At 60.4% G+C, this 48,810-nt stretch carries 30 protein-coding genes; 17 read left to right on the top strand and 13 right to left on the bottom strand.

The window, feature by feature from the left end:
- Positions 1 to 1,227 (bottom strand): transcriptional initiation protein Tat (locus HMPREF2605_RS03005; protein WP_070846869.1); only part of this gene is annotated, 1,227 nt, incomplete at its 3' end.
- A gap of 363 nt (positions 1,228 to 1,590) precedes the next feature.
- On the opposite strand from HMPREF2605_RS03005, the gene HMPREF2605_RS03010 reads away from it, so the two are divergent.
- The gene (locus HMPREF2605_RS03010; RefSeq protein WP_239663303.1) at positions 1,591 to 2,052 is read left to right on the top strand and encodes a hypothetical protein; all 462 of its coding nucleotides are present in this window, start codon (positions 1,591 to 1,593) and stop codon (positions 2,050 to 2,052) included.
- 57 nt (positions 2,053 to 2,109) lie between these two features.
- On the opposite strand, the gene HMPREF2605_RS03015 is transcribed toward HMPREF2605_RS03010, so the two are convergent.
- From HMPREF2605_RS03015 to HMPREF2605_RS03035, 5 genes are all read right to left on the bottom strand, one after another.
- Positions 2,110 to 2,949: an S-layer homology domain-containing protein gene (locus HMPREF2605_RS03015; RefSeq protein WP_246828155.1), complete on the bottom strand. Its 840-nt coding sequence runs from the start codon at positions 2,947 to 2,949 to the stop codon at positions 2,110 to 2,112.
- A 206-nt stretch (positions 2,950 to 3,155) separates the two neighbouring features.
- On the bottom strand, positions 3,156 to 4,421 hold the full coding sequence (locus HMPREF2605_RS03020) for a DNA-methyltransferase (RefSeq protein ID WP_070846870.1): 1,266 nt from the start codon (positions 4,419 to 4,421) through the stop codon (positions 3,156 to 3,158).
- A gap of 8 nt (positions 4,422 to 4,429) precedes the next feature.
- Positions 4,430 to 6,142: a DEAD/DEAH box helicase gene (locus tag HMPREF2605_RS03025; protein WP_070846871.1), complete on the bottom strand. Its 1,713-nt coding sequence runs from the start codon at positions 6,140 to 6,142 to the stop codon at positions 4,430 to 4,432.
- Between the two features lie 481 nt (positions 6,143 to 6,623).
- The gene (locus tag HMPREF2605_RS03030; RefSeq protein ID WP_070507618.1) at positions 6,624 to 6,851 is read right to left on the bottom strand and encodes a DUF3107 domain-containing protein; all 228 of its coding nucleotides are present in this window, start codon (positions 6,849 to 6,851) and stop codon (positions 6,624 to 6,626) included.
- A gap of 198 nt (positions 6,852 to 7,049) precedes the next feature.
- A complete protein-coding gene (locus HMPREF2605_RS03035) occupies positions 7,050 to 8,312 on the bottom strand; it encodes a glutamyl-tRNA reductase (protein ID WP_070629882.1) in 1,263 nt (420 codons plus the stop codon).
- Between the two features lie 222 nt (positions 8,313 to 8,534).
- Here HMPREF2605_RS03035 and hemE point away from each other — a divergent pair, with 222 nt between their 5' ends.
- The 7 genes from hemE (at position 8,535) to hemB (ending at position 17,040) form a co-directional block, all read left to right on the top strand.
- Positions 8,535 to 9,716: a uroporphyrinogen decarboxylase gene (gene hemE, locus HMPREF2605_RS03040; RefSeq protein WP_070846872.1), complete on the top strand. Its 1,182-nt coding sequence runs from the start codon at positions 8,535 to 8,537 to the stop codon at positions 9,714 to 9,716.
- A gap of 140 nt (positions 9,717 to 9,856) precedes the next feature.
- On the top strand, positions 9,857 to 11,407 hold the full coding sequence (gene hemG, locus HMPREF2605_RS03045) for a protoporphyrinogen oxidase (protein WP_070846873.1): 1,551 nt from the start codon (positions 9,857 to 9,859) through the stop codon (positions 11,405 to 11,407).
- Between the two features lie 134 nt (positions 11,408 to 11,541).
- Complete coding sequence (gene hemQ, locus HMPREF2605_RS03050; protein WP_005508519.1) at positions 11,542 to 12,363, top strand: hydrogen peroxide-dependent heme synthase; 822 nt, start codon at positions 11,542 to 11,544, stop codon at positions 12,361 to 12,363.
- A complete protein-coding gene (locus HMPREF2605_RS03055; RefSeq protein ID WP_070846874.1) occupies positions 12,360 to 13,808 on the top strand; it encodes a ferrochelatase in 1,449 nt (482 codons plus the stop codon). The genes hemQ and HMPREF2605_RS03055 overlap by 4 nt, the downstream gene beginning before the upstream one ends.
- A 184-nt stretch (positions 13,809 to 13,992) precedes the next feature.
- Entirely contained in the window at positions 13,993 to 15,126 is a 1,134-nt protein-coding gene (locus HMPREF2605_RS03060; protein ID WP_070846875.1) for a hydroxymethylbilane synthase, read from the top strand.
- A 5-nt stretch (positions 15,127 to 15,131) separates the two neighbouring features.
- Positions 15,132 to 15,983, top strand: a complete 852-nt coding sequence (locus HMPREF2605_RS03065) for a uroporphyrinogen-III synthase (RefSeq protein WP_070846876.1) — start codon at positions 15,132 to 15,134, stop codon at positions 15,981 to 15,983.
- Positions 15,984 to 16,038: 55 nt separating this feature from the next.
- Positions 16,039 to 17,040 (top strand): porphobilinogen synthase, encoded by a 1,002-nt coding sequence (gene hemB / locus HMPREF2605_RS03070; RefSeq protein ID WP_049358985.1) that lies wholly within the window; start codon positions 16,039 to 16,041, stop codon positions 17,038 to 17,040.
- A gap of 89 nt (positions 17,041 to 17,129) precedes the next feature.
- Here hemB and HMPREF2605_RS03075 read toward each other — a convergent pair whose 3' ends face one another.
- The 5 genes from HMPREF2605_RS03075 to HMPREF2605_RS03095 all read right to left on the bottom strand — a co-directional run bounded on the left by HMPREF2605_RS03075 (position 17,130) and on the right by HMPREF2605_RS03095 (position 23,433).
- On the bottom strand, positions 17,130 to 18,302 hold the full coding sequence (locus HMPREF2605_RS03075; protein WP_070846877.1) for a transcriptional regulator: 1,173 nt from the start codon (positions 18,300 to 18,302) through the stop codon (positions 17,130 to 17,132).
- Positions 18,303 to 18,444: 142 nt separating this feature from the next.
- Entirely contained in the window at positions 18,445 to 19,626 is a 1,182-nt protein-coding gene (locus HMPREF2605_RS03080; protein ID WP_049349425.1) for a hypothetical protein, read from the bottom strand.
- A gap of 32 nt (positions 19,627 to 19,658) precedes the next feature.
- Positions 19,659 to 21,008 carry a glutamate-1-semialdehyde 2,1-aminomutase gene (gene hemL / locus HMPREF2605_RS03085; protein WP_070846878.1) on the bottom strand — a complete coding sequence of 450 codons (1,350 nt, stop codon included), beginning with the start codon at positions 21,006 to 21,008 and terminating at the stop codon, positions 19,659 to 19,661.
- A 210-nt stretch (positions 21,009 to 21,218) separates the two neighbouring features.
- A complete protein-coding gene (locus tag HMPREF2605_RS03090) occupies positions 21,219 to 22,586 on the bottom strand; it encodes a threonine/serine exporter family protein (RefSeq protein WP_070846879.1) in 1,368 nt (455 codons plus the stop codon).
- Positions 22,587 to 22,737: 151 nt separating this feature from the next.
- Positions 22,738 to 23,433 carry a 3'-5' exonuclease gene (locus HMPREF2605_RS03095; protein ID WP_049353292.1) on the bottom strand — a complete coding sequence of 232 codons (696 nt, stop codon included), beginning with the start codon at positions 23,431 to 23,433 and terminating at the stop codon, positions 22,738 to 22,740.
- 305 nt (positions 23,434 to 23,738) lie between these two features.
- On the opposite strand from HMPREF2605_RS03095, the gene HMPREF2605_RS03100 reads away from it, so the two are divergent.
- From HMPREF2605_RS03100 to HMPREF2605_RS03120, 5 genes are all read left to right on the top strand, one after another.
- Complete coding sequence (locus HMPREF2605_RS03100; RefSeq protein ID WP_070819695.1) at positions 23,739 to 24,794, top strand: DNA cytosine methyltransferase; 1,056 nt, start codon at positions 23,739 to 23,741, stop codon at positions 24,792 to 24,794.
- A gap of 28 nt (positions 24,795 to 24,822) precedes the next feature.
- Positions 24,823 to 26,397, top strand: coding sequence for a PDDEXK family nuclease (locus tag HMPREF2605_RS03105; protein ID WP_070846880.1), 1,575 nt, complete (start codon positions 24,823 to 24,825; stop codon positions 26,395 to 26,397).
- Positions 26,398 to 26,444: 47 nt separating this feature from the next.
- Complete coding sequence (locus HMPREF2605_RS03110; protein WP_070846881.1) at positions 26,445 to 28,037, top strand: PDDEXK family nuclease; 1,593 nt, start codon at positions 26,445 to 26,447, stop codon at positions 28,035 to 28,037.
- A 162-nt stretch (positions 28,038 to 28,199) separates the two neighbouring features.
- The gene (locus HMPREF2605_RS03115; RefSeq protein WP_070846882.1) at positions 28,200 to 32,081 is read left to right on the top strand and encodes a UrvD/REP family ATP-dependent DNA helicase; all 3,882 of its coding nucleotides are present in this window, start codon (positions 28,200 to 28,202) and stop codon (positions 32,079 to 32,081) included.
- A gap of 79 nt (positions 32,082 to 32,160) precedes the next feature.
- A complete protein-coding gene (locus tag HMPREF2605_RS03120; RefSeq protein ID WP_070846883.1) occupies positions 32,161 to 36,945 on the top strand; it encodes an ATP-dependent DNA helicase in 4,785 nt (1,594 codons plus the stop codon).
- Between the two features lie 1,063 nt (positions 36,946 to 38,008).
- Here the strand turns inward: HMPREF2605_RS03120 and HMPREF2605_RS03125 are convergent.
- On the bottom strand, positions 38,009 to 39,010 hold the full coding sequence (locus tag HMPREF2605_RS03125) for a phosphotransferase (RefSeq protein WP_049349437.1): 1,002 nt from the start codon (positions 39,008 to 39,010) through the stop codon (positions 38,009 to 38,011).
- A 327-nt stretch (positions 39,011 to 39,337) separates the two neighbouring features.
- Between HMPREF2605_RS03125 and HMPREF2605_RS03130 the strand changes: the two genes are divergently transcribed.
- Entirely contained in the window at positions 39,338 to 41,272 is a 1,935-nt protein-coding gene (locus tag HMPREF2605_RS03130; RefSeq protein ID WP_070846884.1) for an ATP-dependent helicase, read from the top strand.
- A complete protein-coding gene (locus HMPREF2605_RS03135) occupies positions 41,256 to 41,888 on the top strand; it encodes a M48 metallopeptidase family protein (protein ID WP_049341880.1) in 633 nt (210 codons plus the stop codon). Before HMPREF2605_RS03130 ends, HMPREF2605_RS03135 begins: the two co-directional genes overlap by 17 nt.
- 164 nt (positions 41,889 to 42,052) lie before the next feature.
- On the opposite strand, the gene HMPREF2605_RS03140 is transcribed toward HMPREF2605_RS03135, so the two are convergent.
- Positions 42,053 to 43,516, bottom strand: a complete 1,464-nt coding sequence (locus tag HMPREF2605_RS03140; protein WP_070846885.1) for a zinc-dependent metalloprotease — start codon at positions 43,514 to 43,516, stop codon at positions 42,053 to 42,055.
- Between the two features lie 308 nt (positions 43,517 to 43,824).
- Here HMPREF2605_RS03140 and HMPREF2605_RS03145 point away from each other — a divergent pair, with 308 nt between their 5' ends.
- Both HMPREF2605_RS03145 and HMPREF2605_RS03150 read left to right on the top strand, forming a co-directional pair.
- Positions 43,825 to 45,048 carry a YlbL family protein gene (locus HMPREF2605_RS03145; RefSeq protein WP_070846886.1) on the top strand — a complete coding sequence of 408 codons (1,224 nt, stop codon included), beginning with the start codon at positions 43,825 to 43,827 and terminating at the stop codon, positions 45,046 to 45,048.
- 272 nt (positions 45,049 to 45,320) lie between these two features.
- A complete protein-coding gene (locus tag HMPREF2605_RS03150; protein WP_070846887.1) occupies positions 45,321 to 48,473 on the top strand; it encodes a UPF0182 family membrane protein in 3,153 nt (1,050 codons plus the stop codon).
- Positions 48,474 to 48,810: the final 337 nt, after the last annotated feature.

Genomic DNA, 48,810 nt, shown 5'->3' on the forward strand with positions numbered 1-48,810 from the left:
ATAGTTATTCCTCGGCATGAGGGCAAACCATCCGTGACCACCGTTCTCTTGAGCCGTGCATCCTTGAAAGAGGTTACGCGTTCCGGCGACATACCATCCAGCACCGGTCTTGGCAGTATATTGATCGTCGGACTGGTCCTTTTTCCGCGTTACGTAGATAGAATTTTGTAGCACGGATCGGCGGTTGTACCAGCTGGTTGACCCAAAAAATTTGCATTGGGAGGCGTAGATTTCAATTCCGGCGTAGTTTTTCCCTGAAAGGTTGGCATCAGAAATATCTACTGTAAGGAACTTATTATCTGCGCCACCAGGATTATTGCCATCTTTGCGGCGTAACGGATGACCGACAGGTTTGCCAACCAGCAAGCCTTGGCGCAAAGACTTGCGGACACGGATTTTATCGACTTTCATACCTCGGTCATGAAGCCCCAAAATCGCAACACCCATATCTACATCCCAAATTTCTAGGTTAGAGAGGGAAGGGACAGCTTCAGGGTCATTAGGCTTACCCGTAAACTCAGTGTGTAGAATAATGCCTGCAACATGGGCTAGAGGTGCCCTAGTATGCATATTATCCGTAAGCTGCTGTACGTTGATATGCCCTTTTTGGGGGCTCGTGCGAATCCACATATCACGCACTCCGAAACGCATCGGACGGTTATCTGTCGCATTAGATGTCGGGTTTTGATAAGTTCCCGTATGAAAAACACCGAAACATTCATCAGAGGTACCCGCTGCCTTGGTAAGCGCATCTGTGGACGTCGCAATAATTCGGGTAGACATTCCATGCCCGAAAAACTCCACCTTATCGAGCAAGTGAATGAAGGGGTGCGACACCTTGTAAATACCGGCAGGTAGCTCAATTGACCCTCCACCGAGCCAATACAGGCGCTCTGCCAGCTTGTTCAGCTGATCGGTGCAGTCCACTCCGCCCGTGGGGTCTACGCAGTAATCCAGAACATTAACATGAAGGCCGTTCTTCGCAAGATTATGGGCTGTGTACTCCCTCGCAGTATCAGTGTACGTGAGATATTGCAGACGCTTATTGAACTCGTCTAGCCGCTTCTGGGTATTTTTTACCCATTCTGGGGCGCGAGTCATGAACTCTTCAGTCTTGTTTGCTTGCTCCGCATGGGCTGGGGAGAAAGCTGAGACTCCTGCAGTGGTTGCGGCAAGAGCTCCTCCTGCCAAAAGGGCGCGCCGCGATGGCGCATGATATTCAGACATCGATGTCTCCTAGAGGTGAGTGAATTATTCGCCCTTCATCACGACGAAGTGATGTTAGTGGGCGAATACTTTCTGCACGTAGCACCGTGCTGCGCTGCAGAAGGTATCTCTAGTGTGTATCGCTTTTTCTTCTCTTTGCAAGAAAATTTATGATTTTTACATAAATTCGTTTCAAGTTTTACGTAAATATTTTAATTTTCCTCAACATATTAATGAGGTATATAAAATCTATTGCTTTAAATATTTTTAACATTGCACTGAAGCTGAAGGAGAGAATGAAACTGTGTCGGTTTGCTCTGTATCTTGGCGATAGAAAGGGGGTGTGCGGCTCAAGAGAACGGCGGCCACGGGTGGTTTGCCCTAATGCCGAGGAATAACTATGTGGGTTGTATCGGTGAATCCTCCAGCTGGCATGACGCAGTCTCAGATAAAGCACATAACCACGAGGCAGCGAACTGGTATATCAGCTCGTGGGCTAGCGACTGCACCTTTACAGGAGTGCGCTCTGATAATCCTTACGAAGATAGTGACAAGCCAGAGGATAAATTTCCACTAGATAAGGCTCTCGCAGCACAATGGGGGTTCTATCTTGAAGGTGGCGCAAAGCGTCTTAGTATTATTGGCGCAAATGCTTTCGATGCTTGTCAGATGAGTGATAAGACCAGAACTGCGGCCCAAAAGAAAATTATGGGGGATAAATGGGTTCTTAAAATCAACTCTGAGCTTTATGAGCTATTAAGGATCGAAATTAATAATTTTAAATTTGAGGGAAAGCTTGTAGCGCCGAGAATCCCTAAAGCCGAGAATGAGTCCACAGAAAACTAGAAAATAGTTTGGTCCCCTGCATAGAAGAGCAGGGGACCAAACTATTTTTATAATCTCTTAAAATACGCCTCGAGTATCTGCCATGCGCAATACTTCAAAAGCCTGTTCATATGTTGCCTGGAAAGTCCATTGGCTCACTCGTCGACCTTCAGAGTCCATGCTCGCGACGTCATGGTACCTAACCGATTCGTGGAAGCCAGTGTACTTCTTATCAAAGCCGGCTCCAGTGTATTTCAACCAAACATAGGCCCGATGCAACTCTGAGCCGTAAGGAAGGTTGGGGTTCCGCTTGGTCCAGGGCTCTTCCTCATTCGGAGGATTCATATCGGGTAGCTTGACCGCCGGACTACCAGCTAGGCGGTATGCCATGATTACTGTCGTCGTTTCATTCGCGGGGGCATCGTAATGGAAATTCCCATCACTCCAACCCCAGGTAATGCCCCGCTCACGAGCCCACATCACCACAGGAAAACGCGGATCATCCGTCTTGATATCGCCATACGGAGACTGAGCCGGAAGATTCTTCACCTCAGGAGAACCCGACAGACGATACAAATACTCCACAAACTGGCCACGGGAAATTACGGTGTTTTCTTCGATTAGCTGATACTTCTGGTATTCAGAAATTAGACCAACGCACTCAGCCCAGTCGTAGATAATCTTGCGACTGTAAGTCACATAAGCATTCGGAAGGTACTTATATTCGTAGATTGCGCGGTCGTTACAGGTCACCGCCGGTTCATTGGGCTGCACAATAGGGGTCACTTGGCGAGGTTTCAGAACACCAAGAGAATATGCCGGCACGCTACCGCACACCATGGCACCTGCCAGCAGTACCGTGCCGCCAACCTGGATGGTCCGCTTCGTGGGGCGGGCGAATAATTGTCGAAGCATCATAGCTCCTTCACGAACAGAGGGGAGGCACAATCTTTGTACACCCCAATGAGTAGAATGTTCTCAGCGTATCAAAAATCCTAACCTTCAGGTAGAGATTTAGAGAATATGCAATGAGGTGAAAACAAAAGAGTGTGGGGCGGGTTCCTTATCGGGAACCCGCCCCACACTCTTAACACGTGCTCTCACGAACGCGCAGACAAGACAGCCTAGACGCTCTCACGCGAGGCATGATGCTGCAACACTGCACCCGCAGCAACCGCATCCCGCTGAGCCCGCGCCGCACGAGCCTTAGCCCGCGCCTGATGCTGACGCTGACGACGCAACTCATCACGCCCATCAATACGCATCTTCTTATCCACCGCATCCATCGACCAGTGACGCACAAACCGGCACGACGCACCCTCAACCGGCTGCGTAGTCTCCGTGAGCGTATCCAACACAGCCTTCAGCGCATGACGGCTCGCCGCCGTCAACGCATCACGACTTGTGCCGCCACGAACACCCACCGTACGCTTCGGCGTGAACAACACACTCGCCCCACGCGGAACACCGCGATACTCAGCGAACGACACCGGATCCACGCCCAGACGCTTAGCCATCACCTCAATAGCCGGCGGATTCTGATCCACGCACACGAACTTACGACCCAGCTGAGCTGCCGCCGCACCCGTAGAACCAGAACCAGCGAAGAAATCCAACACCCAATCACCCGGGCGGGAACTCGCCGCAATCATACGACGCAACAAACCCGTAGGCTTCTGCGTAGGATACCCCGTCTTCTCCTTACCCGTCGGCGACACAATAGTATGCCACCACACATCAGTAGGGAGCTTACCGCGAGAAGCCTTCTCCTCAGTCACCAAACCGGGAGCCATATACGGTTCACGATCAACCTCCGCAGTATTGAAGTAATAGCTACGGTGATCCTTCGCGTACACCAAAATATTGTCGTGCTTCGTCGGCCAGCGGCGCGTAGACTTCGCACCGTAGTCATAAGCCCAAATCAGCTCATTAATGAAGTTCTCACGACCAAAAATCATGTCGCACATAATCTTCACATAATGAACCTCACGCCAATCCAGGTGCAGGTACAGGGTGCCGTCCTGCGCAAGCAGACGATGCGCCTGCTCAATACGCGGCGCTAGGAACGCCCAATAATCCTCGAACGAGTCGTTATAGCTCGCCAGAGTCTGCAGGGTGCTCGAATAGCTCTTGCCCTTAAAACCGGTGCGGTCACCCTTCTCAGAAGCCTCCGCGCTCAACGTGCGGCGCGTCTGCTTCTTGCCCGTATTGAACGGCGGGTCAATATATATCACGGTGAACGCACCATCGGGTAGCTCACGCAGATACTCCAGGTTATCTGCCTGCACCAGCAGCGACGGGCCCTGCGGATCGAAAACCGTCGAATCCGTGCGGTTCGCCTCAGCAGCAGGGGAGGGCGCGGCGGGCGCCGGGGATGCTGAAATACCCAACCCCGGCCCTAGCCTTCAGAACCAGCACGGTCAGCGCCACGGCCCTTACCGCGAGAACCCTCAGAACGAGAACCCTCAGCACGCGAGCCTTCAGAACGGCGGCGGGTACGGCGGCGGCCCTCACTCTCCACGGGCTGGCCCTCAACACGGCGGGTACGGCGACGCTGACGAGGCGCACGCTCGGATGCGCCCTGCTCGTTACGCTCCGCACGCTCAGAAGAACGCTCAGTGCGCTTGCGGCCCTCGGAACGGCTACGGCGCTCGCCGCGGCCCTCACCGGAACGACCGTCGCGGCCACCGTCACGGCCACCGCGAGAACGGCGCGAACCCTTCTCACCGTCACGACCGCCAGAACGGCCACCCTCACGGGAACCGTCGCGGCCACCGCGAGAACGAGCCGGACGGCCATCACGCGAGTCGCGGGCGCTCTCAAAGAACTCATCGCCCATGCCCTCAGCCACGCGCTCCTCGCGCGGCAGGCGGCCCTTAGTGCCAGCCGGAATGTTCAGGTCGTAGAACAGGTGCTCAGAGGAAGAGTAGGTCTCAACCGGCTCCGGAACGCCCAGCTCCAGGGCATCGTTAATGACCTTCCAACGCGGCAGGTCATCCCAGTCAACCAGGGTCACAGCGGTACCCTCATTGCCCGCACGACCGGTACGGCCGGTACGGTGCAGGTAAGTCTTCTCATCCTCGGGCACGCGGTGGTTAATCACGTGGGTCACGTCTTCAACGTCAATACCGCGAGCCGCCACGTCGGTCGCAACCAGAATGTCGACCTTGCCGGTACGGAACGCCTTCAGCGCCTGCTCACGCGCAACCTGGTTCAGGTCACCGTGCAGGGGAGCGGCAGCGAAGCCACGGTTCACCAGCTCCTCCGCCACGCGGGCAGCGTCACGCTTGGTCTTGGTGAAGATGACGGTGCGGCCGCGGCCGGTAGCGCGCAGAATGCGGCCAATCATCTCGTCCTTGTCCAGGTGGTGTGCACGGTAGACGACCTGGCGGATCGACGCTTTAGTCTTCGAGGCGTCCTCGGGGTCAGCGGCGCTAATGCGCATGGGCTTGGTCATATACTGGCGTGCCATTGCAATGACCGGGCCGGGCATGGTTGCGGAGAACAGCATGCTCTGACGGTCCTCCGGCAGGTAGCTGAGGATCTTCTCAACCGACGGCTGGAAACCCAAATCCAGCATCTCGTCTGCCTCATCGAGGACCACAATCTTAACCTGCTTCAGGTTCAGGAAGCCCTGCTGGTACAGGTCGATAATGCGGCCGGGGGTGCCCACCGCAACCTCCAGGCCGCGGCGCAGCAGCTCAGCCTGAGGCTCAATCGGCACACCACCGTACAGGGTGGCGACGCGGGCGTTGCGCAGCTTCGCGGCAATCGCCAGGTCCTCACCCACCTGAATAGCAAGCTCACGGGTCGGAACCAGAATCAGTGCCTGAGGTGCACCGGGGTACTCCAAATCAGCCCAACCCTCATCGTCGCGGCCGACCACACGCTGAATGGTGGGCAGACCGAAGCCGAGGGTCTTGCCGGTACCGGTCTTTGCCTGACCAATGATGTCCTGGCCAGACAGAGCCACGGGAAGAGTCAGCTCCTGGATGGGGAAGGGGGAGGTAATGCCAACCGCCGCGAGGGCGTCGCTAATATCCTGGCGAACGCCAAAGTCGGCGAAGGACTTTGCAGTCTGAGTGGTTTCCTGCGTGTTCGTTTCAGTCACTGGACCGTATCTTTCTACCCCTGCTCGGGGTGTGTTTCTCCCCGAAAAGGGGTGTACCAGCCAGCGCCTCAATGGTGGAGGCGGTGACGGGCGGGCGTCGAAAGCCGGCCGCGGGAAATTCTTACACGGGAAATTCTTACCGAGACGCCGCCTGCACGCATGGTTATTACTCAAGGTTCATTCATGATGAGAAGGCGGTGCAGCCTCGGGGTCTTGAAAGGGGTACGACCGGTCATTCACTTAACCCCTCAATATTAACCTGGATTTGCTTTCGGCGCACCCCCGACCGGTTGTGGTGTGCGCCCGTGATGGGCGATATACCGCCTCAAAACCGGGTACTGCGAGGTTTTTGTGTAGGCGGTTTAAAACGCAAAACCCCGCATTCGGCACGGCGTAACCACGTGGCGCATAAAGCGCGGTTACGCATCGTGACGGATGCGGGGGAAAGCTCAAGCTAAAGGGTAAACAGCTACCGAACTAATTAGGCGCCGATACCGAAACCAACGTGACGCTTAGCGTCGGAACCCAGCTCGACGTAGCCAATCTGAGCGCCAGAAATCAGGGTGGTGTTGCCCTTATCATCCATAATCTGCAGCAGCGAGCCGTCTTCAATAGCCTTCGAGACCTTCTCCATGAGGATTTCCTTAGCCTCACTAGTCTCAACAATAATTTCACGAGCAATGTGGCGAATGCCAATCTTGATTTCCATGAGTCTCCTCGCAGAATAGTCCGGCACAGCCAAACGTGCGCCGGGTATGGGAACTGTCTTATCTAGCATCTACTCTAGCGTGAATACGCCCATCGGCACCGTGAACAGGCGGTACTTCGCCGGGGGCTAATAAAATACTCGCCGCCGGATGCGTGAAAATGCGCGTGAAAAATGCCGGGAAGAGGGGAGGGGAGACTCCTAAGACTCCTCCACCTGAATGCCGTAGAGGGTCTCCAGCGCCTGCACGTAATCCTCTGCGCGGCCCTCCGACGCCAGCTTCTTGGCGCGCACCGTCGGGGTGTGCAGCAGGGACTTCACCATGCGGCGCATCGCCAGCTCGAACTGCTCCGTCGCCGCACCGCAACCAAACTGGTTACGTACCTTCTCCAGCTCAGAATCCAGCACATCCATAGTGTGCGAACGCAGCGCAACAATCGCGGAGTCAATCGTGCGGGAACGCTGACGAGACACAAACGCCGCCAGCTCAGACTCCACAATGCGCGTAGCCGTCGCCACGGATTCCTCGGTCTCCTCGGGGGCGGCAAGGCGCACCGACTCGAGGGTAATCAGCTCAACATTCGGCAGGTCAGCGACCGAGGGGTCAAAGTCACGCGAAAGCGCCAGGTCGAGGATCGTGTGGTGGCCGCCCGGAATCTGCTCGGGAAGCAGCGGGTCGGATCCGCCGGAGCAGCCAATAATGACATCGGCAGAAGCCATGGCCTGCTCCATGCCGTCCACCGGCACCGCAGAAACCTCGCGCTTTGCCGCGAACTCGGCGGCACGACCCGAACGGGAATTGACCCAAATATCGGTGCAACCGCGCTCGCGCAGCGCCGCAATGGTTGCACCCGCGTAAGCGCCCGTACCAAAAATCAGGGCGCGTCGGGTCGACCAGTCCTTCTCGGCAACCTCATCCGCAAGATCCAGGGCAACAGACACAATCGAGCGGCCCTGGGCGCCAAGCGCCGTGTGCTGACCTACCTGACGAGCCGTATGCGCCGCATGCTCAAACAGCTGCACCAGCTCACCGGGAAGAGCCACGCCCTCCTCCTGAGCCTTCGCCTGCGCGGCAGCCAGGGCGCGGCGTACCTGACCGGCGATTTCACGCTCGCCAACCACGGCAGACTCCAGGCCGGAGGCGACCGTCAGCAGGTGGCGCGCCGCCTCCTCGTCTGCGTACACATCGAAGCTGGAATTGACCAGTTCCTTGTCCAGGCCGGAGGTTTGCGCAATCGAATTAACAATCAGCTCACGAACCATGTGCACATGCGCAGAGACGTGCAGCTGAACATACATTTCAAGACGGTTACAGGTGGCAAGAACTACTGCACCCTTAACACCGAGTTGACGTGCGATATCCGCCGCCAGAACATCGGGTACGCCAGAGGCACCGGCGCTCAACGCAGCGACGGTGGTCAAATCAACGGTGTGGTGCGATGCCACAAATGCATAAGTACTCACTAGAGACTAATCATAACCACGCCGACTAAGCCCCTGTAAAGCTCATAGAACCTAAGTTCCATCATCGTAGGGGGCAAGAAAATCTGCGCGGTGGGGGATGCGGGCACGAAGAGTAGGCACGAACTAAGGCGTCCCTCACTGCTAAGAAAGCCATCATTAGGTAAGAGTCACCATGACATAGTGTCGCAAAAACGCCCACATAAACCTGTCACACTAGAGACTATGAGCGAAAACCAGCACACCACCCCCGCGTCGGCACAGGGCACCGCACAGGCACCCTCCCTGCCCGCACACCCCACTGACACCCAGCGACCCCTGCTCACCGACGAACAGCTCGCACACCTACCCGCCAACCACCCCCTGCGCGCAGGCGCCGCCGCCGACTCGCCCATGCTCCGCGCCCTCACCGGCCGCCCCTCCAGCCACCGACCCGTCTGGTTCATGCGCCAGGCAGGCCGCTCCCTGCCCGAATACCGCCAGGTACGCGAAGGCATCCCCATGCTGGACGCATGCCTCACCCCCGAGCTCGCCGCAGAAATCACCGTGCAGCCCGTCCGCCGCCACAAGGTCGACGCCGGCATCTTCTTCTCCGACATCGTCATCCCCATGAAGCTCGCGGGCGTCAACGTCGACATCGTGCCCGGTAGGGGCCCGGTCCTCGACCAGCCCGTACGCACCCTCGACGAGGTGCGCGCCCTGCCCGAACTCAAAGACAGCGACCTCGACCCCATCCGCGAAGCCGTCGCCGCAACCGTCGAAATGCTCGGCGACACCCCGCTCATCGGCTTCGCTGGAGCCCCCTTCACCGTCGCCGCATACATGGTCGAAGGCGGCCCCTCCCGCGACCACCTGCGCCCGCGCACCATGATGCACGCCGACCCCGCCGCCTGGCACGAACTCGCCGAATGGGCAGCCCGCACCGCAGGCCAGTTCCTCCGCGCGCAGATCGAGGCGGGCGCATCCGCCGTGCAGCTCTTCGACTCCTGGGCAGGATCCCTCGGCGAAAGCGACTACCGCCGCTACGTGCAGGCACACTCCGCAACTGCCCTCGATATGGTGCGCGAATACGGCGTGCCGCGTATCCACTTCGGCACCGGCACCACCGCCCTGCTACCCGCCATGCACGAAGCCGGCGCAGACGTCATCGGCGTGGACTACCGCCTGCCGCTCTCGGCAGCGAACACCCTGCTCAATGGCGCCGTACCCCTGCAGGGCAACATCGACCCGGCACTGCTCGCCGCAGGCAGCGAAAACCTCTACGCACACGTAGACGAGGTCCTCGCAGAAGGTAACGCCGCCCCCTCGCACGTGGTCAACCTCGGCCACGGCGTACCCCCGACCACCGACCCGCAGGTGCTCACCGACCTCGTGGCATATATCCACGAACGCACCGCGCAGGCATAGGATAAATAACGATAAATAGACAGCGCAGATGCCGGGCACCCTCCGGCATCTGCACCGAACACCTACCCCCCCCGAACCAACCACCACACCCGTTACCGCAATGGGCAACTCCACCGCAGACAGACCGAAGGAGAACCACCATGGGCCACACCAACCAGGCACCGCACCGCACCGCACAGGTCAGTTCCTCCGCCGCGCCCCAGAACGCACGAGCTTTCACCCGCAACGAGAAGGCACCCACCGCCATCGTTATCGGTGGCGGCCCCTCCGGCCTGATCTCCGCACGCCGCCTCGCCGCAGCCGGTATGCGCGTCACCCTGCTCGAACAGCGTCACCACCTCGGCGGTGCCGTTGGTGCCCACGAAGTTGGCGGCCTTCTGCTGGACTCCGGCGCAGAATCCTTCGCAACCCGCAGCCCCATTGTCAGCGACCTCGTCAAGGAACTCGGCCTGGGCGACCAGATCGTCACCCCCAACTCCTACGGCTCCTGGCTGTACCTGCCGCAGGGCGCCCGTCGCACCCCCAGCACCGGCATCATGGGCATCCCCGGCAATGTGAACGATAAGTCGCTGATCCCCGTCATCGGTAAGAACGGTCTGCGCCGCGCCCAGGTGGACAAGTTCCTGCCCGTCTCCGCAGGCGAGAACGCGAAGACCCTCGGTGAGCTCGTGCGCATCCGCATGGGCCAGAAAGTGCTCGACAACCTCGTCGCACCCGTCGTCTCCGGCGTGTACTCCACCCACCCCGACAAGCTCGACGTCGATGCGACCATCCCCGGTCTGCGCGAAGCCTTCCGCAAGCACCGCTCCCTCGCCGCCGCAGCGCACGCTTTCCGTTCGGCAGCCCCCGCAGGCTCACAGGTCGCCGGTATTGTGGGCGGCATGAACCAGCTGTCCGAACGTCTCGTCGAAGACCTGTACGCCGCTGGCGTTCGCATCGTCACCGGATTCGACGTCATCGCCGTTGACCGCGACGAATCCACCGGCCAGTGGTTCATCATCCAGCGCCACACCACCGACGGCGAAAACACCCCCCTCTACGCCGACTACCTGGTGCTCGCCACCGACGGCCCGACCGTGGCACGACTCATCGGACCGCACGTCTCCACCGCACTACCCGCCCTGGAGCCCGGCCCTGAAGTCGCCCTCGTCACCCTCGTCGTTGATGCCCCCGCCCTGGACAAGCACCCCCGCGGCACCGGCCTGCTCGTCTCCGAAGAAGCCACCGCCGTACGCGCCAAGGCACTCACCCACGCCACCGCCAAATGGCAGTGGGTCGCCGAGGCAGCAGGCCCCGGACGCCACGTCGTGCGCCTCTCCTACGGCCGCGGCGGCGAAGACGCCCGCTTCTCAGAAGTGGCACTCGCCGACGAACAGCTCATCACCCTCGCCCTGCGCGACGCAAGCCGCATGATGGATGTAGCCCTCACCCGCAGCAACCTCGTTGACGCGGACGTGGTGCGTTGGCGCGGCGTACTGCCCGCCTCCACCCCCGGCCACCGCGACCGAGTCAAGGAATTCCGCGAACGCGCCAGCGAACTCGGAACCCTCAGCACCGTCGGCTCCTGGGCGGCAGGCTCCGGCCTGGTCTTAACCGTCAAAGACACCTACGAGCAGATGGACCGCCTCATCTACCACGCGGCACAGGACTGGGAAGGCGTCACCTCCCCGAAAGTCGCAACCGCCAAGTAGACGGCGCAGCGGCGGCAGAAGCTCAGCCAATAACTCAGCTCAGCCAGTAACTAGACCAAAAAATTGAGAAAACGCGCAGCTACGGAAGCCGCGCCTCCAGCACAGCGAACCCTCGCTGAAGAAAGGAACACACAATGTCTCACGATCACGCAGCACACGGCCACGGCGGCGCACACGGCGCAGGCCAGGGCGGCTACACCCACGCAGGCCACGGCTACGGCGGCGCACCCAAGGGCTACGCAGTCCAGCACTCCGCAGCTGACGAGAACCGCCGCGGCCGCGAAGAAGGCGAAACCCTGCACTACGCCCTGTACACCGTGTTCGCACGCTCTGGCGCACGCCCCGCAGAGTCCAACACCGACGAGGCACGCGCCGAGTTCGAGAAGGTCGCAGAACAGCTCGCAGCAGACGGCGTGACCCTGCGCGGCATCTACGACGTCTCCGCAATGCGCGACAACGCAGACGTCATGATTTGGACCCACGGCCAGAACCCCGAAAAGCTGCAGGCAGCAGTCCGCAAGATTCGCCGCACCGCACTGTTCGCAGGCACCACCATCGTCTGGTCCACCATGGGCGTACACCGCGAAGCAGAGTTCACCCGCAACCACGCCCCCGCATACGCACGCGGCAAGGCACCTGAAACCTGGGTCTGCGTCTACCCCTTCGTACGCTCCTACGACTGGTACTACATGAACCCCGAACGACGTGCAGAAATGCTCAAGAACCACGGTATGAAGGCCATCGACTTCCCGCAGGTTCTGGCAAACACCGTCGCATCGTTCGGCCTGAACGACTACGAATGGGTCCTCGCCCTCGAAGCACCCGAACTCGTGGACCTCGTCGACCTGATGCGTCACTTCCGCAACACTGAAGCACGCCTGCACGTTCGCGAAGACACCCCCTTCTACACCGGCCGCCGCATCGGCGCAGACGAAGTAGCAGAGGTTCTGGCGTGAGCCATCAGCCGAACAACGGCGTAACCCTCAACGGCACGCTCCTGCCGGACGACGTGGTACCCAACCGCACCGACCCGGCGAACACCGCCTCCAACGGCCCCGCCACGCTCAACGAGCAGACCCTCGGTGACTACCGAAGCGAACGCAGCATCACCCGTGACCGTGCCGAAGAGGCACGCCCCTACGACCTGGTGATTCTCTCCTCCTTCGGTGGCCCCGAGGGGCAGGAGGACGTCATCCCGTTCCTGCGCAACGTAACCGCTGGCCGCGGCATCCCGGATGAGCGCCTCGAAGAGGTCGCCACCCACTACCGCGCCAACGGCGGCATCTCGCCCATTAACGAGCAGAACCGTGCCCTGCTCGCCGCACTGCAGCAGGCGCTCGCCGAGCGCGGCCCGCACATCCCGATCACCTGGGCGAACCGCAACTGGAAGCCCTACGTGAAGGACGTGCTCGCCGAAGCCTACGAGAACGGCCACCGCAACGTGCTCGTGCTGGCGACCAGCGCCTACCCCGGCTACTCGAGCTGCCGCCAGTACCGTGAGGACTACGGTATGGCGATCGAGCAGCTCGGCCTGGAAGGTCGCGTGCACGTGGGTAAGATCCGTCAGTTCTTTGACGTGCCCGGCTTCTCCCGCGCTTTCGCTGACGGGCTGAAGGACGGCCTCGCCACGGTGCGTGAGCAGCTTGCCGCGCGCGATAGCGGTTCGCTGAACCCGCGCCTGCGCATCATGTTCTGCACCCACTCGGTGCCGACCTCCGCGGCGAATGAGGCAGGTCCGCGCGGCGTGAACTACGAGGGCGGCTCCGCCTACGTGGAGAAGCACCTGCAGGTCGCTCGCGCCGTGCTTTCGCTGGTTCGCGATGAGGCCCCGCAGCTTCTGCAGAACGTCGAATGGGAGCTGGTGTATCAGTCCCGTTCCGGCCCGCCGTCCATGCCGTGGCTGGAACCGGACGTCAACGACGCCCTGGAGGCGCTACCCACCCCCGCCAACCCGGCGGAGGACGGCGAAGCCCCCGTGGAAGGCGTCGTGCTGGTGCCTCTCGGCTTTGTCTCCGACCACATGGAAGTCAAGTGGGACCTGGACACCGAGGCGCTGGACACCTGCGAACGCCTGGGCGTGGTTGCCGTGCGCACCCCCACCCCAGGCACGCATCCGGCGTACGTGGAGTCGCTGCGCCGCCTCATTGAGGAGCGCGTGGAGAACGGCGTTTCAGCTGACCTGCGCCCCGAACGTGAGAGCGTCCTCGCCCCGAGCGCGAGCGGTCAGTACGGCTGGTTCGACGAGTGCGAACCCGACTGCTGCAAGCCCGGCCGAGGTGCCCCGAAGCCGGTCATCGCCGAGTACGCAGCCGATGCTGACGGCGCTGAGGACAGCGCTTCTGAGAACGCACCCGCCAGCCGCTCCGGTGGATGCGGCTCCGGCGGATGCTGCTCCCACTAACGCCACCCCTGTAGCTCCGGCTCGCCCCAATACCCCATCACCGGGGTGTGCGGGCGGGTCGGAGCGCACGTGCCTACAGGCTACCCCCAGAATTTAGACAAACACACAGCGTCGCAAACACACAGCCTCTGGGGGAAACGCACACGCCTACGGGCTATCACACACATCACCGACAAGGAGAGATATGAGCCATCACGAGTACATCTTGGGCACCCGCGGGTCTGCTCTCGCCCTGACCCAAAGCCGTATTGCCGCTGAAACCGTCACCTCCCTCTACACCGAACACCAGGCACACCACGGCGCCGCAGATGCCGAGGTCGTGGACTTCACCCTGCGCACCGTCAAAACCGAAGGCGACGTGCTCACCGGCCCCCTGGCAACCCTCGGCGGCACCGGCGTATTCGCCGCGGCACTGCGCCAGCGCCTGCTCGACGGCGAGAACGCCTCCGAAGAAAACCGCGTGGACATGGCAGTACACTCCCTCAAGGACCTGCCCTCCGCACCCTGCCCCGGCCTGGTGGTCGCCGCAACCCTCAAGCGTGAAGACCCCCGCGACGCCCTCGTGGCACGCGACGGCCTGACCGTCGACACCCTGCCCGAAGGCTCCCGCGTGGGCACTGGCTCACCCCGCCGCGCCGCCCAGCTGCGCGCCCTGCGCCCCGACCTCGAAATCGTGGACATTCGCGGTAACGTGGGCACCCGCATCGGCCGCGTGAAGGGTCTGGAAGAGCACGCCGGCAAGCAGGTCGTACTCCGCCAGAACGCTGAAACCTCCGAACGCGCCGACCACGGTGTAGGCACCGAACGCAGTGGCGACTGTGACGCCGTGGTGCTCGCCGTCTCCGGACTGAAGCGCCTGGGCAAGGAAGAACTCATCACCGAGTACCTTGACCCCACCCGCATGCTGCCCGCCCCCGGCCAGGGCGCGCTCGCCCTGGAAGTGCGCGAAAGCGAATTCGAGAACCCGGACCCCGCAGTGCTCGCCGACCCCGAGGTGGCGCGCCCGGTGCGTGCCCTCGGCCGTGCCCTGCTTGCCGCAAACCACCATGAAACCCGCCTCGCCGTCAGCGCCGAACGTGCCCTGCTGCGCCGCCTCGAAGCCGGATGCGCCGCGCCCATCGGCGCGTACGCGCACGTGGTTGAAGGCGACTTGGTGCTTAACGTTGTGGTGGCGTCCCCCGACGGCACCGACATGTTGCGCCACACCTCGGCAACCGCCGAACTGGATGTGCCCGGCGCCGAACGCCTGGGCGTGCGCGTGGCAGAAGACCTGCTGCAGATGGGTGCCGCCGCACTGGCCGGATTGGATCTGAAGTAGGCGCCATGTCTGCCGCTAGTCCGCAAGCTGAACCCGCGCGCACGGTTCTGCTGACCCGCTCCGCCGCCCAGGGCGCCGCCTTCGCACGAGCCCTCGCCGAAGAATGCACACAGAACGGGTTGGGGGAGTGCCGGGTACTCTTCGCACCGCTACAGCAGGTACGCACCGTCAAACCGGGCGCAGAACACGCCGCCGCGCTGGAGGCGCTCGCTTCCGGCCACTATGCGTGGGTGAGCTTCACGAGCGCTAACACGGTTCGCGCCTGCGCCGAGCTGTGGGGTGCGGAGTTTACCCGCGCCTGCACGAGCGGGGGAGTGCGTATCGCCTGCGTGGGTGCAGCAACCGCCCGCGCCGTACACGCCCAGCTGGGGCTGGGCACAGATTTTCAGCCGCAGGTGCAGAGTGCCGTGGGTATGCTCGCGGAGTTTGAAAAGCCTGCAACCGAGCCCGCCGCCGTGCTGGTTCTGGAAGGCTCCAACGCCCGCCCGACCCTGCGCGAAGGCCTCAAAAACCTGGGCTGGGACAGCCGCCGCTGCGTGCTCTACGACATGGTGCCCGCCGAGCAGGTGGCGCCCGGCGAGCTGAGCCTTGCCGCCGCCCGCGCGCTTGTGCAGGGGAGTATCCCGGAAACCCCCGCGCCGGATGTGCTGGTGGTGACCGCCCCCTCCCGCCTGAACGCCCTGCTGGACGGCACCCCCGCGCTATCGCCTGAATCTGTGCCGCCCGAATCGGTGCCGCCGGTGGTGGCGATTGGGGCGAGTACCGCCTCCGCATGCCGCGCCCTGAACCTGCGCTACGTGCAGGCCGATTCGCCGTCACCGCAGGATTTGGCGCGCGCCGCTGTATCCCTCATGTAGGCGCATCCCTCATCTACTAAGACCACATATTTTTATCGAGTTTTCAGGAGAGATCATGAACCTCACCCGCCGCCCGCGCCGCCTGCGCACCACCGCAGCCATGCGCTCCCTCGTCGCTGAGACCACCCTGCGCCCCGCGCAGCTGATTCAGGTGTTCTTCGTTCGCGACGGCATCGACGAGCCGCAGCCGATTCGTTCGATGCCCGGTCAGTACCAGCACACCCTGGAGAGCATCATCCCCGCCGTGCGTGAGGCGTACGAGGCGGGCATCCGCTGCATTGACCTGTTCGGTATTCCCCGCGATGAGGATAAGGACGAGGTCGGCTCGACTGCGTGGGATCCGCAGGGCATTCTGAACCGTGCCATTGCGGTGTGCCGTGAGGAGTTCGGCGATGACCTGGTGGTTATGGCTGATACCTGCCTGGATGAGTTCACGAGCCACGGTCACTGCGGCGTGCTGGTTGATAACGGTCACGGCACCCTCGTAGTGGATAACGATCAGACCGTGGAGCTGTACTGCAAGATGGCGGTTTCGCAGGCTCGCGCGGGTGCGCACACGGTGTCCCCGTCGGGCATGATGGACGGCCAGATCGCGGCGATGCGTGCTGCCCTGGACGAGGCCGGCTTTGAGGATGTGTCGATTCTGGCGTATTCGGCGAAGTACGCTTCTGCGTTCTTCGGCCCGTTCCGTGACGCGGTAGAGTCGACCTTCAAGGGCGACCGTAAGACCTACCAGCAGGATCCGGCGAACCGCCGCGAGTCGCTGCTGGAGGTGCGTGCTGACCTGGAGGAGGGCGCGGATATGGTGATGGTGAAGCCTGCCGGTAGCTACCTGGATATTGTGCGTGAGGTGGCGGAGTTTTCGCCGGTGCCGGTGGCGGCGTATCAGGTGTCGGGTGAGTACGCGATGATTGAGGCTGCTGCGGCGAACGGCTGGATTGACCGTAAGGCTGTGGCGCTGGAGTCGCTGCGCTCGATTCATCGTGCCGGTGCGGATGTCATCTTGACCTACTACGGTACGGAGGCGGCACGCTGGCTCCGCGAGCAGGACGCCTAACCCCTCCCTGTTAGACGCTGAGAAGCCACATGTGTTTCGAAAAGCCACTTCTTTGGTGGCTTCTCGAAACACATGTGGCTTCTCGCCGTTTATGATTGTTCTTCGCTGACTGGCTTGTACCCGAGGGAGGTACACACAACGTTGCCGTTGGTGAAGTATTCCGCGAGCTTTTCGCGGTCGGCGGGGGAGCGCAGGTCCGCCCAGCGTTCCTGCTCCAGGTAGAACGCAACCTGGGAGGTCAGGCAGACGACCCGCTCATCGTGTACCGCCACAATGTGCCTGCGCAGCCACGGCATACGCTTGGCAAGGTTCGGCGGGATTCTGGACGGCACCTTGATTTCTATCTGCCACTGCGAGGGCTCGTAGAAGGTCGGCTTGATCTGTTCGGGGTTCTTCGGGAAGACGCAGAACTCCTCAATATCGGTGTATCTGTACTTCTTCGCGGGTAGGAAAAGCCGCCCGACGTAGAACGAGTCGGGGTTGAACAGCAGGTACCGCCTCATATAAACCCACCGAGTTACTGCAGTTACGGTGGTAACAATTGCCAGCGTTATGGAAGCTCCACCAATGGGCATTGGCTGAACACCTAGAACTGTCCAACCGACAAGCGAATAGAAGAAGACGATGAGAGCCACAACCAACACAAAGTGGGTTTCAACGTAGAAATCATTCTTTGCCCGAACCGGTTTAGCTTGAGGATGAGCCCCATTCGGCACAGCAAAAAGGTTGAGACGCATCAATGCTGCGCTATAGATTTGAGGCAACCCGGCTGTCATGTCATCCGTATCGATGCTTCGGGCTTTGCGCCAGGTGCGGCGACCTGAACGTGCACCCACGAACACCATGTAGAACGGCAACAGCAGAGCCGGTAGCAGAATGCCATTATGGGCAATATCTGTGTACAGACGAAAGATGGACCGTGCGACAAGGCATGCCCACACATACATGAGCACGTGGAACCAAGCCTCAATCGAGGAGATACCGTATACGCTATCGATTTCTTTGCGGGCACGGGTGAGGTTAGAGCGCAGTTTATGTTTTGGTAGCGGGTTACCCTCCAGGGAACGACGTTCGGCATACCTCATTGCATTGTTGATGGGGGAGCCGTAACGGGCGATGTAGAGCTCCTTCGCCTTTTCCCTGCTGATAGTTGCCGGATGGGTGATAGCGGGTACTATGCATAACCCTATGTAAACGATAAAGGCGATGAGCCATATGTAGCGTACTGGCTCTAGGGGTATCCCCAAAGCGCTTAGCTCCATGAGTTGTCCTCTCTACGGGTATCGGTGATGGTGTGTCTGTGATGCTCAGAAGCCACATGAGTTTCGAAAAGCAACATAAAACGTGGCTTCTCGAAACACATGTGGCTTCTCGCGGTATAAGAACGGTATAAGAGCAGTCCGCCTACTTGTACTGCGCCTTCTGGAAGGATGCGCGGCGTGCCGCCTCCTCCGCATGCTTACCGGCAGGCTTATACCCCATGGTCGTGCAGATCACGCGGCCGTCCACGAAGTACTTCGCCAACATTTCACGGTCCGCCGGCGAATCCAGCTGCGCCCAGCGTCCCTGCTCAATATTGAACGCAATCTGCGCCACCAAACAATCAATCTGGTGCTCATTCAGCGAATAGTCGTGCTTGCGGCCGCCGGGGAGCAGAATCTCCAGCGTCCACTGGCTCGCGTCCTTCGGGTTCAGCTTGATAGCGTCCGGGTTCTTCGGGTACACACGGAATGCGCGAACCTCAGAGTAGGGGCGGGACTTCGCCGGAAGGAGCAGACGCCCAGCCTGGAACGAATCCGGGTTGTACAGCACGTAATCGCGGCTACGCATCAGCAATATGATAATCAGCAGAACGCCCGCCGCCAGCAAGAACCAGGATGCGTGACCGATATAGATCGCTTCCCAATCCTCGTCAATGCTCCAGCCCGCCAACGAAACCAGGAAGACCGAGGCGAGCAGGAACGCAATACCGCCGAGGATCCAGTAGGCGGTGCGGTCGTCACGGATCGGCTCTACACCCGGCACCGTGCCGCGCACACGGAACGGTGCGCTCAGCTTACCCAGCGTCGCCGAGTAGATGCGCGGCATGCCCAGCACACGGTCGTCCTTGCTGTATCCGCGAACTGCACGCCACTGACGGCGGCCAATACGCGCACCCAGGTACACCATGAGGAACGGCAGAATCAGCGCCGGTAGTACAACACCGTCGTACACGATATCCCAGTACAGGGTGAAGATAGAGACCGCCACAATCCAGCCCCACAGGTACATGACCACGTGGAACCAGCCGCTAAACACGCCGGCGCCCTCAATAGAATCCAGCTTCTTCTTCGCCTTCTTCGTGGCGCTACCCTTGCGGGAGGAGCTCAGCGGCGCACCCATCGCGGTGCGTTCCGCGGTGGCGCGGCGCGCCTCATCAACGGGCGAGCCGGACACCTCAAGGTACAGTTCGGCTGCCTTCTCCTTCTTGATGGGCACCGGGTAGGCGATATCCACCAGCAGGCACAAGCCCAGGTACACCATGAAGGCGATCAGCCACACGTCGCGTAGCTGCTCCATAGGCAGTCCCAGAGCGCTCAGATCCATGAGCGGCTCACCTCCTTACGTCTCTCAAACCCCTAAGCGGATGCGGCAGCAGCTGCGGCAGCCGGAAGAGCCGAGATGATACGGTCCATCGCCTCATCGTCGTGGGCGGCAGAAACGAACCACGCCTCGAACGCGCTCGGCGGCAGGTACACGCCGGATTCGAGCATGGAGTGGAAGAACGCGTTGTAGCGGCTGGTTGCCGAGGCCTTGATGTCGGCGTAGTTGTGCACGCCCGCCTCGGAGGTGCCGAACGCGACCGAGAAGAGGTTACCGGCGCTCTGGATGGAGTGATCCACACCGGCGGCGTTGAACGCCTCGGTCAGAGCCTGCTGCAGCTGGGCGCTGCGCGAATCCAGGTGCGCGTAGACGGCGGAGTCAGCCAGGGTCAGGGTCGTAATGCCCGCCGCAACCGACAGCGGGTTACCCGAGAGAGTACCAGCCTGGTAGACCGGGCCGACCGGCGCCAGGTACTCCATGACCTCACGCTTACCAGCCAGCGCCGCGATGGGCATACCGCCACCAATGACCTTGCCGAACGTGAAAATATCGGGAACCCAGCCGCCATCCTCGGGAGCCGCGTAACCCCAGTAACCAGCCGAAGACACACGGAAACCGGTCAGCACCTCATCAAAAATGACGAGCGCACCGTTCGCGTGAGCAATCTCGTGCAGGCCACGGTTGAAACCGGGTTCGGGGGTCACCACACCCATGTTGCAGGGCGCCGCCTCAGTAATAATTGCGGCAATCTGACCCTCATGGTTCGCGAACGCCTCACGCACAGCGTCCAGGTCGTTATAGGGCAGAACGATGGTCTCCGCGGCGGTTGCAGCGGTCACGCCAGCCGAACCCGGCAACGCCAAAGTAGCCACACCCGAACCAGCCTCGGAAAGCAGCGCATCCACGTGACCGTGGTAGCAGCCCGCGAACTTAATAATCTTGTCGCGACCGGTCACACCACGCGCCAGACGAATCGCAGTCATGGTCGCCTCAGTACCGGTCGACACCATACGCACCTGATCAATAGCGCCGGGAATCGCCGCGTTAATACGGTTGACCACCAGCTCAGCCAGCTCAGCCTCCGGCGCGCTCGCCGCACCAAAGGACAGGCCGCGCTCAGCCGCCTGCTGAACCGCCTCAACTACCTGCGGATGCGCGTGACCCAGAATCGACGGACCCCACGAGCAGACCAGGTCAACGTACTCGTTGCCGTCCGCATCGTACAGGTACGCGCCCTTAGCCTTCGCCGCAAACGCAGGAGTGCCGCCCACAGAATTGAATGCGCGCACCGGGGAATTCACACCACCGGGAATCACCGCGCGAGAACGCTCAAAAAGCTTCTCACTGGTTTCATGATGCAGCGGGTGGGTAGAGGAAGAAGTCATCGTATCGGTGCCTTTCAAACGAGACGGCGAACTAAAGAATTACAAGGGACGACGCACGGCAGGCGACAGAGCCCGCACGTTACTAACGTCCCGTACCCTAACCATCATAGGCGCTACAGATGAACCGCAGGTGACAAGCACCTGAACGTACCGAAAGGTGACGATAAAACACAACAAACAAGTTAGGGAACAGAGAGGATGCGCAACGCGCTAACGCAGGTGCCGGTCAGTGTCCAGACGGTTGAGCACCTGAGTGTCCTGATCGAACAGCCAGTTCTTATCAAAGAGCAGACGCACAAACGCCAGGCCCATACCCAACGCCATGAAAATCAGCAGGGACTGCACGAAACCGCTCGCCGCCGAGTACATGTCACCGCTAGCAAAATGCGACATCGAACGGTAGAACGGAACACCCGGAACCATCGTCACCACCGCCGGAACCGACAGGGAAATACGCGTGTACTTACGCTGATGCAGCGGCGCCACAATCTCAGCCAAAATACCCACACCAAACACGGCAATCGTCGCTGCCATATGCGCGGGCATACCCGCCTCCACCATATGAATACGGATGGGGTTCGCCACCGCCGCAATCACGCCGCCCCACACACACGCCACCGGGGAAGCGGCAAAAAGCATCGCGAAGCCAGCCGCCGCAACACCCGAGGAAAGCACCTGCAACACCAAATACAGGGTCGGGTCAAGGTTAAGAGGCGCAGGAGCCGCCAACGGCAGGTGGAAGAGCGAACCCAAAACCCACACCGCAAACGACGCACTCAGCAACAACAAACCCACATAGGTTAGACGCGAAATACCCGCCAAAAAGTCCATGCGGGAAATATCGAGCATACCCGTCACCATCGGGAAACCGGGCACCAAGAACAGTACCGACGAAATAAAACCAATCATATGGTTCGGGCTAATCCAACCCGCCGCGACCAGCACATTAACAAGCGCAATGTACAGGCCCGCCGCCAGGAAGCCGCACGCCATCCACGTTGCCAAATGGCTCACCCCGCGCTTGAGCAGAGTCGAACGCAAAAACTGGCCGGCACCCGCCGCGAAGAACACCACCGTGCACTCCACCAGACCGCCACGGTTCAGGAACGCGAACCCGGCACACGCCACCGCCGACGCCAGCGCCAACATCCAGCGGGTGTACAGAGGCTTCGCCGAATCAATAAGGTCCAGCTCGGCGTTCGCCTCCGCAGGGGTGATCTTTTCAGGAAGCTCAGAAATGAACTTACCCAACTGATCCAGCTTATGAGCGTTAATGCCCATCGTGCGCTGCTCAGCGACCTCGGTACGGAAATTACCGTCAGTGTACGAAGAAGTCGAAATCTCGGTGAAGGTCACCTGCGCGTGATGCTCCTTCAACCCCACAGCCTTCGCCAAACGCGCCATCGACGCCTTAATACGGTATGCGCTCGCACCCGACTTCATCAGGATGCGGCCCAGGCGGAGCACCACCTGCGACTGCGCCACCAGGTGCTCATGAGCCAGACGGGTAGACCCCAGATAAATACTGCGCGTATTAGTGTCAGGGTACGGCTCGGTAGTGCGGGGCTGATCATCCATGAGAGGCCTTCCGGGTCGTGCTATTCACGTGCTATTCGTGTAGGTGCGGTTACCTTCTAGCATAGGGGAGAAGCCCCTGCGGGGATAGTGTCAGCCCGTCAGTAAAGGAGAGGTGTTTGGGGATGCTGCCTAGGTTTTTAGCGGCGCAGTTTTATCGGCGCACCGGCCAGCGGCCGTCAATGACCTCAGATTCCTTACCCGGCTGCGTTCGCAACCACGCCTGGAAGCTCGCCGCCTGCTCCGCCGCCCACTGAATCTGCTGCTCGTGCAGCTGGCGCGCATCCACGTTGAGAACCTCGGGGAACTGCTCGGTCAGCTTCACCAGCAGACGCTCCGCCGCCAGGGCATCATCAGCGGACGTGTGCGCATTCTCCAGGGAGACACCGTACTCGGCGGCAAGAACCTCAAGGGTGCGCTTGCCGCGCTTACGCGGAATCACGTGCTTATGCAGAACATACGGGTCGAGCACCACACCCGGCGGCAGCTCGCCGTTGGCAATATTGTGGCGCAGCATCTCGTGGTGCAGCACCGAAAAATCGTAGGCGGCATTGAACGCAATAATCGGCACACCATCAATATTGAGCGCACCAATCGCGCCGGCAAGCTCCCACACGACCTCACGGGCGGGACGGCCATGCTCACGCGCGTACTCGGTCGTAATACCGTGCACGGCGGCGGCACCGGCAGGAATCTCAACGCCGGGGTCGGCAAGCCACTCGCCACGGCGCACCACATTACCCTGAGGGTCCAGCAGGATTAGGGAAGCAGTCACGATGCGGGCGGTGGTGACGTCCACACCGGTGGTTTCAAGGTCAAAAGTGGCGCGCAGGCCGTTCATCCAGGTCATGCTATAAGACTAACCCAGCGGCGGTGCAGGCGCGCGCCCGGTCGTCATTGGCTCCCTGACTGGTGAGCTGGAAGCTAGATATAGATATGGGACATCCAACAAGGGCATGTAAGTTGGGCGCTCATTGGAACGAAAGGGGGAAGCTATACATGTGGTTGCTTGTGCGTTCGAATACTAAGAGGATGGTGAGAATATGATTTTTGATTCAATTAAATATATTTTTAGATACTTTAATATTTTCAATATTCGAAAATATGTGCAGCTCGTGGTTATATTTTCGAATATATTAGGGTATAGTTGTGGGCATGGAATTTAAGCTAGGTGAACTTTTTTGTGGCCCCGGTGGCCTTGCTATTGGCGCAACCCGCGCTTCTATCTCTGACCCCGACTGGAAGATTGTTCACCAGTGGGCGACTGACTACGACGAAGATACGTGCAATACTTACCGCCAAAATATCTGCCCGGATCGCCCTGAATCTGTAGTGCATGCTGATATTCGAGAGCTTGACTACTCCGTGCTGAAAGAGCTGGGCGATATTGATGGTCTAGCTTTCGGCTTCCCCTGCAATGACTTCTCTACTGTGGGCGAACAGAAGGGCCTGGACGGTACTTACGGTCCGCTTTATACCTATGGTGCTAAGGCCTTGGAAATGTTCCAGCCTCTGTGGTTCCTTGCTGAGAATGTCGGCGGCCTTCGTAGCGCTAATGAGGGTAAAGCCTTTAACCAGATTCTTGAGACCTTTGAGAAGGCTGGTTACAAGCTCGTGACCAATCTCTATAAGTTTGAAGAATACGGTGTTCCTCAGGCACGCCACCGCATTATTATCGTGGGCATTCGTAATGACCAGGATGTAGAGTTCAAGGTTCCCTCTACTGAGCCTTATCGCAATCATGACGTGTCGGCTCGTACCGCATTGGAGCAGCCTCCTATCACTGCTGAGATGACTGGTACCGAATTGACTAAGCAGTCGCAGGTCGTTCAGGAACGCTTGTCATACATCAAACCGGGACAGAATGCTTTTACTGCGGATATTCCTGAACATCTTCAGCTGAAGGTTAAGGGTGCAAAGATTTCCCAGATTTACAAGCGTCTCCACCCTGAAAAGCCCGCTTATACCGTAACCGGTTCTGGCGGTGGCGGTACCCATATGTACCACTGGGAAGAGAACCGAGCGCTCACTAACCGTGAGCGTGCGCGTTTGCAGACGTTCCCCGATGACTACAATTTTGCAGGTAGTAAAGAGTCTGTTCGTAAGCAGATAGGCATGGCGGTTCCTGCTGAGGGAGCCCGTGTTATATTTGAAGCGATTTTGAGGACGTTTAAGGGCGAAGAATACCCTAGTCAAGAAGCCTCCTACTAATTAAAGAAACTGCAAGGGAGTAGTTTGTATGGCTCGTAATACGTGGTGGGTTACCCGCCCCAAGCGTAGTCTGCCGCCCGTTCCCCGCTGTCTGATGGCAATTGCTCTTGAAGCAGAGGGCAAGGTCTGGAAAACGACTGATAAGACAACGGAACTGACCATCGAAAAGAACCTGGAGCTTGCCGGTCTTAAAGCGAAGGGAAAACGTCGAGATCAGACTGGTGGCGGGGCCCGCACGTATCGAGCCTGGCTGAAAAGTCTCGGCCTTGTCTTTATGGATGAGGACGGGAAGTTCTGGCTAACGGACGCTGGAGAAGCACTGGTAAAGCAGGAAATGCCTCCTCTTACGGTGCTCAAGAAGCAGGTTTTGGATTATCAGTTCCCCAGCGCCTTTACCTATAAGGGGCAGTCCGCTGTCGATTCACGGTTCAAAGTTCGCCCTTTCGTCTTCCTTCTGCAGCTTCTTCTGGACGAGCGTCTTGAAGGCTACCTGAATGAGAAGGAAGAAATCGGGAAAATTGTCATCGCACATGGCGTATCGAATAAGCAGTCGTGTGTGGATGACGTCGTATCTCGTATCCTTGAACACCGTCGTATCGGTGACGAATCTTTGGAAGAGAACTATGTAGAGCTCTATACCACTCCTAGGGCGGCTCCTCTCCTTGAGAAGATTTTTGCGAATCACGGAGACATTGCGAATACCTGCGGTAACTGGCTGGGGTACACCCAGCTTATTGAACGTTATAAGGGCACCTGGACGATTGCTTCGGGCGCTGAGGACGAAGCACGTAAGCTAGTCGAAGAATACTCATCGAAAGCGCTGGTCGCTAAGCCTAACGATGAGGAATACTTCCAGCGTAAGTATGGTTTGCGCCCTGGTAAGTTCAAAGACACTCGACGTCTTGAGGGGGCCGGCAGCGTTTCTTCGAAGAAGATTGAGGAGAAGAATGTCCTCCTAGTGGCTGAAAAGTACGTGGCTGAGCGTCTTATCAACCGCGTGGATACCCAGCTTGTTGCTGATATTGCAGCGGAGACGGGTGTTTCTGCGGTGGAAACCGAACGTATTCTCTCCGCTAAGTATCCGAACGGCCTTGTCGATTCCTTCCTTTCTGAGTATGTACAGATGGCCTTTGAATCACGTGATAAGGCTACTGAATTTGAGAAGGCAACAACCTCAATTTTTGCCGACATCTTTGGGCTCTACGCAGAGCATATCGGTCAGAAGGGCATTGTCCCGGACGTGGTTGTCGCCTCTCGCGAAGAAGGCTGGTCTGGCATCTTGGACAGTAAAGCATATGCCAAGGGATACAGTATCGGACATGACCACCGTAACCGTATGGTCGAGTACATCGAACGGTACCCGAAGTATGGTCCTGAATTTGCGACGCTCGCGTTCTTCTCGTATGTGGTTTCAGACTACAAGAATTCGGTGACGCCTCAGATTCGTACTATCTCTGAGAAATCCGGTGTTCCCGGATCTGTGATTACCGCGCGAGATATTGTGCGTATGGTGGAACGTCATCAGAAGAAACCGTACACCCACTCGGAGATTCGCGAAATTTTCTCGCTGAATCGCGCAATTACGTTTGAAGATATTGAGTAGAAGATTAATTTCTTCTTTTGAAGATTTTATGTGAAAGGGAATATTTTATGAGTCATAATATGTGGTGGTTTACCCGTCCCAAGCGTAGTTTGCTATCTACCCCTCAAGCTTTGAGGGAATTCGCTCTTCTGTATGAGGGACGCACTTGGAGTTCTAATGGGCGGGAGGTTGAACTTTCCTTTGAAGAAAATCTTGAACGCGCAGGAATTAAGGGAGAAGGGCCTCGGTTTGACCGAACGGGTGGAGGGGCTCGTACATACCGCGCTTGGTTTAGAAGCCTTGGGCTTTTTTATCAAGATAAAGACAAAGTGTGTTATCTGACGGATGCTGGGGAGGCACTAGTTAAAAATGATATGCCTCCTTTTGAGATTATTAAAAAGCAGGTTTTGGAAAATCAATTCCCCAGTACTTTCTCCTGCAAATGGCCTTCTTCGGTTGATGGCCGTTTTGCGGTGCGTCCTTTTATTTTTATTCTTCAGCTTCTATTGGATGAGCGGATTAAGAAATATCTTAATGAAAAAGATGAAATTGCAAAGGTTGTCATTGAGCATGGAATCTCTAATGAACAAACTTGTGTAGATAATGTTGTGTCGCGTATTCTTGAATACCGACGTATTGGTGATGAATCACTAGAGGATGACTTCATTTATCTATATAAGCCTCCTAGAACTAAAAAAGAAATTAATATGACAAATGTTGTTGCAGGGCTTAGGGATATTGTTAATACTTGCGGTAACTGGTTGGAATATACCCAGCTTATTGAACGGAAAAACGGTAACTGGTCTATTGCTGCTGGTATGGAGGAAGAAGCTCGAGAACTGGTAGAGAAATATAAGGATAAGCCGCTACTGGACCGGCCTGATAACGAGGAGTATTTTCAGGGGCGATATGGTTTGCGCCCTGGAAAGACCAGGTATACCTCTCGTCGTGGCAAGAATGGTCGTGTATCCCCAGAGGATATTAGAGAACGACTTGTACTCTTGTATGTTGAGGAATATGCAAAGACACATTATATCGAGAGGGTAGATGAGCAACTCATTACCACGATTTCAAATAAATCTGGAGTACCCTTCAAGGATGCTGAGCGGATTCTTTCACGAATTCTTTCAGGAAAGTATCCGCATGGATTTAAGGACCGATTTCTCCAGGAGTATATTGAGTTATCACGCGGTGGGCGTGATAAGGCTACCGAATTTGAGAAGGCAACTTCTTCAATTTTTGCCGATGTTTTTGGGCTCCGTGCTGAGCATATCGGGCAGAAGGGTATCGTGCCTGACATCGTTGTAGCTTCCCGTGATGAAAAATGGGCGGGAATTTTGGATACCAAATCCTACAAGAAAAAATATAGTATTAGCAATGATCATAAAAATCGCATGCTTGAATATATTGAACGTTATTCGGAATATGGGTTGGAATTTGCCAATCTTTCATTTTTTGCATACGTAGTCTCGGACTATGGAAAAAATATAAATTCTCAACTAGAGAATATTTCGAATAGATCTGGTCTTTTGGGGTCTGTTATTACGGCTCGGTATTTAGCTCGTATGGTGGAACGACATCAGAAGAACCCATACATGCATGAAGAAATTCGCAAAATTTTCTCTGTGAACCGCGCTATTACTTTAAAAGACATTGACTAGTTAGGTCTGAGGCTCACCCACAAGTTTTGATATTTGACTTGTGGGTGAGCTTAGCATAATATTCAACACCTTCAACCTCAGAGATGATTGGGGACGTTTTTCTGTAGTCGATGTTGACAGGGAACCGAGGTACAACCTCCGCCCACCCGATAGACTGAAACCATGACAACCCAACTTCTCACCGGCATCCCCGGAACCGGTAAAACCCACCACCTCACCGAACGCGCCCTGCGCTACCTCGCCGACGGGAACGACCCCGCCCGCCTGCTCATCCTCGCACCCACCCGCACCGCCGCGACCCGCATGCGAGACACCATCGCCGCATCCAGCGACCGAAGCCTCTCCGTAGCACCCACCCGTGCCTGGGCAGCATACGCCTTCGACCTGCTCAAACGAGCCCAAACCCGCGGGCTACTCAGTGGCGTAGAAGGCAACCTCAAACTCCTCTCCGGCCCCGAACAAGACGTCATCATCGGCGAACTACTCGCCAACCACGCCGAAGGCATCGCACCCGGACCCGCCTGGCCCGACGTACTCCGCGACGCCCTCGCAACCCGCGGCTTCCGCCACGAAATCCGCGACTTCTTCGACCGCATGGCAGAATACGACCTCACCGCCGAAGACGTACACGCCCTCGCCACCGAACACAACCAGCCCGCCTGGCACGCCCTCGCCCAACTGCACACCGAATACCGTGCCGTGCGAGCCCTCCGCGCCAAAAACGCCTACGACCCGGCAGTACTCATCAACGACGCCTGCCGGCTACTGTTGCGCGCCCCCGAATTCCTCGCCGAAGAACGCCGCCGCTACGACCTGATCCTCATCGACGACGTGCAGGAACTCAGCCCCTCCATCTACCGGCTGCTGCGCCTCATCGCCGCAGAAGTCGCCCCCGCAGACGCCGCGCACTTGACCGAAACCCACCCCGACCTCTTCGCTGAAGGCCCCCAGGTTGTCATGACCTACAGCGATGAAGCCGTCGTCCAGGGCTTCCGAGGTGCCCGCCCCGACCTCGTCACCACCCTGCAGGCAAGCTTCCCGAGCATGCGCACCCGCACGCTCACCACCTCGTACCGCCTGCCCGCACTCATGATGCCGCTCGTGGCAGACATCCGCCGCCGCCTGCCGCGCTACACCCGGTTCGTGCCGCTCACCGCTGAGCAGGAGGGGGCGAAGAATGGTGTGCAGGAGGGCACTAAGGACAGCGCAAAGAACAGTGCACCCGCAACCTTTGGACGCATCAACACCACCCCCGCCGACGAAGCCCTCACATGGGGCGCCGCAGACGAACCGCTGCTGCACCTGGGCGCCGACGGCAAAATCCTCGACCCCGCACACTACCGCACCGCACCCGCCGGCGTGTATAAGTATGCGCTCTCCAGCTCTCAGGACGAAGCGAACCTCATCGCCCAAATGCTGCTCGAAGAACGCATCTACGGCAACCACCCCTACCGCGAGTCCGCCATCATCGTGCGCAGCAGCGCGGACGTGGCGCGCATCCGCCGCGTGCTCTCCTCGAACGGTATTCCCTCGCGTACCTCCGCGGCGCTCGTGCCGGTGCGCGACGAGCCCGCCGTGCGCCCCTTCCTCGACGCGCTCAGCCTGCTCGTCTACGCCCGCAAGCGCGGCGAGAAGGCGCTCAACCCCGCCGTGCACATGCCCGCCACAGAAGGTGCGGAGGCGGCGGAGCGTGGCGGCTACGAAACCCTCAGCGCCACCGAAGCTGAAGAGCTCATGCGCCGAAGCCTCGATGACGTCATCGCCGAAGAAAGCCGCGCCAACCCCCTCGGCGGCGCGCAGAGCGCCATCACCCTGCTCACCTCCCGGCTCGGTGGCGCATCCAGCATGGACGTGCGACGACTCCGCCAGCAACTACGATCCATCGAACTGCAAAGCGGTGGCCACCGCCCCAGCGACGACCTGCTCCTCGGCGCCCTGCTACACCCCGAAACCCTCCCCGAAGAGGGCGTAGGACGCGCCGTGCACCGCATCGCAGCCGTGCTCTCCGCCGGACGTAAAGCACTCGCCCGGCCCGAATCCACCAGCACCGAAGTACTCTGGGCGCTCTGGGAAGCCAGCGGCCTCGAAAAAACCTGGGTCGCCCAGTCGCGCGGCGCAGGCCCCGACGCCGACGCAGCCCACCGCAACCTCGACGCCATGATTGGCCTCTTCGAAGCCGCCGACCGATTCGACGAGCAGATGCGCGGCGCCGGTGCCGAGCAGTTCCTCGACTTCATCGACGCGCAGGACCTACCCATGGACACCCTCGCCGCCCGCGGCGTACGCCAAGACGCGGTCGAGATTCTCACCCCCGCACTCGCCGCAGGTCAGTCCTGGCGCACCGTATATGTATGCGGTCTGCAGGAAGGCACCTGGCCCAACACCACCGTGCGCGGCTCCCTGCTGAGCACCGGCGACCTTACGGACCTGTGCGATGGGCGCCTCCGCCAGCGCGCCCAGCAGGCAGAACAGCAGGCGGGGGAGGGCGAGCAGCCGGTGCCGCCCGCGCGCATCCGCAGCTACCCCGAACGCGTGCGCGACACCCGCCACGACGAGCTGCGCATGTTCGCCGTCGCCGCCACCCGAGCCAGCACCCGCCTCGTGCTCACCGCCGTACGCAACGACGATCAGGCACCCGGTGAGTTCTTCGACTTCGTGCTACCCACCGACGCGGTCGGCGACTCCACAGACGTGCCCATCACCCGTGTGCGCCGCCCCGCCACCCTGCGTTCCCTCGTGGCGGAGCTTCGCCGCACCCTCGTTGAGGAATCGATGAACGCGATGCGTGCCGAAGACGCCCAGCAGAAGGACACACAGCAGAACGGCGCACCGATGCACAGCGCACCGGAGGAAGAGGCGCTCACCCCGGAGGCTTCCGCGTACCGACTCGATGCCGCCTCCCGCACTCTGGCGCGCCTGGCGAACGCCCAGGCGCCCGGCGCCGCACCCGACGAGTGGTGGGGCCTGCTGCCGCTTTCTAGCACGGAGCTGCTTTTTGCGCATCGCCCGGCAGACCACGCTGAGCAGGACGAAAACCACGGTGAAGACGGCGAGGAACACGGCGAGGAACAGGCTGAAAACCCCGGCCGCCGCACGATTACGCTTTCGCCCTCGCGCCTGGAAACCATCCACAGCTCCCCGCTGGACTGGCTGGTTTCCGCCGCCCGCGCGGAAGCCCAAACCGACCTGTCCCGCTCGCTCGGAACGCTCGTTCACGCCATCGCCGAGGAGTACCCGACCGGCACCCTCGAAGAGCTCCAAACCGCCCTCGACGAGCGCATTAGCTCCCTCGGCGTGCCCGCCCGCAAGGACGATGAGACCGATGAAGAGTACCGCGAGCGCGTGCCCTGGGAATCCTACGCCCTCTACGAGCGCGCCAAGCGCATGATTCTGCGCCTGAGCTACTACTACCGTCAGCACATGGGCGACGCCGGCTGGCAGAACCTCGGTGTTGAAGGTTCCTTCGCGGTGCGTGTGCCCGTGCCCTTCGACCCCGCCGGTGCGGTTGGCGAGCTGGATGCGTTGCTCACCGGTCGTGTGGACCGCCTCGAGGGTACCGCCCCGGCGGAGGACGGCACCCGCCGCTACGCCATTGTTGACCTGAAAACCGGTAAGTCTAAGCCGACAGGCTCGGAGATGGAGACGCATCCGCAGCTTGCCGCCTACCAGATTGCGGTGGAGGCTGGCGCGGGTGAGCAGCTGGAGGAGCGTTACCGTGCCGAAGCCGCCGCCTTGGAGGCGGGCGAACCGCTACCGGATGCCCGCCCCCAGGAGCTGGAGTACACCGGCTATACGGGTCGTTCCGGCGGCGCGGCGCTCGTGCAGTTGGGCGCCTCGGGCGTGAATGACGAGAGTAAGACTCGCCTGCAGGTCCAGCCGGCCCTGACGGAGCACGATTCGTGGGCGGCTGAGCTGGTGCAGCACGCCGCGGAGCTGATTGCTGGCTCGCAGGTGCAGGCTCGTCACCGTGAGGGTGGCTATGGGTGCCGTCTGCCGGAGATCTGCCCGATTTGTACGCGCGGCCGTCAGGTGACGCAGCCCTAGCAGCCGCGTACCCTACGTTTACTTTCGATATCACTCACCCCGAACCTCCCATGAGAATGATCCATGAGGAAGAGGAATCATGACTGACTCTGGCGCATATAGCGCTGATATGCAGGGCGCTACTAACCCCGGCGCTACTAACCCCGGCGCTCACCCCGGTTCTGGCACCGGCATGCTCACCCCCGCCCAGTGGTGCGAGCACAATAGCTGGCAGCTGCCCAACGGCACGCTCTTCTCTGCTGAAGCCGCCGGGAATGACCCCGCGCTGAAGCCTGCCGACTACCGCAGTGCCCTTGACATTGCCGAGATGCTCAACGGCGCCGACGGTAAGAAGCCGACCCCCGAGCAGGTCCGCATGATTGAGGCGGGCCCCGCCCCGACCCTCGTCATTGCGGGCGCCGGTTCGGGTAAAACCGCGACCATGGTTGACCGCGTGATTTGGCTGGTCGATAACGGTTTTGTGCGCCCTGAAGAGGTGCTTGGCGTGACCTTCACCCGCAAGGCGGCAACCGAGCTGCGCAGCCGTATGCGTGCTGGCCTGAACACGCTACGCCGTAGCCGCCGCGTCGCCCCGAGCGATGAGGAGCTACGCGAAGGCATCGCTGACCCGACCGTGCTCACCTACCACTCTTACGCGAATAACCTCGTCAAGGAGTACGGTCTGCGCCTGGGCGTGGAGCAGGACGCGCAGATGCTTGGCGATGCGCAGAAGTGGCAGCTTGCCGCGCAGATTGTGCAGTACTGGGAGGGGGAGCTTCCCCTCGATAAGGACGGCGTGCCGGTGTCTGCGGCGACCATGATTAACCAGATGCTGCAGCTTTCTGACGAGTGCGCGGAGCACCTGGTGGAGCCGCAACAGGTTATTGACTTCTGTACCGAGCAGTTGGCGGCGTATGCGGCGGTGCCCGAGCCTCGCCGTGAGACGAAGACTGAGAGAGACATTCAGAAGGTTCAGCGTCTGCTGCGTAACCGCCGAGTGTACGCGCGCATGGCGATGAGCTACGCCCGCGTGAAGGCGCGCATGCAGGTGCTGGATTTTGGTGACCTGATGCGTTTTGCCGCCCGTATTGCGGAGGCTGACCCGGCGATTCGCGAGGGTGAGCGTGCCCGCTTCAAGGTGGTTCTGCTGGACGAGTTCCAGGACACTTCGCACGCGCAGATGAGCTTGTTCTCCTCGATTTACGGTGCCGATGAGGCGGCGGGTATTCCGGCGCATCCGGTGATGGCTGTGGGTGACCCGAAGCAGTCAATTTACGGTTTCCGTGGTGCCTCGGACGGTCAGATGTTCAGCTTCTACCGTCATTTCCCGACTAAGCATGTGCAGCCGCTGTTCCTGTCCATCGCGTGGCGTAACGACATTTCGGTGCTGAACGCGGCGAACCACGTGGCAGAGAAGCTGAAGGAGGTTCCCGAGTGGGTGCGTGCCGCCGACGGCGATATTACCGCCGCTCAGGTTCCTGACCTGCGCCCGCGCTGCGCCCTGGTGGGGGAGCCTGGTTCACCCGCTTTTGAGCAGGCTGCCGCGGGCATGGTGGGGCGTGTTGATTTGACGTACCACGACTCTGACCGCGAGGAGGCTGTGGCTATTGCCGAGCGTATTGCGGCGATGCGTGCGCAGGCGGTGCGCGAGTATGAGCGCGCCTACGCGGCGCATCGTTCCGGTGATGGTTCTGTGCGTCCGCGCTTGAAGATGCCTGAGATTGCGGTGTTGGCGCGTGTGCACGGTCAGCTGGACCCGATTCGTGTGGAGTGCGAGCGTCTGGGTATTCCGGTGCAGCAGGTGGGTTTGGGCGGTTTGCTCTCCCAGCCGGAGGTTGTGGATTTGGTGTCGGCGCTACGTGTGCTGGCTGATCCGAACCGTTCGGATGCCCTGGCGCGCCTGCTGACGGGTGCGCGTTGGCGTTTGGGCGCGGCGGATATGTTGGCGCTGGGCGATTGGGCGCAGTCGCTGGTGCGCGAGCGTGAGCGTGCCCTGCGTGAGCAGCTGGCGTTGCGTATGCTCGCCGAGGCTGAAGACGCCGACGACGCTGCTGCTATCAACCTGCAGGCGGAGCACCTGCGTGCCGCCCAGGAACGCCTGGACGAAACCCTCAAGGGTGCGGTGGAGGATTCTTCCGGCTACGCCTCCCTGATTGAGGCGGTGGAGAACCTGCCGCAGGACGGCGCGGACGGCGAACCTCTCTACGGTGAGCAGTACCGCGGCCGCCGTTTCTCCCCGGCTGCGCTGGAGCGTCTGCGTGCTTTTGCTGAGCAGATGCGCGTGTTGCGTGCCGGTTTGAGCGAGGACTTGGGCACGCTGCTGTACGAGATTGAGCGGACCATGCTGCTGGATATTGAGCTGGCGGTCCGCCCGGGTACCGACCCGCTGGGTTCACGCGCGAACCTGGACGCTTTCCACGAGGTGGCCGCCGCCTACGGCATGTCGGCGCCGCGTATTAACGCGATGATTTACGCCGGTTCTGACGGCGTGAGCGCGGAGGAGGGCGACCCGGGTGCGCGCCGCTTCCTGCTGTCTTCGGGCGGCGTGAGCTACGTGATGGGCTTCCTCGCGTGGCTTGAGCGTGCCGATGATGAGGAGAAGGGCCTGGCGTTGGGCGCTGTGGAGCCTGACCCGAACGCGGTGCAGCTGATGACCATGCACGCGGCGAAGGGCCTGGAGTGGGATTATGTGCTTCTGCCGGGTCTGTGCGGTAGTGCGACCGGCGGGCAGACCCCGAACCTGTGGCAGGTGTCGGCTAATACGGCTCTGCCCTGGCCGCTGCGTGGCGACCGCGAGTACCTTCCCTCGATCCTTGAGACCCCGGAGGAGATTACCGCCTTCGAGAAGGCGAAGGACCTGGAAGACTACCTGGCCGACCATAAGGATGATGCCGCCGAGCATGCCGGCATGGAGGACCGCCGCCTCATGTACGTGGCGATGACCCGTGCCCGTAACCTGCTGGCGATGAGCGCCTACCGCTGGAAGAGCGCCGCTATGCTCCCCCTGCCGGTGCAGCCCTTCTGGGAGGAGCTGATGGAGATGCTTTTCAAGTCGCTCTTTGACATGGGCACCCCCACGGTAGATGCGCCCTCTGTACGTTTCGAAGAGACAATGGATACCCCCTGGGCAGCGCCGCAGTTGGTGGGCATGGGCCTGTCGTACACGATGCCGAACCCCGCCGATAAGCGCAAGAAGGTGCACCTGAACCATGTGCGCCGCTGGGCTGAGCAGCTGGCTGAGTCGAAGTACCGCCTGGCGGAGCCGGTGACCCTGGTGCACGGTACGGTCGTGGACCCCTCGAACCTGCCGCCCGCCCCCGATGAGGCGGCGCTGCTGGAAGAGCTGGAACTCTACCCCGTAGACGCTGACGAGCTCACTCCCGTACAGGCGGAGGCGCGTGCGAACGCTCAGGCACAATACGCCGAGCAGGTGCAACGCTACGCGTGGGCGCTGGTTGAGGTCATGGCCCCCGCCCTCGCGCAGGATTGGCAGCTGGCGGCTCCTTCCGTACGAGCACGCACGGTGGCGGAGAACTGTACCCGCCTGAACCTGCCGGTGCCCGAATGGATTATCGAAGCCACCGAGCGGGAGAAATGGCGTGAGGCGCAACCGCCTCAGCCCGGTTTCTCGCCGACGGTGGCGGCGGCGCTGCCGATTGAGGTGCGCGGCCAGTTCGCCCAGAAGAACTACGAGGACAGGAACCCGAACCTGGGTGCGGTGCTGACCGCCATGTGGCCTTTTGACCCGCTGGAGCGACCCGTGATTTGGCGTTGGGCTTCTGATGATGCCCTCAATCGGGGCACGGAGGCGGTGCTTCGCCGCGGCCAGCATGAGCAGCTGGAACGTGAGATTGCGATTAACTCCTCGAGCCGTCGCGAGGCGGTGGAGCGTGCCGCCCTGGCGGTGGAGCTCGCTGTCGGCGCGGGGGAGGATGACCTGCACCAGAGCGGGGATGTAGCGGGGGAGAGCGCAAACCACCCTGCACCCGCCGTACTCGCTGTACACGGCGAGTCCGCCATTCCTGAATCCCTGCGCCAGCAGGCGGTGGACTGGGAACGCGAAGCCGACCTGCTGCTGCTCATGATGGGGCAGACCGACCCGGTGCTGAGCGATCAGCTGCCGGGGCACCTGTCCGCATCCACGTTCATTCGCCTGAGCGAGGACCCGCAGGGCACGGTGCATCAGCTGATGCGCCCGGTGCCTCAGCGTCCCTCACGCGCGGCAACGATTGGTACGGCGGTGCACGCGCTGATTGAGGAGCACTTCGGGGTGGCGTCGAGCGCCGACCCGCTGGAGGCACCCGACGCGGAAGACACGGTGGGCGTTGACCTGCCTGGTTCTACTGCCGCCTCAGCCACCTCCACCTCCACCTCGCCCGCTGATTCTGCAGACCCCTCTGACCTGCAGGAACAGGACGAGTTCACCTTCGAGGACGACTTCGAGGAGGCCGAGAGCGAACTGGACGTCTCCGTTCAGCGCCTCTGGGAGCGCTTTGCCACCAGCGAGTGGGGTAGCAACGAGTGGAAGGACCGCATCTGGGCGGTCGAATACCCGGTCGAAACCCACATCGAGGGCGTAAGCCTGCGCGGCCGTATCGACGCGGTGTTCCGTACCGAGGACGAGGACGGCGAACGCTGGGTCCTGGTGGATTGGAAGAGCGGTTCCCGCCCGAAGATGGCGACCATGCAGTCTCGACGCTTCCAGCTGGGCCTGTACCGCATCGCGTTCTCCCGCATTATGGGCGTGGACCCGGAGCGTATCAGCACCGTGTTCGTGTACCTGGGCGGCAAGGGCGTTGCGGAGGTGTGGGATCACCAGATCCGCGGCGGCCTGCCCACGGAGGCGCAGCTGGCGAAGGTGATTCGTGAGGCACGCAAGGGCTAGGCAGCAAGGCTAAGCGGCAAGGCTAGGCGGCGGAGACATGCGCTCGCGCGTTAGCTTGAGCCAATAACCGAATACAGAAAAGCAGCTCACGTAGGCTTTGCGCCTCGTGAGCTGCTTTTCTGTGTGGACTTCTGCGGTTAATGGCAGAGAACGCCTCTTCACCCCACTGCATTAGGGTGATGAGGCGTCCTCAGCCGCTGAAGAACTATAGAGGTACTTCGTGCCCTCGCACGCTCCGGGAAAGAATCGCGCCGAACGACTGCCGCTCTCGCGGCCTCACTCGCGCCGTCGGCGCCCCGTGGGGTTTGCGTGCGTCTTTACTCTCAAACACAACCTCGAAAGTAACTCTATAGATTTCTGCCATCGGTGATTGGTTGCGCGGTGCATGAATCCGGCTCGGGTCTGACATGACCGGTCAGGGTCCCGTCCAATCTGTCTCCCCAATTTATCGCTGCCACGATATCAGCGCTGGTCAGTGCGCTATGGGGAGTGTGTCCGCTGGTATTCTCGCGGCACAGCAAAAGTATTCCAGGAGTTTTTGAAAAAATCTACAGGGTAAGTTTTTACCCTAAAATGCACTATTTTGAGCATAGTTCAAGGTGAAGTTGAGGCTCTGTGGACTCTAGGGGTTAAAAGTTGGTTTATGTGGGTTTGTGGCGTATTAGCACCTGGGAAATATTGTGAATAATACCTTTAGCACACCTTCAAGTCTCAGCCTTAATCTGAGTCATTCATGCACAAAAATGCAAAACTGGTGCTCAAAAGGTGAGGGGAAACACTTAAAGAAATTTCGGTAAAAAGCCCACTAAAGCCCCTCCACTAGCCCTTATAGGCATCATCCCGTCGGTTTGGCAGACAGTCAGTGACAGACAGTCAGGAGAGCTGGTTTCACCGGGCGCGAGTCAGCGGATATACAACCCAGCGGATATACAACCCAGTAGATACAGCTCAGCCCCGCAGTGCAGTACTGCGGGGCTGAACTGAAAAACCTATGCGGTAACCTGGCGGGCAACAACCTGGCGGCTATTTACCCTATGAGCTACTCGGCGAGGCCGACCAATATCTATTCGGCGGGGCCGACCAGCGGGCCGACCTCCTCCTGTCCGAGCAGTTCGCCGGAGGCACGCAGGTCGTCCTGAATGTCCAGGAGCATGGACACCGCGTGGGTTGCGCCGTCGCGGTCGCCAACCTCCACGGTGTGGGTGAGCCATTGGGCGATCGCGAACTCTGCGTAGAAGTTCGCGCGCTGCGCCAGGTAGGCGTCGGGCAGCTGAGGCATCTGCTGGCGGTACACCTCGATTGCCTCGTCGGTGAAGTCGATGTCCTGGCAGGAGTACAGCCACGCGAAGTCCTGCGCGGGGTCGCCCACGTGCACATCGGACCAGCCGGTGACCTCCACGATGCGCGCCGTCGAGGGCGTTACGTGCAGTACGAGGTTCTCGGCGCCCATGTCACCGTGGACCACGCGCGGGCGGAACTGCCACATGGGGCCGGGGGAGAGCACGGTACGCCAGTGCGCGAGCAGGTCGGCGGGCACCTTGCCGGTTGCGGCGGCACGCTCGAGCTCGGCGTTCTTGCGCAGACGAATCTGCTCCGAAGAGTAGGAGGGCAGATCGGCTTCGTAAATGATGTCTTCGGGCATCACGTGCAGGGTCGCAATGTCCTTGGCGATGATGGACGCCAGGGAGGGGCGGTTCGCCGCAACTTCGCGGCGGCTCAGCTCGGCGAGCTGGTCCACGTCGTAGATGGTGCCGGGGATGTGCGTGTACACGAACACGTTGCCGCCCGCGTAGGGTACGGTGCCGGCGACGGTGGGTACGGCGAAGGGCAGTCGGGCGCGCAGGCCGGGGCTGAACGACTGCAGGATGAGGTGTTCAGCTTCCAGACGCATGCTGGCGTCGGGGCGGCGCGGGGCGCGCACTCGCCAGCGGCGACCGGTGGAATCGGCGATGATTGCCGAGTCGAAGTCGTCGCTGTCTTCGCGGACCGGTTCGGCGCCGACGGGGTAGATCCCGGGCACTCCGGCGGAGACGATGGCTGCTAGCTGAAGGGGAGATAAAGTCACGGGTTAAGGTTACCAAACCAATGTGTGCCGTTTAGTAGTTTTTAGGATCTTTATGCCAAGTGGTGAAGATACATGTGGACAAGCCTAAACGCGCTCGCCTGCGCTGCCTGTTGAGCTTCTACTTGCCCACTCCAAAAGAGGCTGGTTCCTCACGCCCTGAATGAAAGCAACAGCTAAGAAGCCGCGGCGGGTCTGGAGAACACAGCCTGGGAGAATACAATGGAAGACCGGCTATTACCGCCTCACGCACCCGCATACACGCACGTCCGTATGCCCGCGCGAGCGCATGCCGCCTGCCCGTACCGCCCGCCTTACTGATGGAGCATTATGACCGCCACACCTCAGCAGCCTCAGCATATGATCTCCGCAGACGATATCCTCGCCGGGCTTGACCCTGATCAGCGTGCGGTCGCCACCGAGCTGGACGGCCCCATGCGCGTGCTGGCGGGTGCCGGTACCGGTAAGACCCGCGCGATTACGCACCGCATCGCCTACGGTATTGCGATCGGTCGCTACCAGGGCCCGCGCGTACTCGCCCTGACCTTCACCCTGCGCGCGGCGGAGGAGATGCGTACCCGCCTGCACCAGCTGGGTGCGCACGGCGTGCAGGCGCGTACCTTCCACTCGGCGGCGCTGCGTCAGCTGGCGTATTTCTGGCCGCAGGTGGTGGGCGGTACGTTCCCGTCCATCGTGCAGAATAAGGCAGCGCTCATTACGGAGGCGGCGAACCGTCTGCGCATCAGCACGGACCGTTCCCTGTTGCGTGATTTGGCGTCGCTGATTGAGTGGGCGAAGGTTCAGCTGCTCACCCCGGATACCATCATGCAGCGTCTGAGCGAGAAGCAGCTGCCTTCGGCGGTTACCCCGCAGAATATGCAGCGTATTTTCCAGGCGTATGAGGATTTGAAGGATGAGCGTAACCTCATCGATTTTGAGGACGTGCTGCTGCTGACCATCGCCATGCTGGAGGAGGACGAGAAGCTCGCCGCGACCGTCCGCAACCAGTACCGCCATTTTGTGGTGGACGAGTACCAGGACGTGTCCCCGCTACAGCAGCGTCTGCTGGATGTGTGGCTGGGTGGCCGCGACGATATTTGCGTGGTGGGCGACGCCTCCCAGACGATTTACTCTTTTACCGGCGCGACCAGCCGTTACCTGCTGGATTTTGCGCGCCGGTACCGTGGCGCGCACACGGTGAAGCTGACCCGCGACTACCGCTCCCATTCGCAGGTGGTGGAGTTGGCGAACCGCCTGTTGGCGGCGCGCCGTCCGCATCCGGATTCGAGCCCGCATTCGTGGGCGCCGCCGCTGGAGCTGATGTCTCAGCGCGGCCCCGGCGTGGATGTGGAGTGGTTCGGCTACGCGGATGATGAGCAGGAGGCCGCCGGCATTGCCGAGGATATCCGCGACCTAATTGAGAAGGACGGCGTGCCGCCTTCGGAGATTGCGGTGCTGTTCCGCACGAACGCACAGTCGGCGGCCATTGAGTCTGCGCTGGCTGCCGCCCACATTCCGTACCAGCTGCGTGGCGCGGAGCGTTTCTTTGAGCGTCCCGAGGTCAAGCAGGCGATGCTTGCCCTGCGCGGTTCGGCGAAGTCCACGGACGGTACCGAGGACGTCACCCGCTACACCCGCGATGTGCTCGGCGGCCTCGGCTATAAGGAGGAGGGCCCCCTTTCGGGAGGCGCCACCCGCCAGAAGTGGGAGTCTCTCGCCGCCCTGGTGCACATGGTGGACATGATGGCGCAGCACCGCCAAGAGCAGCTTCAGGAGCACCGCGCGAACCCGCGCCCGGGCGTGCCCGAGCCGCTACCTTTGACCATGCACGAGGTCGTGGCGACCCTGAACCACCGCAGCGAATTCAACGACGCACCGCAGGTCAACGGCGTCACCCTCGCCTCCCTGCACGCGGCTAAGGGCCTGGAGTGGGACGCCGTGTTCCTGTGCGGCCTGAACGAGGGCCTCATGCCCATTACTTTTGCGACCACCCCGGACGAGGTGGATGAGGAGCGCCGCCTGCTGTACGTGGGCATTACGCGCGCCCGCAAGTACCTGTGGCTGACCTGGACGATGACCCGCACCGTGGGCGGTCGCGGTCAGCGTAAGCGTTCGCGTTTCCTGGACGATATCGATCCGGCGAAGCGCCGCCGCAGGGCTGAGAGCGCCGGCTCCTCGTATAGCCAGGCTCGCTCGGCTCAGCCTCGTTCGGCTCAGCCTCGCCGTTCGTCGAAGGGAAGAGGAGATTATGGCTCAGCGTTTTAAGCGTGAGATTCTGCCCGCCACCGAGGACCGCCCGCAGATTGAGCTGGTCCGCTCGGCGCGCCGCACCCGCACCATCAGCATGCAGCGTGACGGTGTGGATGAGCACGGCAACCCCGCCTACCGCCTGCTCATTCCCGCCGCGAGTACGAGCGAAGAGATTGACGAGCATATTGCCCGCCTGCTGCCGCGCATTCAGCGTCGTGCCGCGCGCCGTGAGCGTGCCACGCAGCTGACGGTCACGGACGAGTACCTGCGTTCCCGCGCTCTGCACCTGGCGCAGAAGAACCTGCCGGAGCTGGTTGCCTCGGGCAGGCTCGAGAAGCTGTCGATTCGCTGGGTGAGCAACCAGCGTCAGCGCTGGGGCTCGGCAACCTACGCGAACACACAGATCCGCATCTCCTCGGAGCTGCAGGGCGTGCCCGAGTACGTGCTGGATTCGGTGATTCACCACGAGCTCTGCCACCTGCAGCAGCCGAATCATTCGGCGGCGTTCCGTGCCCTGGAGGCGCGTTACCCGCAGCTGCTGCGGGCGCAGGCCTACCTGGAGGGGTACGCGCTGGGGCGCTCGCGGGCTGAGGGCGAACGGGGCGAGCACGGCGAAAACAGCGCCGGCTAAAAATCTCTCCGGCTAAAATCCAGCTGGCTAAAGCGCTTCCCGAAAATCAAAGAAGCAAAAACCAAACGAAACACTCGAGCGGGGGTAGCTTGTGAATACACAAGCCACCCCCGCTCGAGGTGTCAGCTATTTACTTTTGCCGCTCAGCGTTACTTCGCTCAGCTTTACTTTTCTTCGGGCGCATCGCCGAAGCCGCCGTCCAGCAGCTTCTGCAGCTCCGAGTCGAAGTCCACGTCGTCCAGGCTGATTTCGTTCATACGCGCATCGTATGCGGTGAAGTCTTCCAGCTCGGCGGGGGTGGGTAGGGTCTCCGGGGTGTCCCAGAGGCCGTCGCGTGCCTCAATGCCGTGGGCGTTTTCGTACCAGCGCCAGAACTGCTGTGCTTCACGCACCAGGCGCGGGCGCAGTTCCAAGCCGACCAGGTTCTCGAAGACCTGCTCGCTGGGGCCGCCGTCGATGCGGCGGCGCGCCATGATTTCGGTCAGCTGCGGTGCCTTGGGCAGGTTGCGGGTCGCGTCCTCGGTTACGACGGATACCCAGCCTTCGATGAGGGCGAGCAGACCCTCCAGACGCTGTACCGCCAGTTCCTGGTCTTCGGTGCGCTGGGGGCTGAACATGCCGCCTTCGAATGCTTCCTGCACGGCGTCGGGGTTGCTCATGTCCACCTGGGATGCGGCGTCCTGCATACGGTTCATGTCCACGCGGATGCCGCGGGCGTAGCGCGCCACGAGCTGGACCAGGTCTTCGCGCAGCCAGGGGTTTGCCTTGTGCAGGCGGATCAGCGCGGATTCACGCACGGCAAGGTAGAGCAGGACCTCCTGCGGGGGAACCTCGATACTGTCGGCGAGCTGCTGGTAGCCGTTGGGCAACAGCGCGGAGGAGCCGGGTGCGAGGGGGAAGCCCACGTCGGTGGATGAGTACACTTCACCGGCGAGCTGCGCGAGCGCCTGAGCCATCTGCGCACCAAAAATTACGGAACCAATGTTGTTCAAGAAGCCGCTGTTGAGGATCTGAGAAATCTCTTCGGGCACGTCTTCGGGTGCGCCGGGCATGACCATGGACTGGGTGACTTCGGCTGCGACCGGCTCGACCATTTCGCGCCAGGAGTCGAAGGAATGCTCAACCCATTCCGCCTTGGACCATGCCTGCACCGGGTGGTTGTGGCGCTCAATGGTGGTTACGGCATCCAGCCAGAGGTCTGCGAGGTTCGCCGCGTCTTCTACGGCACGCTTGAGGTTTTCGGGTACGGAGGGGTCTTCACCCTTGGCGGCGAGCATCTGGCGGGTCTGGTTCTTCACGCTGTCCCAGTTCACGCCGCTGGGGCTGTCGGATGCACCCGCGCCGGAGAACATTGCCTGTACCTGCGCGAACATGCTCTGCATCATGGCGGGGTCGAAGCTCATGCCCATGTTCTTCAGGTCTTCGGGGTCGATGCTGATGCCGAAGGGGTTCTGGCCGCCTTCGCCGAAGAGCGCGCCGAAGGGGTTCTGCGCGTTGGAGGAGGCGCCCTTACCGCCCTGGCCGGTTGCCCCTGCGGAGGGGTCGAAGCCCTGCTCCTGCATCTTCTTAATGAATTCTTCGAGGGGGTCGCGCTCGTTGGAGGCGCCGCCGGTGGGGTTCTCAGACATGTGAAGCCTTTCGTAATCCGGGGGTGGGCGCAGCTGGCCCGCTCGCTGTCCAGCCTACCGATTTTTGCTGAGAATTTCCCGTGCCATTGCTGTGGAGGCGGCTTAATCAGCTAAGGGCACACAAGCTTGTCTTTGGGATCGGGTTTTGGGAGCTTTTTCGTGCCGCTGTCACCGTCGGGTGCTGACAAAGCGCGGCGGGGGCAAGAGCGGGGGCAAGAGAGTAAACGCCTCCTGGGGCTCTATTTTTAGCGGGGTAACGGTGCCCGCCCGCGTGTTGAAAAGCAGGTTTATCCGGTACTGTAGAAACCATGACTAAGTCCACCCCTGATGCTGAGCAACAGTCGAACGCCGCCTCCGCGAGCGTGAAGAGTAATGAGAAGGCGGCTAAGCGCCGTTCGCGTTTTGCGCCGCGCCGCGTGAACTTGCGTTCGGTGAGCGCTGTGGCGACGTGCGCCCTGCTGGCTGGTGCTTTTGTTCTGCCCAGTTCCTATGTGAAGGAGGGCCCCGGCCCGCTCTTTGATGTGCTCGGAACGTACCAGGAGAAGGACGTCATTGAGGTTTCTGGCGCGCCGAGCTATAAGACGTTCGGCAAGATGAACATGACCACGGTGTCGGTTTCGGGTGGCCCATACACTGAGCTGTCGGGTGCGGAGGCGTTCTACGGCTGGTTGGCGTTTGACGGTAACCGCAGCCTCGTGGTGCCGACCGACGCCCTGTACCCGCATGTGAGCCACGAGCAGGCGACGGCTGCGACCGGCGCGCAGATGGCTGATTCGCAGACTCAGGCGAAGGTCGCGGCGATGCGTCAGCTGAAGATGCCCGTGACTGAGAAGGTTCAGGTGCTGACCACGGTGGAGGGTTCCCCCGCGGCGAGCGTGCTGAAGGGTGACGACCGCATCGTGAAGGTGGGGGAGAAGCAGATTGAGACCCTCACCGATGTTCCGAAGGCGGTGAACGCGTCGAACGGTTCGCCGATTGACGTGACTGTGGAACGTGACGGCAAGCAGCAGACGTTTAAGCTGACCCCGGTCCGTTCGAGCGACGATAGCCGCTGGATTCTGGGTGCTGGCCTGAAGCAGAGCTATGACCTGCCGGCGCACGTGCAGTACAACCTGGATGGCGTGGGCGGTCCCAGCGCGGGTCTGATGCTGGCTCTGGGCACGGTCGATAAGCTGAGCGAGGGTACTCTGCTCGCTGATGAGGACGCCGGAGGCGACCCGTACCGCAGCTACATTTCGGGTACCGGCACGATTGATGCGAACGGTAAGGTCGGCGCAATTGGCGGTATCAAGTACAAGATTCTTGCGACGGGCCGTTACGGTGCGCGTTATTTCTTGGCGCCGAGGGAGAACTGCGATTCGATTGTGAAGATGCAGGCGCAGGATCCCGACCTGTTCAACTACTATCACGCCGGTCAGGTGCGCGGCACGATGGTGGTTGTGCCGGTGTCGACCCTGGATGAGGCGGTGAAGACGGTCGAGGCAATTAAGTCTGGCACCCCGGATGATTCCCTGCCCCGCTGCGGTTCCTAACATAACGTTTTTCTCCGCAAGGTTCTCACCCGTATAGCGTAGAAGTCAGCCCCGGTACTTTACGGTACCGGGGCTGTTCTGTGCCCTATTCTCTGTCCTCGTCTGCGTCTCCGTAATCCTCGCCAGCACCTCTCATCTCAGCATTTCGCGCCCCAAAACCTCTCAACCGGTCATATTTCGCCCCGAGCTTCTACGAGGTTCTGCCCTTCTGCGTTACCTCTGAGATACTTAAAGGCAGTTATTTTCTCTGAACGTATGATGAGCGAGGAATTGTGTCTGAGTCGACCAATAACACCGCGCATCCCAAGCCGAAGAAGTCAACGCCTAAGCGTCGTAGCCCCCTGAGGGCGACGATTGCTGTGGTGGCGGTGCTCATTGCTGCTTTTGTGGGTGCGTCCCAGGTGTACACGGACTGGCTGTGGTTTGATCAGCTGGGTTATAGCACCGTGTTCACTACCCAGATTTTGTTGAAGGCAGCCGTGTTTGTGGTGGCTGCCGTGGTGATTGCTGTGCCGCTGTGGGCTTCGATGTCCTACGCGGTCCGTCATGCTGATGTGGCGCCGGCGTCCGAGAAGAAGCCGCAGGAGGCGCCGAACCCGAATCAGAGCGTGCCGACGAGCGGCACGGATGCTGCCGAGCAGATGCTGCGTGACGTATTTGGTCAGCAGCGTGCTGAGGAGAGTATGCGCCGCTACCACGAGAGCGTGGATAAGGCGCGTAAGGTTCTGCTGATTGCGGTTCCGCTGCTGTTGGGTCTGTTCATTGCTTCGGCGACGATGACTCAGTGGAGCACCGTCGCGCTGTTCTTCAATCAGCAGTCCTTCGGTAAGACGGACCCCGAGTTTGGTCTGGATTACGGTTTCTTCCTGTTTGCGTTGCCGTTCTTCCGCATGGTGGTGACTCTGGTGACCTCCGCTGTGGTGCTGTCGGCGCTCGCGGGTCTGTTTATGCACTACTTCTACGGCGGCATTAAGGTGCAGCCGGGTGGTGTGAGCACTACCGCGGCGTTCCGTCGTCATGCGGCGGTCGTGGCGGCTGCGTTCTTGCTGACTCGTGCGGTGAGCTTCTGGCTGGATCGCTATTCGTCGACTCAGCAGCAGGTGGGCCGTTGGGCTGGCGCAATGTATACGGACGTGAACTCGTCGATCCCGGTGAACGCTATTTTGGCGATTTCTGCTCTGCTGGTGGCGATCATGTTTATGGTGGCTGCTTCGATGAATCGTTGGCGTCTGCCGCTGATTAGCACCGCGATGCTGGTGATTGTTGCCGTGGTTGCTGGCGGCCTGTACCCGTGGATTGTCCAGCGTTTCCAGGTGGTTCCGAATGAGCAGGGTGCTCAGTCGAAGTTCATTCAGCGCAATATTGATGCGACCCGTTACGCGTACGGTCTGGACAAGATTGAGACCACTCCGTATGACGCGACGATTGATACCCGCGCCGGTGCGTTGAGCTCTTCGAGCGCGACCATTGCGAATATCCGTCTGTTGGATCCGAATGTTGTGTCCTCGGCGTTTGCTCAGATGCAGCAGTTCCGCCCGTACTACCGTTTTGATTCGCAGCTGTCGGTGGACCGCTATTCGGTGGGTAACACCACGCAGGATACGGTGTTGGCGGCTCGTGAGCTGAACCCGGCGCAGACGAGCGGCGATTCTTGGTATAACCGCCACGTGGTGTACACCCACGGTTACGGTGTGATTGCCGCGTACGGTAACCAGGTGGATTCTGCGGGTAACCCGAAGTTCTTGCAGTCCGGTATTAAAGCGACCGGTACCCTGAGCGAGGATTATGAGCCGCGTATTTACTTTGGCATGAGCTCGCCGGAGTACTCGATTGTGGGCGGTAAGGGCGACACCCTGGAGCTGGACCGTCCGCTTTCCGCTGAGGAAACCAACGCCTCCGATGCGAAGTACACTTTCGCCGGTTACGGTGGTCCTCGCGTTGATTCGCTGCTGGCTCGCCTGTCCTACGCGATTAAGTTCCAGTCCTCTGACATTCTGCTTTCGGACGCGGTGCGTGAGGGTTCGCAGATTCTGTACGAACGCAACCCGCTCGATCGTGTGCGTAAGGTGGCGCCGTACCTGAGCGTGGATTCTAAGCCGTACCCGGCGATTGTGAATAACCGCGTGCAGTGGATTGTGGATGCTTACACTACGAGCGATCAGTTCCCCTACGCGCAGGGTAGCTCCCAGGATGCGGCAACCGCTGCGGGTGCTCAGCGTTCTAACTCGGTGAACTACATCCGTAACTCGGTGAAGGCTACTGTGGATGCGTATGACGGTTCGGTGACCCTGTACGCGTGGGATGAGGAGGATCCGGTGCTGAAGGCGTGGCAGGGTGTTTTCCCTGGCACGGTGAAGAGCTACCGTGAGATGAACGCTTCGCTGATGAGTCACGTGCGTTACCCGACTGACATGTTCAATATTCAGCGCACCATGCTGAATAAGTATCACGTGACGAACGCGAATAGCTTCTACGCCGGTGACGATGTCTGGTCGATTCCGAACGACCCGACCAATGATCGTAACCAGCCGATTTCGCCCTACTACCTGTCCCTGCAGATGCCCGGCGATTCTCGCGCGCACTTCTCGTTGACGACTACGTTCATTCCTCAGCAGAGCGATTCGAACTCTCGTAACGTGATGTATGGCTTCCTTGCGGCTAATGGTGATGCCGGTACCGGTAAGGACGGCGAGCGTAGCCCCGATTACGGCAAGTTGCGTCTGCTGGAGTTGCCGCGTTCTTCGGTGGTTCCTGGTCCGGGTCAGGCTCAGAACATTTTCAACTCTGATGCTGAGGTGTCGAACCAGCTGAACCTGCTGCGCCGCGGTTCGTCTGAGGTTATTAACGGCAATATGCTGACTCTGCCGGTGGGCGGCGGCATGCTGTACGTTCAGCCGGTGTACGTGCAGTCGAGCGGTGACGCTAAGTACCCGCGTCTGCAGCGTGTGTTGGTGAGCTTCGGCGATAAGGTCGGTTTCGCTCCGACTCTGGAGGAGGCGCTGAACCAGGTGTTCGGTGGCTCTTCGGGTGCGAAGCTGGACGGTTCGGCGGCTAGCCCCTCGGCTTCTGCCTCTGGCTCCTCTGGTACTTCTGGTTCTTCGGGCGCTTCGACCGGCGGTTCGTCGGCTTCGCAGTCTTCGGAGCTGAAGCAGGCTCTGACGGATGCCTCGAAGGCGATGACCGATGCTGATGCGGCAATGAAGAAGGGCGACTGGGCTGCCTACGGTGAGGCTCAGAAGCGTCTGGAAGCAGCCGTGAAGAAGGCTCTGGAGGCTGAGGAGGCGCAGAGCGCGGCTTCCGCTAAGGCTTCGGCAGCGCCCAGTGCCTCTGCGGCTCCGAGCGCCTCTGCAGCTCCCAGTGCCGCGGCTTCTGCAAGCGCCCCCGCAAGCGCGAAGCCCAGCGCCAGCGCCTCGGCTTCTCGCTAAGACTAAGAGGCTAAGCCTAAGAGACAGCGGGGGAGTAGCCCATACCGGATGCTCACGGGTCTAGCGTCCTCGCTCTAGATCCGGGGCCTGCACTGGATACGGCTCCTACCGACTAGCTCTAGCGGTCTCTGCGGGAACGGGGTGGAAGTGATTCACTTCCACCCCGTTCCTGTATGTTCTACCCCTGGCACTGCCCCGTAGCCCCTATTCCTACCCAACTGCTTTCTACCCAACTGCTTTCTACCCAACAGCCCCTATTTTTGTGTGCTTGGTTACAAATCGCGTTTTTGGCTTGCATGCCCGGTTTGGGGTCTGTATAGTTGTATGAGTCGCCGCG

It is taken from the genome of Rothia sp. HMSC065C03 (assembly GCF_001837295.1).
GTDB lineage: Bacteria > Actinomycetota > Actinomycetes > Actinomycetales > Micrococcaceae > Rothia.

Excerpts from the sequence above, each read along its gene's own strand:
- HMPREF2605_RS03120 (WP_070846883.1), top strand. The coding sequence starts at position 32,161 with ATGACTGACTCTGGCGCATATAGCGCTGATATGCAGGGCGCTACTAAC.
- hemE (WP_070846872.1), top strand. The coding sequence starts at position 8,535 with ATGAGCGAAAACCAGCACACCACCCCCGCGTCGGCACAGGGCACCGCA.
- hemL (WP_070846878.1), bottom strand. The coding sequence starts at position 21,008 with ATGACTTCTTCCTCTACCCACCCGCTGCATCATGAAACCAGTGAGAAG.
- HMPREF2605_RS03075 (WP_070846877.1), bottom strand. The coding sequence starts at position 18,302 with ATGGAGCTAAGCGCTTTGGGGATACCCCTAGAGCCAGTACGCTACATA.
- HMPREF2605_RS03065 (WP_070846876.1), top strand. The coding sequence starts at position 15,132 with ATGTCTGCCGCTAGTCCGCAAGCTGAACCCGCGCGCACGGTTCTGCTG.
- HMPREF2605_RS03010 (WP_239663303.1), top strand. The coding sequence starts at position 1,591 with ATGCCGAGGAATAACTATGTGGGTTGTATCGGTGAATCCTCCAGCTGG.
- HMPREF2605_RS03030 (WP_070507618.1), bottom strand. The coding sequence starts at position 6,851 with ATGGAAATCAAGATTGGCATTCGCCACATTGCTCGTGAAATTATTGTT.
- HMPREF2605_RS03090 (WP_070846879.1), bottom strand. The coding sequence starts at position 22,586 with ATGGATGATCAGCCCCGCACTACCGAGCCGTACCCTGACACTAATACG.
- hemQ (WP_005508519.1), top strand. The coding sequence starts at position 11,542 with ATGTCTCACGATCACGCAGCACACGGCCACGGCGGCGCACACGGCGCA.
- HMPREF2605_RS03080 (WP_049349425.1), bottom strand. The coding sequence starts at position 19,626 with ATGGATCTGAGCGCTCTGGGACTGCCTATGGAGCAGCTACGCGACGTG.
- HMPREF2605_RS03135 (WP_049341880.1), top strand. The coding sequence starts at position 41,256 with ATGGCTCAGCGTTTTAAGCGTGAGATTCTGCCCGCCACCGAGGACCGC.
- HMPREF2605_RS03110 (WP_070846881.1), top strand. The coding sequence starts at position 26,445 with ATGAGTCATAATATGTGGTGGTTTACCCGTCCCAAGCGTAGTTTGCTA.
- HMPREF2605_RS03060 (WP_070846875.1), top strand. The coding sequence starts at position 13,993 with ATGAGCCATCACGAGTACATCTTGGGCACCCGCGGGTCTGCTCTCGCC.
- HMPREF2605_RS03115 (WP_070846882.1), top strand. The coding sequence starts at position 28,200 with ATGACAACCCAACTTCTCACCGGCATCCCCGGAACCGGTAAAACCCAC.
- HMPREF2605_RS03140 (WP_070846885.1), bottom strand. The coding sequence starts at position 43,516 with ATGTCTGAGAACCCCACCGGCGGCGCCTCCAACGAGCGCGACCCCCTC.
- HMPREF2605_RS03130 (WP_070846884.1), top strand. The coding sequence starts at position 39,338 with ATGACCGCCACACCTCAGCAGCCTCAGCATATGATCTCCGCAGACGAT.
- HMPREF2605_RS03105 (WP_070846880.1), top strand. The coding sequence starts at position 24,823 with ATGGCTCGTAATACGTGGTGGGTTACCCGCCCCAAGCGTAGTCTGCCG.
- HMPREF2605_RS03015 (WP_246828155.1), bottom strand. The coding sequence starts at position 2,949 with ATGATGCTTCGACAATTATTCGCCCGCCCCACGAAGCGGACCATCCAG.
- HMPREF2605_RS03095 (WP_049353292.1), bottom strand. The coding sequence starts at position 23,433 with ATGACCTGGATGAACGGCCTGCGCGCCACTTTTGACCTTGAAACCACC.
- hemB (WP_049358985.1), top strand. The coding sequence starts at position 16,039 with ATGAACCTCACCCGCCGCCCGCGCCGCCTGCGCACCACCGCAGCCATG.
- hemG (WP_070846873.1), top strand. The coding sequence starts at position 9,857 with ATGGGCCACACCAACCAGGCACCGCACCGCACCGCACAGGTCAGTTCC.
- HMPREF2605_RS03145 (WP_070846886.1), top strand. The coding sequence starts at position 43,825 with ATGACTAAGTCCACCCCTGATGCTGAGCAACAGTCGAACGCCGCCTCC.
- HMPREF2605_RS03100 (WP_070819695.1), top strand. The coding sequence starts at position 23,739 with ATGGAATTTAAGCTAGGTGAACTTTTTTGTGGCCCCGGTGGCCTTGCT.